At 29.4% G+C, this 49,010-nt stretch carries 47 protein-coding genes; 13 read left to right on the plus strand and 34 right to left on the minus strand.

What is annotated here, in order from left to right; genetic code table 11:
* Window positions 1-852 precede the first annotated feature (852 nt).
* The 15 genes from K8M07_RS10450 to K8M07_RS10520 form a co-directional block, all read right to left on the minus strand.
* A complete protein-coding gene (locus tag K8M07_RS10450) occupies window positions 853-1,353 on the minus strand; it encodes a GNAT family N-acetyltransferase (RefSeq protein ID WP_223378588.1) in 501 nt (166 codons plus the stop codon).
* 709 nt (window positions 1,354-2,062) lie between these two features.
* Complete coding sequence (locus tag K8M07_RS10455) at window positions 2,063-2,659, minus strand: GNAT family N-acetyltransferase (protein ID WP_223378590.1); 597 nt, start codon at window positions 2,657-2,659, stop codon at window positions 2,063-2,065.
* A gap of 57 nt (window positions 2,660-2,716) precedes the next feature.
* Window positions 2,717-2,908 (minus strand): EamA family transporter, encoded by a 192-nt coding sequence (locus K8M07_RS10460; protein WP_223378592.1) that lies wholly within the window; start codon window positions 2,906-2,908, stop codon window positions 2,717-2,719.
* 173 nt (window positions 2,909-3,081) lie between these two features.
* On the minus strand, window positions 3,082-3,849 hold the full coding sequence (locus K8M07_RS10465; RefSeq protein ID WP_223378594.1) for a class I SAM-dependent methyltransferase: 768 nt from the start codon (window positions 3,847-3,849) through the stop codon (window positions 3,082-3,084).
* A 208-nt stretch (window positions 3,850-4,057) separates the two neighbouring features.
* The gene (rlmH, locus tag K8M07_RS10470) at window positions 4,058-4,537 is read right to left on the minus strand and encodes a 23S rRNA (pseudouridine(1915)-N(3))-methyltransferase RlmH (RefSeq protein ID WP_223378602.1); all 480 of its coding nucleotides are present in this window, start codon (window positions 4,535-4,537) and stop codon (window positions 4,058-4,060) included.
* Between the two features lie 27 nt (window positions 4,538-4,564).
* Window positions 4,565-5,800 carry a mechanosensitive ion channel family protein gene (locus K8M07_RS10475; protein WP_223378604.1) on the minus strand — a complete coding sequence of 412 codons (1,236 nt, stop codon included), beginning with the start codon at window positions 5,798-5,800 and terminating at the stop codon, window positions 4,565-4,567.
* A gap of 113 nt (window positions 5,801-5,913) precedes the next feature.
* Window positions 5,914-6,666, minus strand: a complete 753-nt coding sequence (gene surE, locus K8M07_RS10480; protein WP_223378611.1) for a 5'/3'-nucleotidase SurE — start codon at window positions 6,664-6,666, stop codon at window positions 5,914-5,916.
* A 69-nt stretch (window positions 6,667-6,735) separates the two neighbouring features.
* Window positions 6,736-6,903 carry a CxxH/CxxC protein gene (locus tag K8M07_RS10485; RefSeq protein WP_223378613.1) on the minus strand — a complete coding sequence of 56 codons (168 nt, stop codon included), beginning with the start codon at window positions 6,901-6,903 and terminating at the stop codon, window positions 6,736-6,738.
* Between the two features lie 83 nt (window positions 6,904-6,986).
* Window positions 6,987-8,123 (minus strand): S1C family serine protease, encoded by a 1,137-nt coding sequence (locus K8M07_RS10490; RefSeq protein ID WP_223378615.1) that lies wholly within the window; start codon window positions 8,121-8,123, stop codon window positions 6,987-6,989.
* Between the two features lie 19 nt (window positions 8,124-8,142).
* Window positions 8,143-8,937 carry an MBL fold metallo-hydrolase gene (locus K8M07_RS10495; RefSeq protein ID WP_223378617.1) on the minus strand — a complete coding sequence of 265 codons (795 nt, stop codon included), beginning with the start codon at window positions 8,935-8,937 and terminating at the stop codon, window positions 8,143-8,145.
* A gap of 91 nt (window positions 8,938-9,028) precedes the next feature.
* Window positions 9,029-9,886: a hypothetical protein gene (locus tag K8M07_RS10500; RefSeq protein ID WP_223378619.1), complete on the minus strand. Its 858-nt coding sequence runs from the start codon at window positions 9,884-9,886 to the stop codon at window positions 9,029-9,031.
* A 23-nt stretch (window positions 9,887-9,909) separates the two neighbouring features.
* A complete protein-coding gene (locus K8M07_RS10505; RefSeq protein WP_223378621.1) occupies window positions 9,910-11,340 on the minus strand; it encodes a YycH family regulatory protein in 1,431 nt (476 codons plus the stop codon).
* Between the two features lie 27 nt (window positions 11,341-11,367).
* Window positions 11,368-11,829 carry a hypothetical protein gene (locus K8M07_RS10510; protein WP_223378624.1) on the minus strand — a complete coding sequence of 154 codons (462 nt, stop codon included), beginning with the start codon at window positions 11,827-11,829 and terminating at the stop codon, window positions 11,368-11,370.
* Between the two features lie 97 nt (window positions 11,830-11,926).
* The gene (locus tag K8M07_RS10515; RefSeq protein WP_223378626.1) at window positions 11,927-13,747 is read right to left on the minus strand and encodes an ATP-binding protein; all 1,821 of its coding nucleotides are present in this window, start codon (window positions 13,745-13,747) and stop codon (window positions 11,927-11,929) included.
* A gap of 3 nt (window positions 13,748-13,750) precedes the next feature.
* Entirely contained in the window at window positions 13,751-14,443 is a 693-nt protein-coding gene (locus tag K8M07_RS10520) for a response regulator (protein WP_223378629.1), read from the minus strand.
* A 523-nt stretch (window positions 14,444-14,966) separates the two neighbouring features.
* Here K8M07_RS10520 and K8M07_RS10525 point away from each other — a divergent pair.
* Complete coding sequence (locus K8M07_RS10525) at window positions 14,967-17,657, plus strand: calcium-transporting P-type ATPase, PMR1-type (protein WP_223378645.1); 2,691 nt, start codon at window positions 14,967-14,969, stop codon at window positions 17,655-17,657.
* Window positions 17,658-17,741: 84 nt separating this feature from the next.
* Window positions 17,742-19,034, plus strand: a complete 1,293-nt coding sequence (locus K8M07_RS10530; protein WP_223378647.1) for a S8 family peptidase — start codon at window positions 17,742-17,744, stop codon at window positions 19,032-19,034.
* Between the two features lie 24 nt (window positions 19,035-19,058).
* On the opposite strand, the gene K8M07_RS10535 is transcribed toward K8M07_RS10530, so the two are convergent.
* A complete protein-coding gene (locus tag K8M07_RS10535; protein WP_223378649.1) occupies window positions 19,059-20,504 on the minus strand; it encodes a M23 family metallopeptidase in 1,446 nt (481 codons plus the stop codon).
* Between the two features lie 423 nt (window positions 20,505-20,927).
* Here K8M07_RS10535 and yyaC point away from each other — a divergent pair, with 423 nt between their 5' ends.
* Window positions 20,928-21,515, plus strand: a complete 588-nt coding sequence (gene yyaC / locus K8M07_RS10540) for a spore protease YyaC (RefSeq protein WP_223378651.1) — start codon at window positions 20,928-20,930, stop codon at window positions 21,513-21,515.
* A gap of 114 nt (window positions 21,516-21,629) precedes the next feature.
* On the opposite strand, the gene K8M07_RS10545 is transcribed toward yyaC, so the two are convergent.
* The 18 genes from K8M07_RS10545 to rpmH form a co-directional block, all read right to left on the minus strand.
* Window positions 21,630-22,517 carry a diacylglycerol/lipid kinase family protein gene (locus K8M07_RS10545; RefSeq protein ID WP_223378653.1) on the minus strand — a complete coding sequence of 296 codons (888 nt, stop codon included), beginning with the start codon at window positions 22,515-22,517 and terminating at the stop codon, window positions 21,630-21,632.
* 11 nt (window positions 22,518-22,528) lie between these two features.
* Window positions 22,529-23,047 carry a DUF4446 family protein gene (locus K8M07_RS10550; protein ID WP_223378655.1) on the minus strand — a complete coding sequence of 173 codons (519 nt, stop codon included), beginning with the start codon at window positions 23,045-23,047 and terminating at the stop codon, window positions 22,529-22,531.
* Window positions 23,048-23,064: 17 nt separating this feature from the next.
* Window positions 23,065-24,207 carry an aminotransferase class V-fold PLP-dependent enzyme gene (locus K8M07_RS10555; RefSeq protein WP_223378657.1) on the minus strand — a complete coding sequence of 381 codons (1,143 nt, stop codon included), beginning with the start codon at window positions 24,205-24,207 and terminating at the stop codon, window positions 23,065-23,067.
* Between the two features lie 89 nt (window positions 24,208-24,296).
* Complete coding sequence (locus K8M07_RS10560) at window positions 24,297-24,935, minus strand: cyclodeaminase/cyclohydrolase family protein (protein WP_223378659.1); 639 nt, start codon at window positions 24,933-24,935, stop codon at window positions 24,297-24,299.
* A 71-nt stretch (window positions 24,936-25,006) separates the two neighbouring features.
* Complete coding sequence (locus K8M07_RS10565) at window positions 25,007-26,362, minus strand: alanine/glycine:cation symporter family protein (protein WP_223378667.1); 1,356 nt, start codon at window positions 26,360-26,362, stop codon at window positions 25,007-25,009.
* Between the two features lie 348 nt (window positions 26,363-26,710).
* A complete protein-coding gene (locus K8M07_RS10570; RefSeq protein WP_223378669.1) occupies window positions 26,711-27,664 on the minus strand; it encodes a calcium/sodium antiporter in 954 nt (317 codons plus the stop codon).
* Between the two features lie 118 nt (window positions 27,665-27,782).
* A complete protein-coding gene (locus tag K8M07_RS10575) occupies window positions 27,783-28,679 on the minus strand; it encodes a PhzF family phenazine biosynthesis protein (protein ID WP_223378671.1) in 897 nt (298 codons plus the stop codon).
* 48 nt (window positions 28,680-28,727) lie between these two features.
* The gene (locus K8M07_RS10580) at window positions 28,728-29,597 is read right to left on the minus strand and encodes a ParB/RepB/Spo0J family partition protein (RefSeq protein WP_223378673.1); all 870 of its coding nucleotides are present in this window, start codon (window positions 29,595-29,597) and stop codon (window positions 28,728-28,730) included.
* A gap of 1 nt (window position 29,598) precedes the next feature.
* Entirely contained in the window at window positions 29,599-30,372 is a 774-nt protein-coding gene (locus K8M07_RS10585; protein ID WP_223378675.1) for a ParA family protein, read from the minus strand.
* Window positions 30,373-30,626: 254 nt separating this feature from the next.
* On the minus strand, window positions 30,627-31,421 hold the full coding sequence (gene noc, locus K8M07_RS10590) for a nucleoid occlusion protein (protein WP_223378677.1): 795 nt from the start codon (window positions 31,419-31,421) through the stop codon (window positions 30,627-30,629).
* A gap of 111 nt (window positions 31,422-31,532) precedes the next feature.
* A complete protein-coding gene (gene rsmG / locus K8M07_RS10595) occupies window positions 31,533-32,249 on the minus strand; it encodes a 16S rRNA (guanine(527)-N(7))-methyltransferase RsmG (RefSeq protein WP_223378678.1) in 717 nt (238 codons plus the stop codon).
* Entirely contained in the window at window positions 32,242-34,155 is a 1,914-nt protein-coding gene (gene mnmG, locus K8M07_RS10600; protein ID WP_223378681.1) for a tRNA uridine-5-carboxymethylaminomethyl(34) synthesis enzyme MnmG, read from the minus strand. The genes rsmG and mnmG overlap by 8 nt, the downstream gene beginning before the upstream one ends.
* A gap of 23 nt (window positions 34,156-34,178) precedes the next feature.
* Window positions 34,179-35,558 (minus strand): tRNA uridine-5-carboxymethylaminomethyl(34) synthesis GTPase MnmE, encoded by a 1,380-nt coding sequence (gene mnmE / locus K8M07_RS10605; protein WP_223378683.1) that lies wholly within the window; start codon window positions 35,556-35,558, stop codon window positions 34,179-34,181.
* Window positions 35,559-35,621: 63 nt separating this feature from the next.
* Entirely contained in the window at window positions 35,622-36,248 is a 627-nt protein-coding gene (jag, locus tag K8M07_RS10610) for an RNA-binding cell elongation regulator Jag/EloR (RefSeq protein WP_223378685.1), read from the minus strand.
* Between the two features lies 1 nt (window position 36,249).
* The gene (locus K8M07_RS10615) at window positions 36,250-36,960 is read right to left on the minus strand and encodes a YidC/Oxa1 family membrane protein insertase (RefSeq protein ID WP_223378687.1); all 711 of its coding nucleotides are present in this window, start codon (window positions 36,958-36,960) and stop codon (window positions 36,250-36,252) included.
* Between the two features lie 14 nt (window positions 36,961-36,974).
* Complete coding sequence (gene yidD, locus K8M07_RS10620) at window positions 36,975-37,190, minus strand: membrane protein insertion efficiency factor YidD (RefSeq protein ID WP_223378689.1); 216 nt, start codon at window positions 37,188-37,190, stop codon at window positions 36,975-36,977.
* Window positions 37,183-37,539, minus strand: a complete 357-nt coding sequence (gene rnpA / locus K8M07_RS10625; protein ID WP_223378690.1) for a ribonuclease P protein component — start codon at window positions 37,537-37,539, stop codon at window positions 37,183-37,185. The genes yidD and rnpA overlap by 8 nt, the downstream gene beginning before the upstream one ends.
* A 42-nt stretch (window positions 37,540-37,581) precedes the next feature.
* Window positions 37,582-37,716, minus strand: a complete 135-nt coding sequence (rpmH, locus tag K8M07_RS10630; RefSeq protein ID WP_223378692.1) for a 50S ribosomal protein L34 — start codon at window positions 37,714-37,716, stop codon at window positions 37,582-37,584.
* A gap of 579 nt (window positions 37,717-38,295) precedes the next feature.
* On the opposite strand from rpmH, the gene dnaA reads away from it, so the two are divergent.
* The 10 genes from dnaA (at window position 38,296) to K8M07_RS10680 (ending at window position 48,777) form a co-directional block, all read left to right on the plus strand.
* Window positions 38,296-39,639 (plus strand): chromosomal replication initiator protein DnaA, encoded by a 1,344-nt coding sequence (dnaA, locus tag K8M07_RS10635; RefSeq protein ID WP_223378694.1) that lies wholly within the window; start codon window positions 38,296-38,298, stop codon window positions 39,637-39,639.
* Window positions 39,640-39,883: 244 nt separating this feature from the next.
* Window positions 39,884-40,990, plus strand: coding sequence for a DNA polymerase III subunit beta (gene dnaN / locus K8M07_RS10640; RefSeq protein WP_223378696.1), 1,107 nt, complete (start codon window positions 39,884-39,886; stop codon window positions 40,988-40,990).
* Between the two features lie 67 nt (window positions 40,991-41,057).
* Window positions 41,058-41,267: an RNA-binding S4 domain-containing protein gene (locus K8M07_RS10645; RefSeq protein ID WP_223378699.1), complete on the plus strand. Its 210-nt coding sequence runs from the start codon at window positions 41,058-41,060 to the stop codon at window positions 41,265-41,267.
* A gap of 85 nt (window positions 41,268-41,352) precedes the next feature.
* Window positions 41,353-42,468, plus strand: coding sequence for a DNA replication/repair protein RecF (gene recF / locus K8M07_RS10650; RefSeq protein WP_223378701.1), 1,116 nt, complete (start codon window positions 41,353-41,355; stop codon window positions 42,466-42,468).
* 13 nt (window positions 42,469-42,481) lie between these two features.
* Window positions 42,482-42,790 carry a DUF370 domain-containing protein gene (locus K8M07_RS10655; protein ID WP_223378703.1) on the plus strand — a complete coding sequence of 103 codons (309 nt, stop codon included), beginning with the start codon at window positions 42,482-42,484 and terminating at the stop codon, window positions 42,788-42,790.
* Between the two features lies 1 nt (window position 42,791).
* Window positions 42,792-44,702 (plus strand): DNA topoisomerase (ATP-hydrolyzing) subunit B, encoded by a 1,911-nt coding sequence (gyrB, locus tag K8M07_RS10660; RefSeq protein ID WP_223378705.1) that lies wholly within the window; start codon window positions 42,792-42,794, stop codon window positions 44,700-44,702.
* A gap of 38 nt (window positions 44,703-44,740) precedes the next feature.
* Window positions 44,741-47,176 carry a DNA gyrase subunit A gene (gene gyrA, locus K8M07_RS10665; protein ID WP_223378707.1) on the plus strand — a complete coding sequence of 812 codons (2,436 nt, stop codon included), beginning with the start codon at window positions 44,741-44,743 and terminating at the stop codon, window positions 47,174-47,176.
* A 117-nt stretch (window positions 47,177-47,293) separates the two neighbouring features.
* The gene (locus tag K8M07_RS10670) at window positions 47,294-47,611 is read left to right on the plus strand and encodes an STAS domain-containing protein (protein WP_223378709.1); all 318 of its coding nucleotides are present in this window, start codon (window positions 47,294-47,296) and stop codon (window positions 47,609-47,611) included.
* A 6-nt stretch (window positions 47,612-47,617) separates the two neighbouring features.
* Complete coding sequence (locus tag K8M07_RS10675) at window positions 47,618-47,989, plus strand: ATP-binding protein (protein ID WP_223378711.1); 372 nt, start codon at window positions 47,618-47,620, stop codon at window positions 47,987-47,989.
* Window positions 47,986-48,777: a SigB/SigF/SigG family RNA polymerase sigma factor gene (locus K8M07_RS10680; RefSeq protein ID WP_263282533.1), complete on the plus strand. Its 792-nt coding sequence runs from the start codon at window positions 47,986-47,988 to the stop codon at window positions 48,775-48,777. The genes K8M07_RS10675 and K8M07_RS10680 overlap by 4 nt, the downstream gene beginning before the upstream one ends.
* Window positions 48,778-49,010 lie beyond the last annotated feature (233 nt).

Genomic DNA, 49,010 nt, shown 5'->3' on the forward strand with positions numbered 1-49,010 from the left:
TTATGAAATATAGTTGACAACTAGAATATAGAAAAAGAGGCGTTTCATAACTTATAAATAAGTTATGAAACAGCCCCGTTTATTGTATTATAATCTGTTATATAATGTTTTTATTATTTAAATAACTTAATGTAAACCCTATTATTTCTTTAGAAAGGAGCTTATATATGAAATATACTGAAGAAGGAATAATTCCAAAGGACATGAATCCAAAGAATAGATCTTTGATGAGCATATAGTTAGATATGAATCTGTAAAGAAGTTTGTTAAAAGAAGAATCTTAGATATAGCTTATGGTTCAGGATATGGTAGCCAAATCATAAATAATAATCCAGTCCTACCCCTTTTATATCAATAGATTCTATATTATCTTCTGAAATAAAAAGCTGAAACTTTCCACCCATTAACGCACCTGTAAGTCTCTATTTCTATTTCAGTTTTGATGAGAACACCTTTTACCTTACTATAAATAATTAAATTATTATTAATCTCTTTTATTGTATAATCACTATAATATTTGCAAGATAATATACCCCCTATTAAAAAATCTCTTATAACATCTCCTTCTACTATTCATTCATACATCCCTATATCAGTAACATTGAATACAACTTCCGTCAAAATAATTCACCCACATATTATAAGATGTGGAAGGTATAAGATTCATCATCTGGATGTGAGAAAACACGCAACAGGACCATATCATCCCTTACCATGGCAAATCTCCTTTTCTAAATAAATTCTATTTTTTAGTAAGCATCCCTCTATCAAATAACTTAACTAATACACATTTTCCTACTGTTGCATAATATATAAATATTGCATCTTAACCCTATTCAGAAAGATAAAAAATTAATCTTCTAATTTTAACTCCATATACCTTGTTCCTTCAATTGGATTATATGTATATGGAGTAATATCATAAAATCCTAATGATGTATATAAAAATTGAGCGGTTTTCATTGTTGGAAGAGTATCAAGCCTAATATATTGATAATTCATTTTTGATGCGTATTCAATTATTATATTAATAAGCCTTGTGCCAATTCCCAATCCTCTATAATCATCACGAACATATAATCTTTTCATTTCGCATATACTTTCAGAAATTTTATGAAGAGCAACACACCCTGCTTTTTTGCCATCAACTAATGCTAATATTAAGGCTCCATTGGGTGGTCCATATTTACCTGGTAATGTCTTAAATTCTTCTTCAAAATTTTGAAAAGCAAGGTCTATTTTTAGTGATTGGGCATATTCTAAAAAAAGTTGTTTAACTTCTTCTATCATATCTTGTCCAGTTATACGCTTAAACTCAATATTTCGTTCCTTGTTAACAACGATAGATTTCATAAATTATATCCTCCTACTTCTGTTGCGTAATATATAAATTATGTGTCTTATTTATACTTTGATGATAGTCCCCGGTTTATTTAGGTACAAGCGTAATGAATATAGGGGTCGGATATGGAATATTAGGCTCTTCACTAATGCTCAGAATAACGACTTTTACATAGTTTATTGTTTTTTACAATTGATTTGCTAAGATGCAAAAGGAACCATCCCTTTTGCATCTATTATATTTAGAATATAAATCAATAGTTATTCTATTTAGGATTTGTAGAGACATATTTGGAAAGATAAGCCTCAACTTCAGAAAGATTCAATAGAAATATCCGACTAAGAGGAAAAAATCGTTTAGCCGTGTATTTTAGCGATAGCGATCTTCACGGCCATTTTCCCTCGTGTCGAGTTACTTCTTGAATCTTGGAGTGGAGGCGGCATTCTTTCCAAATATGTCACGACCAGCCACCAAAATATAAATAAATCGCAACTCACCACAAAGCACAAGCATAAATCTACTTGCATGACATACTTAATATAAATATTATACCATTAAATAACAATTTATTATAGTTATACACGGGAGATCAAAAGTCTCCCTTGTATAACTTATGATACAACTCATCGTAACTTGCTATCAGCGGTTTTTATTAATTATCAAACTCATCTCTAGCATATTCCTTATACTGAGACATAGGATTATCACATCTTTGGTACTTTACTGGAATATCTCTAAAGACTCGCTTTTGTCTATATACTTCTCTTTAAACTCTTCTTCCAATATGCTCATAACAATTATATCGTAGTATTTATTGTAGTAAAAAGCTCCATCTCTCTTAATTCCTTCTCTTTTAAAGCCTATCTTTTTATATACATGAATTGCTCTTTGATTAAACGGAAATACCTCTAATTCAATCCTATGCAAATTAAGCATCCCAAATCCATAATTCAATGCTAAAATCAGTGCTTCGCTACCATAACCTTTGCCAAAATCTTCTTTTCTATTTATTATGATTCGAATACCGGCACTTCTGTTATTTCTGTAGATGTCATTTATAACAACTTCTCCTACTATTTTATTAGATTCTTTTGCAAAGATTAAAAAATCAACTCTACTTCTATCCACAGATATGTTTTCTAGATGCCTTTCAATGTCTGATTTATTAAATACCTGTTGTGTACCTGTAAATATATTTGATTCTAAACTACAGTTATTAAAACTTTCCCAATACTCTCCAATATATTCCTTATCCAATTTTTTTAAATATATTAGATTACCTTTTAATTCTAAAAAATTTCTAGTATTAAATTTCATTTTTCATTCTCCTATAAAATTTTTTAGTCCTTGATCAAAAATACAAAAGCTATTAAATCATATTATTCTTCCCTTATAGATTCTTATTTTATCTATAACTAACAAAGAAATAGAAGCTATTGCAAACCTAAAAAAGATAAGTGAAAAATTCGGAATATGGTCTACCAAGAACTTCATACTAACAAAATTTATACCAAAAATAAATACCCCTATTCCAGTTGCTAAATTCTCTTTAGTTTTTTCATCCATTTTCTTCTTCCCCTTTGCCAATAGAATTGTACATATTGCAATTATTTATGGTACGGTTTAGAGTATCGCTATAAATACGATTCATGTATTCATGATTATAATATAATTATATTTATTGTTCATTTATTAAAATAATACCCTGATATTAAGAAATTAGGGTATTATAAAAATTATTATTCTTTATTGGCTATAACGAAAAATCTGTGACATGTAAAATCAATATATCCTTCTTTTTGAATTAGATTATCAATTCCTTTTAGCCTTTTAAAATATTTTTCTACTGTAAAATTCGGTACTTGCCACGGTATTGCTTTTAAATAAAATACGATGGCTCCAATATCATAAAATCTTGTTTTCACCATATCTTCCTTTTGTTCAGTTATCTTTAAGCCTACTTCATTTAATTTACTAATTGCAGTTTCTAAATTCCAGTTATAATACTGACTTTCAGGGACACCCAAAAGTTCATTGATTTCCTTATCATTTAAACCACCAACCTGCTGAGTTATAAAAGTTCCTTGCTTTTTAAGAATTCTTTTAACTTCTTGAGCAGAATAGGATTCATGTTTGTTTATTATTAAATCAAAAGTTTCAGCACTAAATGGCAAGGATTCATCATCAACTCTATATACTTTTACACCTAGAGGCTCTAATCTTTTCCTTGCAATGATTATATTAGGTTCATATCCCTCTGTAGCATAAGTATATTTAGGCAATGGATTTAATGAAGATAAAAATTCTCCACCACCCGTACCCATATCCAATAATGAAGACGTTCTAAACATTCTAATCTTTACTTTACTTCTATAACTCCAACTCAGTGGAAACTCTTGCATTCTTCCTGTTGATTCTAAATATGAAAAATCCCATCCTTCAAACTTTTCGTTTACTTCATTAATTAAGTAATCAAATAATTCTTTATTTGCTAAAATTTTCCCCACCTCTATATCCTCCTTTATATTTTAAGTTTTAAAAAAGTAACTTTAATAGGAGGACCTCTTGTAGGTTGTTACACGCCATATAATATAAAATAAATATACATATAATTACCGCCTTCTTCATAAATCCATATATGAATTGTATAATAATTCATATAATTTTTCCATTCAAATTTAATCTTTTTAAAATTCCTATTATTATAAATTTTAACTACTTGTGATACGGTTCACCTCTCATAATCCTGAAACCCCTATATATTTGCTCTAACAGCACTAGCCTCATCAATTGATGGGGAAAGGTCATGTTTGAAAAAGATAATTTGAAGTTGCTTTTATTTAATATTTCTTCAGATAACCCTAGTGAACCGCCTATAATAAAAGTTATATCATTTATGCCATCAATCATTAAGGATTCCATTCTCTTAGATAACTTTTCTGAAGATAGCCCCTTGCCTTCTATCGCTAAAGCTATTATAAAAGAATTTTTAGGAATCTTGGATAATATCCTTTCTCCTTCCTTTTGCTTTACCTTTTCCATATCCTTCTCCGATAAATCCTCTGGTGCCTTTTCATCTTTGACCTCAATGATGTTTATTAAACAATATTTTGATAATCTCTTTTTAAATTCCTCTATCCCCTGTTGTATATATTTCTCCTTTATTTTACCTACAGCGACTATTTTTATGTTCATGTCTTCTTCCTTTCAAATATTTTATAATTAATTCATCTTTATATTTCTTAAATCATTTCCTGTTGGCCTTTGATAGATTTTTAGATCGAATTCGTGAATAATGGTTAATAAATGATCAAAAATATCTGACTGTGTCTTTTCATAATCTGTCCACTCTGTCCCTTTTGTAAAGGCATATATCTCTATAGGGACACCATTCTCAGTTGACTGAAGTTGTCTTACCATTTGGGTCATATCTTTACTAATTTTAGAATGATTCTTTAGATAATTTTCTATATATGCTCTAAAAACACCTATATTAGTTAGATGTTCCCCATTAACAATGTTCGAAGAATCCATATCATAGCCTTGATTATAATCTTCTATTTCCTTTCTCTTTCCGTTAATGTATTCTTTGATATATTGAATTTTTTCAAATTTCTCTAGCATTTCTTCATCACAAAACTTGATACTATTTATATCTATATATATAGCCCTCTTTATTCTCCTACCTCCTGATTCCTGCATCCCTCTCCAATTCTTAAATGATTCTGATATTAATAGATGCGTAGGAATAGTGATTATAGTTTTATCAAAATTTTGTACTTTTACAGTGTGTAATGAAATATCTATGACATCTCCATTTGCTCCATGCGAAGGCATTTCAATCCAATCTCCAATTTGTACCATATCGTTGGTAGCAAGCTGAATACTAGCCACAAAACCTAGAATTGAATTCTGAAATATTAACACGATCACTGCAGTTGCGGCACCAAGCCCACTTAATAAAATCCAAGGTGAACGATCTATAAGAGCACTTATGATTACTATAGCCGCTGCCACACTTATAATTATTTTTACAACTTGAAGATATCCTTTAATAGGTCTTATCCTAGAAACTTCATAATCTCTATAAATATCATTTACTGAATCAAGAGTCTTACCAATTGCTAATACAACATTAATAACAATATAAGCAAAAGCAATACGTTGAATCCAGTCTTGATAAATAGGAAATACTGGAGCAAAAGCATGAACAACTAACGCAGGTGGTATACGAGCAATTATATCAAATACTTTATTGTTTAAAAGAACATTATTCCATTTTACTTTGCTTTTTGAAATATATGTTCTTAAAATCCTCAACAAAAATCTTTTTGTAATTATATCAACTATGAAGCAAATAATTATAATAATTCCAACTGCTATTATATTGGATAAGATTAGAGACAAATTTTCGTTTATATCATAATTTAATAATATATTCTTAATAAATTGGATCATATTAAACCTCCTAAAGCTAAACTTTTTAACTAAACAATTGACTATCAGAAAAATAAAAAAGGCTTTCATAAAAAACAAAATAATTAAAGAGCCTTTCCCCTAACTGATAACCTCTATATCCAGCTATTAACCTTTTCTAATAATTCGAAATTAGTCAAATCATACTGTAAAGGTGTCACAGTTATATATCCTTGAGAAACATAATGCCTGTCTGTATCTTCTTCTTGTCCATTATGTTTCCTACTGTCTGTGATCAATATAGTTTCGCCTTCTACATCACCATTTTCCATTAGAAAATAATCATATACTACTCCGCCAACCTTACAAACTTTAATACCTTTAACTTGATTTTCCTCTACAAAGGGGGTATTGATGCTTAAAATTATATTATTCCTTAATAATTCATCCTTAGATTTTTCTAATATATATTTACCATATTTAGCAGTTGAATCATAATTAATATTTCCATTTACCCATTCTGCTGACAATGCTATTGATGGTACATTGTATATATTTGCTTCTATAGCTGCAGATACTGTTCCTGAATAGAGCACATCCATGCCTACATTTAATCCTTTATTAATTCCTGATAATACCATATCAATTGGCTCTGTAATTAGCTTATCTATAGCTACTCTTACGCAATCGGCCGGAGTCCCTGAAACACTATAGGCTTTTGAATTAATTCCTTTTAACTTAACCTCCTTAACAATTAAAGGTTTCCGTATGGTAAGTGCATGACTCTGAGCACTTCTCTCATCGTCTGGTGCCACAATTGTCAATTCATAATCTGTTTCTAACTCTTGTGCCAATTTATATATTCCTTCCGCATATATTCCATCATCATTTACTAATAATAATCTCATTTTTACCTCCATATCATTCTAAATATTTATAATTATCATATTTATATCATATATTAACTTATATAGTTTTTAAACTACCAAATATTTGGGTATCTTTTCACAATAATTACAACTATGAGGACTAGCCCAATCTGTAAAAGAAACTTTTTCAAGTTCATATATATCTGGTGACTGTTCATATACGTCTACAAATTCTTCAATTGCATCTTCCAAATGCTCATTACAAACTACATACATATTATCAGCTCCGCTCATCTCAAATATATAATAACACAGAAAATCTTTAATAGTATATGCAATACTAACTATCTTTATAAAACCTACTGTACCTCGGTAAATACAATATCAATAGATAACTGTTCTCCATTTCTTACAATATTAATTGTAACCTCATCTCCCTGTTTATAATTATATAATATTCTTTTTAACTGATTCATACTATCAACATCTCTATTGTCTATCTCGGTAATTACATCTCCTGATCTAAGTCCAGCTTTATCCGCAGGAGAACCTGACGAGATTTCTAAAACTATAATTCCTGAATCAACGCTTTCTAAGTCAACTCCTAGCTGTCTTTCATATATCTCCACTTCAGTTCCAGCAATACCCATATACACAGTTTCAAAATTTCCAGTATCAATTACTTCCCGAATTATTGGTTTTACAGTGTTTATTGGAATAGCAAATCCTAATCCTTCTCCTGTTTGAACTTTAGCTGTATTTATCCCTATTACTTCTCCCTTACTATTTAACAAAGGTCCGCCACTGTTCCCAGGATTAATAGATGCATCTGTTTGAATCAAATTTTCCATTACATTATATTCGTCTAATCTTATAGATCGATTAAGTCCTGATATAACTCCTGCAGTAACAGTTCTCTGAAAATCTAAACCTAAAGGATTACCTATTGCTACAGCAACCTGCCCAACTTCTAAAGAGTCTGAATCTCCCAGATCGGCAACAGGTAATCCTTTTATTTGAACTTTGACTACAGCCAAATCTAAAGCTGCATCATTCCATAATACTTGACCTTCAACTGTATCTCCATTTTCAAATAATACATTAATCCTTCTAGCCTCTCCATCAGCTACTACATGAGAGTTAGTGAGTATATAGCCATTTGGATCTACAATTACTCCTGAGCCTATTCCTTCTACTTCCCTTTCCCAGATAAATTCTCTTTGTACTTGAACAGTAGTTATACCAACAACAGAACTCATTGCTTTTTTAGCTACTGCTTCTACTACTGATATATCTTCGTTTGGTGTAATATTTATGTTTTGCGCTATATTAGGTGATTTGTTCTGTTGATAAATATCTGGTAAAGGAATTACTTTTCCATAAAGATATGTAGGTGCAATATATGCAGTAACCAATCCTCCAACAATGGCAGCGATTAAAGCTACAATGAAGTAAGAAAATATCCCCTTTCTTTTTGGTGGTTTTTCATAATACATACAAAATTCCTCCAATCAATTATAATGCATATACCTTAGTAGCTTTGTCTCTATAAGTTAAATCCAAAGCTATGTCTTTATCTACATTTAGTCCATAACCTTCCATGCATTCTCTAACTGTACTATGTGCAAGAGATGGTTCATTATTTTCTTTGCTTAGATGAGCGAGCAGTACTATCTCTCCATTTCCCATCAATATTTCTGACAAAGTTTTACCTGCATCCAAATTTGATAGATGTCCTCTCGTCCCTAATATTCTATTTTTTAAATACCAGGGATAGCTGCCTTCTTTAAGCATCTTTAAATCATGATTTGATTCTATTAAGTAAAGCGAAGAGCCCTTAATTATGTTCTTCATATTATCATTTACCCATCCAGTATCTGTCATTATACTAATTTTAACATTTTTATAATAAAAACAATAGCCTACAGGCTCTGCTGCATCATGAAATACACTAAATGGATATACTCCTAAATCCTTCAATTCAAAATCCTTTTCTGTTTCTATTATCTTTATATTCTCAGTTTTTATTTTACCTATGCTAGATCCCATACTAATCCAAGTATCCCTATTTGCAAAAATAGGAATATCATACCTCCTAGAAATTATGCCAACTCCTTTTATATGGTCTATATGTTCATGAGTTACAAATATACAGTCTATATCTGTTGGTAAAACATCTATAGACGCTAATAATCCTTCAATCTTTTTACCACTAAAACCTCCATCTACTAACACTTTCATCCTATCAGTTTCAATATATTGACAGTTACCGCTGCTGCCACTAGATAGGGAACAAAACTTTATTCCCATTTTTATTCCTCCAATACTAATACCTATTTTATGTATAACATATATATTATAATATATAACTTATCAAAAAACTAATGTAAAAAAAGAAGAATCAATTGATTCTTCTTAAATACTCATCTATAAATATCTTATATCCATCATTAAACTGAATCCTCCACGCAGGTATAGCTTTCCCCTGCTTTGCTTTTCCAGGTTCCTGTAGATATTCATGTCTTTCAGGATCAAAATAATAACAAAGAGAAATATCAGTAATATTTTTATCATAACCCTCTTGCATATCTAATAAAGTTAACAAAGCTTTTGGTGCTGTACTAATATATATATCTACTTTTCCTAATTCCTTGGTGTTTAACCATTGTCTCTCAAATCTTTTAACACCCCTTTTATCAACTTGTAAATTAGTAAATGTCCTTTCCACAAGAATATCATCGTATATCTTAGAGTATTCTATGAAAAAAACACCATTTTCTTCTTTAATAAAAGTGAGTTTCATGTCTGATGTATCAAAGTTTCCATTATTGATAAATTGTTTAGATATCTCAATAGCCTTATCCTCATCAAGGTCTTTATATACTTCTTCTTCTCTTTTATTTTCATACATGATAAGTCTATCATTAATCACTAAAATGGATTCATTCTCCTTTTTTATCTCCTTAATATTTTGTTTATACTCAATAATACCTTTGTTATTAAAATAATCTTTATTTAATTGTTGAGCATCTGCAGTTTCAAATTCTACTATTACTGAATTTAGATGAGGTATATCTGTGGGGATATCAGTATCTATATTTATACCTTTATCCTTTAATAGTTGTTCTACATTTGCTATAAATTCTTTACTGACAGTTGGTTCATCTGCAGGTTTCTCATCCATTATAACATATAGAACAAATATATTTGTAATAATAAAAGCTACTATCAATATGGTCTTCGCCTTTGACCAATCCATTCATTTCACCATCCAAGCTTTCCTCATTGTTTCCTATCTAGCACTAAATTTCCTTCATATACATCAAAAGCATAAGTTCTACTCTCCATGTTCAACAACCATACTCCAATTAGTTCTTCCTTTTCCTCTTTTTGGCAAGGATCTAAATATGCAACAGAAATATCCGTAATAGAAGATAGAACCACTTCTGTTAATATTTCGATATCTATATCTTCTATCGGTATATTATTGTCCTCAATATAATTTTTTTCTAATAAATCATAATTCATATTTATGACATCGAACGCTGATAACATCTTGCTACTGTCCATCACATCATAGTCTTTTATATTCATATCTTCCCTAATAAATCTCTTATAATTTCTAATATGTTTATTAAATACTTCTATTTGAATAAAATCTTTAGCTACATTGCTTTTCAATACTACAGGAAAACCTCGTATTCTATATTTAAAAGTTAATCTATATCCTAAATCCTCTCCTGATTGAATTTCTTCAATCTCTGCTAAATACATATCCTTTGGCCCTCCTACATGAGTAGATAAGAACTCGGAAACCGTATTTAAACTAATATAGAGATTTCTTTCATGAACATCTTCTTCTAATGGAGCTAGGTATTCTAAAAGTCCATTTTCATTGATTTTCAAAACTTTTTGATCATACAAATATAGTATGGAACCATTATTCTCAATAATTTCTCTTACATAATCAATGTCTTTATCAAAAAATGTTTCTGCTATATTCCTAACTTCATGAATATTATTACTATCTAATTCATTTTTTACATAAACTAAAGGCATAGTTTTGGACATTTTATAAGGTATATATATATTATTGTCAACATCTAATGTATCCTTCATAGGATAATAGTAGGAATAATTTTTGCTCTCTTCTACTTCATCCAACTTAGCTTCAATATTATCAACATTTAAATCTGCACTATGCACTTTTAAATGTTGATCCCCTTGGCTAAATACAATATAAGGTTCTCCCCTACCTAAATAAACATATATACTATCCACTTCTGAAATCATTTCAGTAATATCATTTGGCTTAGTTACATTTAAAGAACGGGCTAATATATAGGTATAAAACTTTTCAGGAAAGTAAAAAACTATGGACTTACTATCGTTATAGGTTAAAAATTCTTCATTGGATATATCATAAGCTTCTATATCATCTGAAGACAAAATAGTCGCCAAAGAAGAATAAGTACCAGTCCATAGATTATTATCCTCATCATTATAGAATATTGTATGACTTTTTTCATTAAAATTGAGTAGATATTTATTTGGTTTTATCATATCAGCAAATAAATAATCCGTATATTTTTCTTCCTCATCTTCAAAAACAATTGCCTCGTAGGGTGATTGTATCCAGAATTGTCTAATTAAAAATAGACTGAGTACTACCAAGGATAGGAGTAGAAAAGTCTTCAATCTTTCTTTCAACACACTAATCATCTCCTCATCAATGGTATATTATTTAGTAGAAGGTATTGTAGATGGTTTTCTTAACGTTTCAATTAATTTATCTACTTCATAATAATAGATAATCCTCTCCTCTGGATCTATACCATTAACATTAAAATCAATAATGATTTTATTGATTCCATGAATTAACTCTACTTCCTCAGCAAAACCTAATGCTCCAGTCTCTACATCTAAACTAGAAGTTAATATATAATCCTCTTGTCTCGGCAATTTAGCCAATGAATATTCTTCACCAGTTAAATCAATTGCCCCATAAACTTTGATCATTATATTTGTCCCTTTAGGAGCCTTTCCTGATATTAACATCGCTTTATTATTAGAGGAAGAAGACTCATCTTTTGGAGTAACAACTTCATATTTTGATGGATCTACATTTGCTGTAAATCCTATTGTTGATATAGAGATAATTATCATAAAAACAAATAAACTTATTACTAATCTTTTCCACATATTTGAACCTCCTTCACCTTATATTAAGAGGATACTACTATTACATGATTATACATAAGATATATTACAATTTTATTACACCCCAATTAAAATTAAATTACAGTTGACGATTATCTATTGGAAGCACTATTATTACTTCAGTACCTACATTATATTTAGATCTTAATATTATATTTCCACCATGAGCTTCAACTATCTGTTTAGCAATAGATAATCCTAGTCCTGTTCCTCCTAATTCTCTACTTCTTCCCTTGTCAACTCTATAAAATCTTTCAAATATCCTCTTTTTATCCTCTTCAGGTATCCCTATACCATTATCGTTAACAGTAATAACTATATTATTGTTTTGCCTTTTCGCTGATATATTGATCTCTCCATTATTTGGAGTATATTTTATTGCATTAGATATTATATTTAGTATAACCTGTTCTATACCATCTCTATCTATTACAATATTTGGTAGATCGTCTTCAATGTTTAAATTCAGATTATGATTTTTTTCTCTAACTGAAAAATCAAGCTTGAAGCAAATATCTTCAATCAATCTTTTAATTGAACATTCAGCCATGTTCCATTTGGTCTTATTATAATCTAAATTGGATAGTTGAAGCAAATCTTTAACTATCCGATTCATTCTATCACATTCATCATCTATTACAGTTAAAAACTTATGTGAAAGCTCCCTATCTATGTCTCCATATCCCATTAAGGTCTCTGTATATGATTTAATAGTGGTTATAGGAGTCTTTAACTCATGAGATACATTAGCAACAAATTCCTTTCTCATATTATCTAGTTTATGCTGTTCAGTTATGTCTTGAAACACAATTATAACTCCTCCAACATCATCTTTCTCATTGCGGAAAGGAGCATACTTAACCTGATAGATTGAGTTATTTATCTTCGCTATTTGATCCCCCTCAAGAGTATCAGAATCCTCATAGTCTATCTTTTCTAAATTAATCTTCTTCATAGGAAGAAGATTTTGACTTAAAAATCCTTTTTCAGGTATATTCTCCAATTCTAATATATCAACTGCAACAGGATTAGCGTGAATAATGTAGCCATTAGTATCAACAGCTATAACTCCGTCTGCCATATAATTGAATATGGTATCTAATTTACTCTTCTCTAAGTCCATTTCATGTATTGTATCCTTTAGCTTCAACGTTAAATAGTTAAACATACTTGCTAATTGGCCCATCTCATCATTGGATTTCACCTCAACGAATTGGTCAAAATCACCTTTCGCCATTTTTTCAGCCTTTTTAGTTACATCTCTAATAGGTTCAGTTATGCTACTTGCTATTAAAAATCCTAATATTACAGTTATTGACAGCGCTAACAGAGTGGCATTAATTAAAATAGTTTTAGTATCATCTATTGTCTTATACACATCTTTAAGGTCATCTGTTATATATAGAATCCCTTTTACCTGACCTACTTTATTAAATACAGGATAAGCTAAATGCTTAAGTACAGTATTTTCATTTGCATCCTGCTTAACCCTATCACTTCTTTCTCCATCATATGCTGATAATATCAAAGTAGGATCTAAAGATTTATAGGAAAGAGCATTTTGACCTGTTATATTCTCATAATTTACATGAGAAGAGGCAACTATTCTAGGTATATCTGCATCATATATAACGTACAAGGTTTCAGTACCACTAAAACCACTAAATCTCCATTCATTTAAACTATTTTGAATTTCGTCGCTTAATTCTAACCAATCATCTTCAGATAAGTCACTAAAAGTATTGAGTAATGTTTCTACTTGTTTTACCATTGTATTTGTTCTATTTTCTAACTGTTGTGTTTCAAATCTTTGTACTATAAAAATCCCTACGATTACCATAGCCATAAGTACAAGTAAAAAATATATTATGATAAACTTCCACTTTATACTTGAAAACATAGGTTAGCTCCTCCTGAAATAGTATCCTACCCCTCTTTTAGTAATTATGTATTTATACTGTCCAGTTTTGTCTTCTATTTTTTCTCTAAGTCTTCTAATGGTTACATCTACAGTTCTTATATCCCCGTAATATTCATATCCCCAGACTTCTTCTAATAATTGTTCTCGTGTAAATACCTGTTCTAAACTTGAAGCCAAAAATTTCAATAATTCAAATTCTCTTAGGGTAAGTCCTATAACTTTTTCATTTTTTCTAACTTCATATTTATTGAAATCTATAGTTAAATCTCCAACCTCTAATACATCTCCATTTTTTAATTCTCCATTTGAATACTCTGTTCTTCTTAAATTTGCTTTTACCCTAGCTATTAACTCTCTCATGCTAAAAGGTTTAGTTATATAATCATCTGCTCCTAATTCCAATCCTAATACTTTATCCACTTCTTCTTCTTTTGCAGTAAGCATTAAAACTGGAACCGTATAATCCTTTCTAATCTCCTTTAAAACCTGAAAACCATCCTTCTTAGGAAGCATTATATCTAATAAAATTAAATCTGGTGATATTTTATAAACTTTATCTATTGCATCTTCTCCATCAAAAGCTAAATTAATTATATAACCTTCCTTTTCTAAGTTAAATTTTATAATATCAGCTATAGACTTCTCATCTTCTACTATCAAAATATTCTTGTCCATAAACATCACTCCATTTATCAAAAAAATATTTGTCTAACTTTCTTATATTTACCTTAAGACCTTCTATAATGAAGTGCTTATATTATTTCCTATGCATAAATTATCTAACAATATATTTAACTTGTCAAACCAATATTTTAAACTTAGATCTGCTTAAAATATAATTATTATAAAAAAGGACTACAGGAAAATTTCTATAGTCTTTAAAAAAATATGGAAACTTAAATTAAATTCTATTGATTTATATACATATATAGTATATAATTAATTCAACAAAGGGGAGTAGCTTTTGAATGGTTGATCGTCAATCCGGAATAATCCCGGTCAACTTACCTATTATTTTAGGTAGCAAGACCTTTGTTTGGATATTAATATCCAAACAAAGGTCTTTTTTGTTTATTAGATTATATTTTATAAGTATTACTCCCATTGTTTAATAGTTACCACAAAGTAACAACTTAAGCTTTATTTTTTTACTCATAGTGGTATACTAAATACCAAATATAGAAAGGAATGATTTTCTTTGGAATGGTATCAAAAAAGCGAAAAAGAATTGCTATCTGAGCTAAGTACCAATATAGATAAAGGTATTTCTCAAAATGAAGCTAAGAATAGGCTAGAAAAATATGGTTTAAACGAGTTAAAGGAAGAAGCAAAAAGAAGCTTATGGTCTAAAATAGTAGATCAATTTAATGATTTTCTTATAATTATACTTATTATAGCAAGTATTGTATCATATATGGTTGGAGAAAAAACTGATGCAATTGTAATAATCGCCATAGTAATTGTCAATGCAATATTGGGTTTATATCAAGAAGGTAAAGCTGAAAAATCATTAGAAGCACTGAAAAAAATGGCTGCTCCTAATGCAAAAGTATTAAGAGATGGTTCTACATCAGTAATTCCAGCAAATACTTTAGTTCCTGGAGATGTAGTCATTCTGGAGACTGGAGATATTATCCCAGCTGATTTAAGATTGATTGAAGGATCTAATTTAAAAGTTGATGAATCCTCTTTGACTGGGGAATCTGTCCCTGTTGAAAAAGATCCAAACATTACCTTTGATGATGAGGTGTCTTTAGGTGACAGAACAAATATGGCCTATATGAGTACTATAGTGTCATATGGTAGAGGTAAAGGAATTGTGGTCAATACATCTCATGATACTGAAATAGGTAAAATTGCAAGTATGATACAAACTTATGAAAATGAAACCACCCCTCTACAGAGAAAGTTAAATCAATTAGGTAAATATTTAGGCATTATTACCATAATAGTATGTATTGCAGTGTTTAGTATAGGTCTATTCCAAGGGAGAAACCTATTAGAAATGTTTATGACAGCTATCAGCTTAGCAGTGGCTGCTATACCAGAAGGACTGCCAGCCATAGTTACTATAGTATTGGCTTTAGGCATGAATAGAATGGTTGAACGCAATGCTATTGTAAAAAAATTATTAGCAGTAGAAACTTTAGGTACTACTACTTATATTTGCTCTGATAAAACTGGAACCTTAACACAAAATGAAATGACTGTTGTAAAATCCTATACGGATGAAAAAGTAATTGATGTAACTGGCATAGGTTATGAACCTAAAGGAGAATTTATAATTAATAGAGAATCCATCAATCCAACTGAATCCAGTAATATAAATACATTATTATCTATTGGAATACTTTGTAGTGATGCAACTATAGATGAAACTGAAGATGGGTATAGAGTATTAGGAGATCCAACTGAAGGTTCACTAGTAACCTTAGCAGGTAAGGCTGGTATAAATAAAGATGAGATAAATAATAAATATCCAAGAATAGAAGAATTACCCTTTGACTCCGACAGAAAGATGATGACTACATTTCATAAGAATTTTATTCCAAATAAAGTAGTTTCATTTACTAAGGGTGCTCCGGATATATTAATAAATAGAAGTAGTAGTATTTATATAGATGGTGAAATAGTACCTTTTACTGATGAATTGAAAAAAGAAGTACTGGACATGAACAGTAAGTTTTCAAGTGATGCATTAAGAGTTCTAGCCATGGCTTTTCAACAATATGATAATCTACCTGATGAAATCTCACCTGAGTCAATCGAAAATGATTTGATATTTGTTGGTTTAGTAGGAATGATAGATCCACCAAGAGAAGAAGCTAAATTGGCAATTCAAGAGTGTAAAGATGCAGGTATAAATACTGTAATGATCACAGGAGATTACAAAGAAACTGCTTATGCTATTGCTAAACAGTTAGGTATGGCTGACCATAAAGACGAAGCTATAATGGGTAAAGAGTTAGACAATGTATCTGATGAAGAATTAAATGAACTAGTTAAACATAAGAAAGTTTATGCTAGAGTTTCTCCTGAACATAAGGTAAGAATAGTAGATGCTTTAAAGGCTAACGGAGAAATTGCAGCAATGACTGGAGATGGAGTTAATGATGCTTTAGCTCTCAAAAAAGCGGACATAGGTGTATCAATGGGTATTACCGGTACTGACGTAGCAAAAAATACTGCAGAAGTTATTTTAACAGATGATAACTTTGCTAGTATAGTTTCCGCTGTAGAGGAAGGTAGAATAATTTACAGCAATATTAAAAAATTTGTATTCTTCCTATTGTCATGTAATATAGGTGAAATATTAATAGTAACCTTGAGTATATTATTTGGTTTAGCAGTTCCACTAATCCCAATACAACTATTATGGCTAAACCTTGTAACTGATAGTTTCCCAGCCTTAGCTCTTGGTATGGAAAAGGGTGATCCAGAGATAATGGATATACCACCTAGAAATCCTGATGAACCTATACTTGATAAGGATATGATTAAATCCTTAATTGTACAAAGCATTGCAATTTCTGCAGGTGCATTGCTTGCATATAGTTGGGGGCTATTCACATATGGTACAGAAGGTATAATAAAAGCAAGGAGTATAACCTTTGCTACTTTAATCACAGCTGAATTATTGAGAGCTTATTCGAGTAGATCTGAAAAACATACTATATTTGAAATAGGAGTATTTTCTAACAAGACTTTAACATATTCTACTCTACTAGCTTTCATCCTACTACTAATAGTAATATATGTTCCATTTTTACAGCCAATATTTGATACTTATTCATTGGGATTGAATGACTGGGGAATAATTTTAATATTTTCATTTATTCCACTGGTTATTGGCGAAATATATAAAATTATAGTAAGAAAAAATAGGTAATTTTAAAAGCCCTTAAGGGCTTTTTTTCTTTTAAGAACATTTTATACTTTATTGCATAGAATAGAACAAGGAAGGGGGTCTAATATGAGAAAAATAAATAATTCTAAAATTTGCCCTATACTAGGTGCAAAAATAATGTCACAATCCAATGAAAAACTGCCAGTAATTGTTCAATTAAAAAAGGATGACAATAGATTAGAGGATGGAATCATGAGTGTATCTACAAATGTTAAAAAACGCTTACCTTTAATTAACGGAATTGCTTGTGATTTAGATACGGAAACTATTTATAAATTGGCTAGTAACCCTAATATAGAATATATAAGTTTTGATTCAGAAGTTTATACTCTATTAGATATTTCAGTTCCAACTATGGAAGCACAATTTCCCTATGCACAAGGATATAAAGGAAAAGGGATAACTGTTGGAGTTATAGATACAGGTGTAGCTCCTCATCAAGATTTGACTAAACCTGTAAATAGAATTATAGATTTCAAAGACTTTGTAAATAATGAAACTTCAGCTTATGATGATAATGGACATGGAACACATGTGGCTGGAATAATAGCTGGAAATGGTTATTCTTCAAGAGGCTTATATTCTGGTATAGCTCCCGAATCGAATATTTTAGCAATTAAAGCTTTAAATGATAATGGCAGCGGAAACACATCTGATATAATTGATGCAATTGCTTATGCGATCGAAACTAAGGATGAATTCAATACAAAGATATTAAACCTTTCTTTTGGAAGTCCTGCAAATAGCAATTGTAATAAGGATCCATTGTGTAACGCTGTGAAAAAAGCTACAAAAGTTGGCTTGATAGTTGTAACTGCGGCTGGTAATAGCGGTCCTAATGAAAAAACTATAGTGTCACCAGGTATTAGTCCTGATGTAATCACTGTAGGAGCTGTTGATCATAGGAGAACCATTGATACATCAGATGACGTTGTTGCATCTTTTTCCAGTAGAGGTCCTACAAATGAAGGCCTATCCAAACCTGATATAGTTGCTCCAGGCGTAGGCATCAATTCATTATCAAATACTAAGCCTGATGGATATAAATCGTTAAGTGGTACATCTATGGCTACTCCATTAATTTCTGGATCTGTAGCCTTATTATTGAATAAATATAATTCCCTTTCACATAATGAAGTAAAGAAAAAATTAATGGATTCATGTATAGATTTAGATGATGAGATAGATAATCAAGGATCCGGTTTAATAAATCTACAAAAGCTATTTAACGGAGACTCAAAGAATGATGAAAATTTAAAAAGAAATAGTGGGTTAGAACCATTTAATTCCACAGATAATATAATTGAAAACTTCCTAGTTTTATTATTAGTTTTATACCTTCTTGACAAAAATATATAAAAAGAGGAAGATATACCTTCCTCTTTAATATACATAACTTGCTGGATTTCTATTTCGCCCATTTTTCAATACTTCAAAATGTAAATGTGGACCAGTAGATCTTCCTGTATTACCTACCCTTGCTATAACTTGCCCTTTATAAACTCTTTGCCCTACTTTAACATCCATACTACTACAGTGAGCATATCTTGTAGTATATCCATTTTCATGGTTTATTTCGACCATATAACCATAAGAACCTTTCCAGCCAGCATAAACCACTTTACCACCATCGGCAGCTTTAATAGGTGTACCTGTTCTTGTCGCTATATCTAATCCATAATGCATACGTCCATTTCTCATTCCATATCTTGATGATAGAGATCCTCTGGTTGGCATCAAGAATACTCCCGTAGCAGCTGTTTTGGGTAGCTCCTTAGTTCCTTTTACTACTAACTCATCAACAGGTTCCTTAATAACCTCTTCTTTTAGTATATCTTCTTCTACCTTTACTCCATTGTGCTTTGTTATTCTAGAAAAATATTTAGTCTCACCTTCTGAGCCCTTAACCTTTACATCGCTCTGAGTTTTATACATATCATCATCATATTCAATTTTAACTTCGTAATCAACTTCATCCGTGTATTCAACTTCTTCAATGGTTGCAACAGTTATCAAAGACTTTGGAACCATTAGCTTAACTTCATCACCTATCTGTAATTTTTCTGGATTTTTATCAGGATTAGCTTTTACCAATTCTTCTACAGACATATCATAAATCTCAGCTATAGTCCACAAACTTTCTCCTACTTCTACAACATGAATTTTTTCTTCCTCTGTTCCTGTTTGAATATATTGCAATAATTCTTCCTTATCATTTATTTTATTTAAAGGTATATCTTTCTGTTTAATTTTAACATCCTCAACAAAACTTACATCTATGATATCGCTATTTTCATTAGTTGTATTCAGATAAGGTTTTTTAATAGTTTGTAATATATCTTCTAGCTCTTCTTTAGATTTACAAAAACCTACTTCCTTATCATCTACTAACAACTCGTATCCACTTACTAAAAATGTCATATTAGATTGAATATTAGACTTTAACTCTTTAGCTGATACTAATGATTCATCTTTAGCATGAGTATTTTCAAACCTTATATCTTTTCCTAAAACTATTTCACTATCATATGTATTGGATAGTATTGTTTTTATATCTTCTATTACTTTTAAAGCTTCTTCTTTTTTTCTAACTGTTCCTACCTCTTCATCTCCATAATACACAGTATAGCTTCTAGTTTTTATCTCATTAATTTTATAGGTTCCTAATAAGAGAGTCGCAATTACGGCTATCATAAGTACCATAACTACTCTCTTGAAACTATACCTATTCTCTATTTTCCTTTTTAAATCTTTTAATTTCTTTTGTATCTTACCATTCTCCATGAGTAAATTAAAACTTTTGGATCCAGGATGATTCGAATCTCCCATGGTTTTAGTACCTCCCTATTATTGGATTAGCTTAAAACCATATGTAAGTTGTTGATTTCTGTAACCTTTTTGTAACTTTTAATAATTCATGAACCCATTATAACACAGAAAATATTTTTTTCAACTATAGTAGCCTGTCTACATATATTCTATTCATTATTCCGATAAATATACTATATCTCTAAATTTAGTAATTTCAACGAATTCATCTACTAACATGATTAACATTTTAATTCAAAAATAATTTATTAAGATTTCTTAACATCTCTTAATGAATTGTAAATATTTCCTTAATGTTATTTAATTTGTTTTCTAGTATTTATAATCTCGTTAATGGAAATACTTCTATTATATCCGTCTAAATCATATATTTGAAGAAAAGGTTTTACTAATATGACTATCTACTTTTCATAGGAGGGCAATATGCTAAATTTAACAAATAATAATTATATTGATACTCATTCGCCTTTTGCTAGCATTAAATTTTCTAATCTAATCTTAGAATATTTACGTACTAATATTAAAAGTACACAGGAATTAATCATCTTGTGTATTGGAACTGATAGATCTACTGGAGATTCACTTGGTCCTTTAGTTGGATATAAATTAACTCCTCATTTAAATTATTATGATAATGTTAAATTATTAGGTACTTTAGACAATCCTATCCATGCAAAAAATTTAAATGACACATTGAATGAAATTGGTCGTCTCCATAGAGAAGCTTTTATTATAGCTGTGGATGCTTCGTTAGGTACTCTTGATAAAATTGGATATATTAATATTAAAAAAGGACCATTAAAACCTGGTCTAGGGGTCAACAAAAACCTTCCTACAATTGGTGACATAAGTATTACAGCAGTTGTCAACGTATGTGGCATGATGGAATATATGGTATTACAAAATACAAGATTAAGCTTGGTAATGAATATGGCAGACATAATTTCAAAAGGTATAAGTAGAAGTCTCTATAAACTATATAATAAAAGTTTAAGAGAAGAAAATAAATAGCTTTAAGATAGCTTGGCTTTCTTATCATCTCTATTGTTATTCTTCCATAAAAAAACCCTCCTAGTCTTTTAATATTACAATTTCTAGGCAGGGATTTATTCAAATAATATACAATTATTCATTTATAAGAACTTGTAACTTCTCCTTTTGCATAGTAAAAAATGTTTCTTTTTGTACATCTTCAATTTCACCATCTATATTCAAATAAGTTTGATCCTTAGTCACTATTTTTATGCTCTTAGCTCTAAATGTTTCCAGATTCTTTTTAAAAACTGTTGGCATTCCCATTAAAAGAGTAATAAAAAATAATATTAATTTCAATTTAGGCATCTTTTTTACTACACACACATCAAAAAACCCATCTTCTATGTTAGCCATAGGCAATATCTTTCTTCCGCCTCCATAATATTTTCCATTTCCAACTACCGCCATGAAAATTTTTTTATTGAGAGAAACTTCATCAATCTTCAACTTTACATCTACATCTTTTAAATTAATATATGAAATAAAAAATCCGATTATATATGCAAAACTCGATTTTATCTTCTTTTTAACTTTCTCTGTATTTTTAGCAATTTCTGAATCAAAACCAATACTTGAAATATTCAAGAATATTTTATTGTTTATAGTTCCCACATCTATTTTCTTTACTTTACCTTTTATTATTATATCTATAGATTTCTTTGGATCATTGGGTATATCCAAGGTTCTAGCTAAATCATTACCTGTACCACTAGGGATTATTCCTAATGTAACTTTATCAGATCCTATTAAGCTTACAGCTACCTCATTTATGGTTCCGTCTCCACCTACTGCAACTATTTTAGTATAGCCTCTATTTAAATTTGATCGAGCTATTTCAGTTGCTTCTTTCGGTTTTGTAGTAAAAATAATATTGTATTCAATTTTTCTACTTTTCATAATTTTATTAATGATAGGAGCCAAGCTTTTTGTCTTTCCTCCACCAGCTACTGGGTTTATTATAAAAAGTATCTTATCCATATGCCCCCCTATTAGACTATATTTTGAAATAAATCTCCCTTAATTGCCCTATCTATAGATTGCATTTCTTCTACTGATAATGGATATATAGATTTGCCATTTTTTATTGGTTTTGCATAACAAGTAGATTGTTCTCGATTATAAATACTAGTTAATACAAAACCATTTGAAAACCCATCTAAAAATGCAATGGAAAAGCTAAGTTCAGAACCCATATCTGCAAATGCATTATATCTAACAAATCCTACTTTTTGAATTGTAAAAGTCAATTTTGTATTTAAGTTACTTAACTCTTTATTCCATTTTAATATTTCCTCTCTTAAATTATCTATGTCATGCCCATTCTGTATCAATAATTCCTCAATGTTAATATCTTTTGTACCATGTACTAATTCCTTATATCTGTACTCCATCCTCGATATTCTAACTTCAGCTATTATATATAAGATAAGTAATATAAAAAAGGCCAGAAGCGTACATAATATTATTTCTACGTTGAATGCTTCGATAAATTGTATAACTTGTTTCATTAGCATTTCTCCCTTCTCTATATTTCTCTGGAGATTTCTTTTATAGCTTTTACCGCAAATTCAATTTCTTTATGGGTATTGAATGGTCCAAAACTAAATCTAACTACTCCTTGTTCAAACGTTCCTATAGTTTTATGTGCCATAGGTGCACAATGAAGCCCTGGCCTTACTTCTATATCATATTTACTATCTAATATATAACTAATTTCCGATGAATCTTCATTCCCTATATTAATGGGTACAACGGCACCCCGCTCTTCTACATCCAAAGGGCCATATACCTTTACATTATCTATTTTTAAAACCTCTTCTACAAAATGCTTAGTTAACTCTTCCTCATATTTCCTTATATTACCAATCCCTTCTTTAAAAATATATCTTACTCCTTCTCCTAACCCAACAATTCCAGGACCATTATGGGTTCCACTTTCATATCTATCTGGAAACATTTCAGGTTGTTCTAATAGATGAGAAACACTACCTGTACCCCCTTGTTTCATTTCCCTTATATTTAATCCATCCCTAATATATAGACCACCTGTACCCTGAGGACCTAAAAGTCCTTTGTGGCCTGGAAAGGCTAAAATATCAATATTCATTTCATCTACATCTATATCGTATACTCCTGCTGATTGAGCTGCATCAACAAGATAATATATACCGTTATCTTTGGCAATTTTACCAATTAATTTAACAGGCATAATAGTTCCTGTTAGATTAGAAACATGAGTATTTATTATTAGTTTGGTATTTTCTTTGATATTCTTTTTAATTTTAGATGGATCTATTCTTCCCATAGAATCCCCTTCTATAATAGTTACTTCTACTCCTTGGCTTTTCAATACAGAAATAGGTCTTAATACAGAATTATGCTCCATAGAAGTAGTTATAACATGATCTCCTCTTTTTAATACACCTTTAATTCCTAAGTTTAAACTCTCAGTACAATTAGAAGTAAATATTATATTCATAGGATTTCCCACATTAAATAACTTAGCTAATAATTCTCTAGTCTCAAATATCTCACGACCAATTCTTAATGCTAATTTATGTCCAGACCTACCTGGATTAGCTCCATACTCCTTCATAGCTTTCATAATCGAATCATACACTACATCTGGCTTAGGAAAAGATGTAGCGGCATTATCAAAATAAATCATAACGTCACCTCCACTATATATAAAATTATACCATATAATCTTAACTGATGAATAATAAATAGATGAAAAAAGAAGCCTTTTGGCTTCTTTTATCCTAATCTCTTATATACAATTTTAAGTAATTCTTCTTTTAGTTTAGTTCCATCTGTCATAATACTATCAATTTTTTTCTCAATATTGTTTCTAAATTCTTCATCCTTTATACTAAGTAAATTAATCTTAACATTCAAAATTGCACCTTCAAGTCCAGTAGTTGCTAATAGAGTTCCTACTCCAACATCTGTAATCGCATTTATATTCCCATAGTTTGCAAATACTTTTTGATTCTTTAATACTTTGAAACATTCTTCGGCACATTTTAAAGGAACTTCTAATGCAACTTTATATCCATCTTGAATTGCAACAGATCTTTTTGTTCTTTGTTCTTTTGTCTCTTTCGGTAATTTTAATGCTTCCATTACTTTATCAAATGCTTTCGTGTCTTCTTCTACTATGTTGTTCAGATTTTTTATGCTCTTATTTAATTCTTTAAACTTAATATCCATTTCTTTTTTTATTTCGTCATCTAATTCATTATATACCTTCCTACCAATTGTCAAATTACCTACCATTGCTGTTAATGCAGAACCTAAACTACCTGCTAAAGCTGCAACGCTACCTCCACCTGGAGTAGGTTCTTTTGATGCAACCTGTGTAACAAAGTCCTTTACTGTTTTGTTCATTAACATCAAATCACCACCATCTTAATATTATATATAAGGTAATTATATTATACACGAATTATATAATCAAGATAGTATCAATTACCTCTATTTTTTAAGAAGTTATTCTCATAGTCCCTCAATATTTTAGATGCTTGAGGAGCCAATATAATTAGACCAATTACGTTTGGTAATACCATCAAACCATTAAATAAATCTGCAACTTTCCAAACAGCATCTACTGCAATAAAGGAACCAGCTACTATAAATATCAATACTATTATTTTATAAACTGGTATACCTCGCGTTCCAAATATATATTTAATGTTTGATTCTCCAAAATAGTACCATCCTATTATTGTTGAAAATGCAAAGAAGAATAAACTTACAGCAATAAATTTATCACCTAAACTTCCTAACCCTAAATTAAATGCCTTTTGAGTCATTTCTATTCCAGTTAATCCTAATGTATGAGCATTAGTTATTATATTCACTAACGCTGTTAAAGTACATATTACTAATGTATCCAATATAACAGCAAATATGGCTGCAAACCCTTGTTGAGCTGAGTGATCTACTTTAGCCACTGCATGGGCATGAGGTGTAGAACCCATTCCAGCTTCGTTAGAGAATAATCCTCTAGCAACACCAAATCTCACAGCCTGTTTTACAGTAACACCTATAGCTCCACCAGCTGCTGCTTGTACTGAAAACGCTGATGTAAATATCATTTTTAAAGCTGGTATAATTTGAGAATAATTTAAAGCTAAAATTAAAATGCTTCCTAAAATATATATAATAGCCATAATAGGTACTATTAATTCTGTAAAAGACGCTATCCTTTTCATCCCACCAGCAATTATTAGTCCCACTAATATTGCAGATACTATTCCACCTATCCAATTAGGTATTGTAAAAGCTGAGTTTAATGCGATCGCTATAGAATTTGATTGAACCATATTCCCAACAAATCCTAAAGCTATTATAATTGAAATTGCAAAAAAACCTGCTAAAAATTTACTATGAACTCCATCTCTCAGATAATATGCGGGCCCACCTGTAACTTCTCCATTAATCCTTGCTACATATTTTTTAGCCAAAACAGCTTCTCCGAATATTGTTCCCATTCCTAGAATCCCGCTAATCCACATCCAAAAAACTGCTCCTGGTCCACCAGAAGCTATAGCCGTAGCAACTCCTGCTAAATTTCCTGTACCTACTTGAGCTGCTATTGAAGTTGCCAATGCTTGAAACGAAGACATACCATCATTATCAGCTTTTTCTTTTTTATTAAATATCTTACCAAATACATTACTAAATACATCTTTTATTCTTCTAAGCTGCACAAATCTCAATCTAAAAGTATAATACACGCCAACACCTAATAGAAGAAATATAAGAATATTGTCCCACAAAATACCATTAAGAAGTTCTACAATCGCCATAAAATCCATATAATTACCTCCTTGAGTTTTTTAAATGTAGTGCTAACCTTATTGTAATTACTATTTGACAATTTTATAACAATAATTATATCATCTTATTGTTAAATATCAATACATATCATTTATTTTCCAATATTTCGAATTATTTTAATATTATAATTTTATTATTTCAACTTGTTATCTTACTATACCTTTTATTTCTTTCATTGCTATCCATGTCAATAACAAATATTGAACTTCTTATATATTAATTTTCAAAATACATATTTCACTAAAAAATAGCATATGAATATGCTATTTTGAATTTATTTCATAGTCTGAACTTTGAAACTCATAACTGAAATTATGATTAATTGACTAAGCATACATTAAATGAATAATTATATAGACTATATAAATTACCATAAGTATCAATCCAGTAGATCTACTAATTTTTTCTTTAAATATACCTGATAATATAAAAAGTAATGAAACTAGCATAGCTACAGGCAAATCTAATAATAAATTTTGTTTATTTATCATCAGCCCGTGTTCACTAACTAAAGCAACAGTTCCCATTATTATTGATAAATTTATTATATTGGCTCCTAATATGTTTCCTATCGATATACTCTGATAGTTTTTAAATACAGATGATAATGCTGTTACCAATTCAGGTAGTGAAGTTCCTATGGCTAATAATGTAAGACTAACAACTAATTTAGGTATTCTTAAAAAGTTTGCAATTTTTACTCCACTGTCTACCAATATATGTGCCCCATATAATATCATAATTGCACCTGAAAAAAATTTTATTAAATTAAAAATTAATTCTTTAATTTTAATCGATTTTCTTGTTATTCTATTATTAGTAGATATTTTTTTATTTTCTATTAAATTTATTATTATAAACAATACTATTAAAGAAATTAAAATATATCCATCTCCATATGTTACTACACCTTTTAATGATAATACAGAAAAAATGCTTAAAAAGCCTATCATCATTGTACCCTTAATGCCAAAAAAAATTGAATCAATTTTAATTGGCCTTATTAAGGCACATATACCTATTATAAGTGCAATATTGCATATATATGATCCAATAGAATTACCAATAGCAATATCTGAAAATCCTTCATCACTTGCTATTGTAGATACAAAAAATTCTGGTAATGTTGTTGCTATACTAACTATTGTAGCTCCTATTATACCAGATGAAATGCCAGTCTTTTTCACTATCCATATTGCACCTTCTATAAATATATCTCCTCCTTTTATAGTCATTAATAAACCTATAACAAAGATAACCAGAACTAATTCTATCTGCATAATATCACCCTAAGATATTTATTTTGTGACTATTATATTTATATAAGGGTAAATATATTTATATTCCATTTATGTTAAACTCCTCTTTTCCATAATAAAAAACCAACCTTATGGTTGGTTAAAAACAGATGATACCTTCTAAAACTATCTTAGCTTGTCCTCCTACTTTAACATTATATTCTTCATTCTTTTTACTTATGACACAGTAAATTTTACTGGGTCTATTCAGTGATTCACCTTGTATTGATACTATATCATTTCTCTTTATATATCCTTCATCCTTTAAATAATATATTAGTGCACCATTTGCTGTACCAGTAGCCGCTTCTTCATTTATACCTACTAAAGGTGCAAAGTTTCTAGTATACACCTGATCTGAATCAAACTCTGGTAAATAAAATGCATGAACTCCTGTTACATTTAATTTTCTCGATATGTCTGCTAACTTATTAAAATCAACTTTTAAATTATCTAACTTTTCCCTAGTATTTATAGGTAATAAAATATCAGGTAAACCTGTAGATATAATTTTAGGGTCAGCAAATTGCTCGCCTATTCCTATATCATTTTTATTTATATTAAAACAACTTAATAATGTATAAATATCTTTCACCTTTCCTAGATCTTTAGGTGTGGATTGCTGCATCATAACTTTTTCTATATTTCCATCTTTAAAAAATATCTCTACTTGTAATTTACCCGCGTTGGTCTCCTGATATATCTTCTTAACTCCTTTGTATGCTGATGATATATAACCTTTGTATGCCAAAGTGTAAAAGGCTCCAATTGTCGCATGACCACACAAATCCACTTCATTAATGGGGGTAAAAAATCTCACTTTATAGTTGTTCTTATCTATAGCAATTATAAAAGCAGTTTCTGAAAGGTTCATTTCCCTCGCTATATTTTGCATATCTTCTTCAGAAATTCCTCTCGCATCAGGAACAACTCCTGTAGGATTTCCTCCAAAATATGCAGATGAAAAAGCATCAACTTGGTAAATGTTTACTTGCATAAAATATACTCCTTTCTAGGATGTTTCACGTGGAACATTTTAACTTTGCTAATTAGTTAATAGTTCTATGATCCTATCTAAATCCTCATTACCATAGAATTCAACTTCAATCTTTCCTCCCTTTTTATTAGTAGTTAAAGTGACTTTAGTACCTAACATTCTCATCAAATTCTCCTCGATTTCTTCAATAAATGGATCTTTTTGTACTGGTTTTGCTTTTGTTCTAGCTTTCTTCTTCTTAGTATTGTTAACCAACTTTTCTGTTTCTCTTACATTTAAATTGTTTTCAACAACAATCTTAGCAATCTTTAATCTCCTATTATTATCCTTTACTCCTAATAGTGCTTTTCCATGTCCACTAGACATTTTACCTGCAAAAATGTAATCTATTATTTCTTTATTTAATTTTAACAACCTCATAGTGTTAGCTATATAAGATCTACTTTTACCAACTGATTGAGCTACTTCTTCTTGTGTCAAATCATAGTCTTCTATTAATCCTTTGAAAGCATAAGCTTCCTCTATAGGATTTAAATCTTCTCGCTGAAGATTTTCTATTAATGCTAATTTAATTACTTCTTTATCATCTATTTCCTTTATTATACAAGGAACCTTCTTAAGATTTGCAGCTTTAGATGCTCTCCATCTTCGTTCACCAGTGATTATCTGATACTTATTACCTTTTTTTCGTACAACTAATGGTTGAATTACACCATGTTGTATAATAGATTCTTTTAATTCTTCTAAAGATTTCTCCTCAAAATCTTTCCTAGGTTGTTCTTCATTTGCTTCAATCATAGATATATCTATATTAATTATTGATCCTTTATCTACATCATCATGAAATAAATCAACCTGCGATTCATCAGATATTAAAGCAGATAGGCCTCTACCAAGGCCTCTTTTTTTAGATGCCATATTATATCTCCTCCTCTAGTAAATATAAAAATTCTTCGGCTAATTCAGTATAAGCTTCAGCTCCTCTAGATTTAGAATCATAATCAATAACAGAAAGTCCATAGCTTGGAGCTTCAGCTAACCTTACATTTCTAGGTATAATAGAAGTATAAACTTTACCTTTAAAATATTTTTTTACTTCATCTACAACTTGAATAGATAAGTTTGTCCTACCATCGAACATGCTGAGAATAACTCCTTCGATTTCTAGTTCAGAATTTAAACTCTTTTTAACTAACATTATAGTGTCCATTAACTGGCTAACCCCTTCTAATGCATAATATTCACATTGAATAGGTATTATAACACTATGAGAAGCAGATAATCCATTAATACTCAACAACCCCAAAGAAGGTGGACAATCAATAAAGATAAAATCATATTCATCTTTGATAACTTCTAAAGACTTCTTTAGAGACAATTCTCTACCTCCTATTTCTATGAGTTCTATTTCTGCACCAGCCAAATCCACATTTGATGGTATAATATCTACATTTTTTGCTGTTGTTTCCTTTATTATATGTGTAACATCTATATCATTAATTAGTGTATCATATACAGAAGTGTCTAAAGTTTTTTTGTCTATACCTAACCCGCTAGTAGCATTTCCCTGAGGATCTATATCTATTACTAGTATTTTTTTATCTAACTTTCCTAAAGCTGCAGCTAAGTTAACAACTGATGTAGTTTTGCCAACCCCACCTTTTTGATTAAATATTGTAATAATTCGGGCCATTCAATCACCTCATATAATATAATTAAAGTTTTAATATTTTATTTTTTATCTCATCCTAAATTATACTTTATCATATAATATCAGATTATAGAATAAAAAAGAAAGTATTTAGAAAAATAAAAAATGTTCCACGTGGAACATTTTTTATGAACTACTCATCACTTATTCATTATCATTCGTTGAACAATATGCTTTTTCATTTCTAAAAATACTTTTGTATAACTATTAAAATAAAATGTTCCATATGGAACATTTTATTTTTTAGGTATATGTATAACTACCTCTAAATATTCTCCTTTATCCTTTTCTTTATATTTAGCATCTATGCCACTATCCTTGATAGCATTAAATGCTTTTTTAATGGTATTAACATAGATTTTAGTGCTGATTAATCCTCGAATATTAGGTTTCTCTTCTACCTTATCTTCTTTTGTCAATTCATCTAAAATGTCGTTAACTAACTTCTCAGTCTTCTTTACATTTAGATCCTCTTGAATAACCTTATCCAACAGGTTCCTTTTAAATTCATAATCCGGTAATTTTAATAAGGCTCGTCCATGTCTTTCTGTTAAATTATTTTCTAGCAGATCCTTTTTTATATCATCTGGAAGTTTTAAAATTCTTAGTTTGTTCGCAATGGTTGACTGACTTTTGCCGATTTTTTTTGCCAACTGTTGTTGTGTAAATCCATGATCTTTTATTAAATTATGGTATCCCTCTGCCTCTTCAATAAAATTTAAATCTTCTCTTTGCAAATTTTCAATTAAAGCAAGCATAGCGGATTCATTATCCCTATATTCCACAACAATAGCAGGTATTTCTTTAAGATCAGCTAATTCTGAAGCCCTGAGCCTTCTCTCCCCCGCTATAAGCTCATAGCTATCATTTTGCATTTTCCTTACACTAATAGGTTGTATTAATCCGAAAGCCTTAATTGATTGGCTTAACTCTTCTAAGGATTTTTTGTTAAAGTCTTTCCTCGGTTGATATGGATTTGGTCTAATGGATTCTATAGGAATATTTTTAACCTCTGATTGAATGTTTTTCATTAGATTACCCACTCCCAATATACTATTTTGAAATTCTTATATATTATATTCTACAAAAGAAATTTATTTCCTTTTAATTTCCCAAACTTTCCTTCGTCAAATTCATTGAAATCACAACGGCTTCTTCTTTGGTTTTCCACCACCTCTTGGATATTTTGTCGGAGTTTCTTTTATTTTTTCGATTATTATCAAACTATGGGTAATATCGCTTGAAGGCAAATCAATTATTTTCTTGTCTTTAACTCTTCCACCTAAAATTTTTATACTATTCTTTGCTTCATTCAATTCTTCATCCACATCAGAGCCCTTCATAGAAATAAAATGTCCACCTACCTTTACAAGAGGTAAACAGTATTCACAAAGAGTATTTAAAGATGCTACAGCTCTAGAAATGGCAATGTCAAATTTTTCTCGATATTTTTTATCTCTACCCATTTCCTCTGCTCTTCCATGAACAGGTGTAACATGTTCAAGGCTTAGTTCATCAACTACTTCGGATAAAAATTTTATCCTTTTCATTGTACTGTCAAGTAATAATACATTCATATCTTTTTTTATAATCTTTAAAGGTATCCCTGGGAAACCTCCCCCAGTACCTATATCAATAAGTTTAATATTTTCCTTAAATACGTTAGTAGTCAATGGAGTTATACTATCAATAAAGTGTTTTATATCAACTTCAATATCGTCGGTTATTGAGGTTATATTAATCTTTTGATTCCATTTTTTTAGAAGTTCCTTATATAGAACAAAATTATTGATTTCCTCTTCATTTAATTCTATACCTAAAGTTTTAGCTCCTTTAATTAAAGTATTTACATTAGTCATTGTTATTCCCTTTCTTTCCTCTTCGTTTCTGCTCTAAATAGATTAATAATACATTAATATCTGCTGGGGAAACACCAGAAATTCGAGAAGCTTGCCCTACGGAATCAGGTTTAATTTGATTTAGCTTTTGCACAGCTTCGTTTCTTAAACCTTTTATCTCAGAGTAGTCTTGATCTTCACGTAATCTACGACCCTCTAGTTTCTTAAACTGTTCTATCTGGGACATTTGTTTCTTTATGTATCCTTCATATTTTATTTGAACTTCTACTTGAAGTCTAATTTCCCTAGGTAAATGCTTTCTGTTTGGATCCAGTTCACCTATTGATTCATACTTAATCTCTGGTCTTTTAATTAAATCATATAGATTAAAACCATTTTTTATTGGCGAGCTCCCAAATTTTTTCAGTACTTTATTCACTTCATCTGTAGGTGAAATGGTTACCTCTTTTAATCTTTTTAGTTCCTCTTGTATAAGTTCCTCTTTTCTAACAGTTTTTCTATACCTTTCTTCAGTTACAAGACCAATCTCATAACCTTTTTTTGTCAATCTTAAATCTGCATTATCCTGTCTTAATGTTAATCTATATTCTGCTCTTGAAGTCATCATTCTATATGGTTCATTTGTACCCTTAGTAACTAAATCGTCAATCAAAACGCCTATATAAGCTTCAGATCTATCTAATATAAAAGAATCTTTTCCTTTAATATTCAAAGTAGCATTAATCCCTGCGATTAATCCTTGTGCTGCTGCTTCTTCATATCCTGATGATCCATTTATTTGCCCTGCAAAAAATAAGTTTTTGATTTTTTTATGTTCTAATGTCCTTTTCAAAATAGTAGGATCAATACAATCATATTCTATAGCATAAGCCGATCTCATAAACTGAACATTTTCTAGCCCAATTATGGTTTTATACATTTTTAACTGAACTTCTTCTGGTAATGAAGAGCTAACACCTTGAACATACATCTCTTTAGTATCTAACCCTTCTGGTTCAATAAACACTTGATGTTTATCCCTATCTGCAAACCTTACAACTTTATCCTCTATAGATGGACAATATCTTGGACCTACTCCTTCAATTTCACCTGCATATAATGGTGAACGCATTAAATTCTTTTTAATAACTTCATTTGTAGAAGGAGTTGTATAGGTCAAATAACAAGGAACCTGTTCCATATCAAATTTTTTATCTATATTTAAAAATGAAAATGGTATAATTTCTTGATCTCCTGGCTGTATCTCCATACTTGAATAATCTAGTGAATCCTTATGAACTCTTGCAGGAGTACCTGTTTTAAATCTTCTTAATTCTATTCCCAATTTAGTTAAAGATTCTGAGAGAATATTAGAAGGAGAAAAGCCACTCGGTCCACTGGAATAGTTTACCTCACCTACATATATCCTTCCTTTTAAATAAGTTCCAGTGGCTAATATTACAGCCTTTCCATTATATATAGCACCAGTTCTAGTAATTATACCTTTTATCTTATTTTCCTCTGTTATTATATCTATTGCTTCTCCTTCACGCAAATCAAGGTTAGGTTCATTTTCTAATACCTTTTTCATTTCAATATGATATTTTTTCTTATCAGCTTGGACTCTTAATGAATGTACAGCAGGACCTTTTGAAGTATTCAACATTCTACTTTGAATAAACGTTTTATCAATATTTAAAGCCATCTCTCCTCCTAAAGCATCTATCTCTCTAACCAAATGACCTTTCCCTGTTCCTCCAATATTAGGATTGCATGGCATATCTGCTATTGAGTTAAGATTCATAGCAAGCAATAAAGTTTTCATGTTCATTCTAGTAGAAGCCAAAGCAGCCTCACATCCGGCATGACCAGCGCCAACAACTATTACATCATAATCACCTGCATTATATTTTTTTACTTCTCCCATCGAAACCATTTCCTCCTTGTATACTATTTTCCTATGCAAAACTCGGAAAATATCTTATCTAATATATCTTCTCCTACAGTATCCCCTGAAATCTCACCTAAATTCTCCCAACAGCTCTTTACATCTACTTCTATACAATCCAACGGCATATTTAAGTCTATACCTTCAATTCCATCTTCCATATTCTTTTTAGCTTTGACAAGCTGATTTTTATGTCTTATATTGGTTACTATTACATCGCTTTCTACTTCCAATTCACCAGAATAAAACATATCCTTTATTGTATCTTCTAATTTATTTAAACCTAATCCTTTCACAATAGAAGTAATGATTATCTCCTTATTAGGTAATAATTTTTTTAAATATGTTTCATCATATTTATTAGGGAGGTCAGTTTTATTCAATAGAATAATAGAGTTTTTATTCTTAATTATATCTATTATCTCATAATCTTCATCAGTAAGTCTATCTGAAGCATCAAATACAGCTATTACTAAATCAGATTCATCTACCATTTCTTTAGCTTTATCTACCCCAATCTTTTCAACTAAATCTTCAGTACTCCTAATACCAGCAGTATCAACTATTCTTAAAGGAATACCATCTATATTTACATACTCTTCGATAACATCTCTCGTAGTACCTGGAATATTAGTAACTATAGCTCTATTCTCTCTCAATATTGCATTCAATAAGGATGATTTTCCTACATTAGGTTTTCCTAATATGACAGTATTTAATCCATCTCTAAGTATTTTACCTCTGTCAGATGTATTTAAAAGCATTTCTATTTCTTGTTTAACTATTATAGCTTTTTCCCTTAGTTCATCATAAGCCAAATCCTCTACATCGTCTTCAGGAAAATCAATAGAAGCTTCAATATGTGCAATCATTTCTAATAATATTGTCATTATTTCTTTTATTTTATTTGATAAACTGCCTTCTAGTTGATCTAATGATACATTAAAGGATTTTTCAGTCTTTGCTCTAATGACATCAATTACTGCCTCTGATTGTGCTAAATCCAATCTTCCATTCAAAAACGCACGTTTAGTAAATTCGCCTGGTTCAGCTAATCTAGCACCAGTTTCAAGTAAAAGTTCAAGAATCTTCTTTACTGAAATGATACCTCCATGACAATAAATTTCCACCATGTTTTCCCTAGTGTAAGTATATGGCTTTTTCATATATACAATTAATACTTCGTCTATTATCTCTTCAGTATTAAAATCTACTATATGACCATAAGTTAATCTTCTGTTCTTTGCTCTTTTTAAGCTATCTACTTTACTCCCTCTGAATATTTTATCTGCAATATCTAGCGAATTTTCTCCACTCATTCTGACTATTCCAATTCCAGCTTCCCCAATAGCAGTAGATATAGCTGCAATTGTATCACTCATAATCTTCACCGCACCTTTCCTAAGATAGCAGAAACCCAGCATAGCACTGGGTTTCCTAAAAGTTTATTTTGCTTGAATAACTACTCTTCTATAAGGGTCTTCCCCTTCGCTATAAGTAGTTACACCATTTACATTTTGTAATGCTGAATGTATAATTCTTCTTTCATATGGATTCATTGGCTCCAATTTTATTGGCTTATGTCCATACTTGGACTTTTCAGCCATTCTATTTGCCAATCTGATCAAAGTTTCCTTCCTCTTCTTTCGATATCCTTTGATATCAACTAATACTTTAATATAATCATCTCTATCTTTATTAACTGAAAGACTTAATAGATACTGAATTGCATCTAAAGTATTTCCTCTTTTTCCGATAATAATACCCATATCAGAAGAATCAACATTAACAATTTCTACATATAATTGAGAACCTTCTCTCCTAACAGAAGCATTCCCTTCCATATTCATCTGTAAAAGTATTTTATTTAAAAAAGTTTCCACAATTTCTACTGGGTCATTAACTACTGTTACTCTAACTGCTGCATCTTTCGTACCTATTAATCCAAACAATCCTTTGCTTGGTTCTTCTAAAACTTCAACCTGAACATCATTCTTACTTACTTCCAATTGTTCTAATGCTTCATTAATAGCTCCTTCAACAGTTTTTGAAACCTTAACAACAGACTTCATACTATTTTGTCTCCTCCTTAACTTCACCCAAAGACCTATTAATAATCAATTGCTGAACTATCTGAAATATATTACCTATAACCCAGTAAAGTGCCAATCCTGACGCAAAGGATCTTGAAGCCATAAATATCATAACTGGAAGAAATATATTCATTATTTTTTGAGTCGATTGTGCTTGAGAATTAGTCTGAACATTTCCAGTCATTAGTTTACTCTGTAAAAAAGTGGTCAAGCCAGCTAAAAGAGGTAGTCCCCAAAGGTAAGGATCCGGTTGTTCTAAATTAGGAATCCATAAAAATCCTTTACTAATTGTATCATAAATAGCTGGATCTTTAAAAACAAACTGTACTGGATCTCTTAACACCTTAAAAATAGCTATTATTATTGGAAATTGAATAAGTAAGGGTAAACACCCAGACATTGGATTATAATTATTTTCTTTATATAATTGCATCATTTTTGTTTGTTGGGTCTGTGGGTCATTTTTATATTTCTCTTGAATTTCTTTCATTTTTGGTTGCAACTCATTCATTTTCTTAGTAGACTTACTCTGGTGCAAACTAATAGGCAAAAGAATAAGTTTAAATATAATAGTAGTTATAATGATAGTAATACCATAATAAGAAACAAGTTTTGTCTCTGTACCTACTTGTGATACTACATCAAATACGAATTTCATCAAACTTCCTAATAAATTACCTAGAAATGTCATTCATTAACCTCCAATCATTTTAGTGGATCATATCCTCCTTCGTTAAACGGATGGCATTTTAGAATCCTTTGTATACTTAAATAAGTTCCTTTCAAAAATCCATATTTCTTATAAGCTTCAAGAGAATATTGCGAACAAGTTGGATAAAATCTACAATGACCTCCTGTTAATATATACTTTGAAATAAATTTTTGATAGAATTTTATAAATAAAACAGCTAATTTAGCCATTATTTTCACCTTTATCCTTTAAAATATTAGCTAATTTCAAAATATGAAGCATTGCACTTTCCAAATCACTATATTTTATATTTACAACATTTTTTTTAGGTATTAATATTATATCATATTTTCCTTTTATATTATCAAAATTCTTCCTAAATATTTCTTTCATTCTTCTCTTTACTCTATTTCTGACAACACTATTTCCTATTTTTTTCGTAACGGTAAAACCAATCCTTGAATAATCCAATCCATTCCTTCTTGCATACATGATTAAATTTCTATTCCAGTAATTTTTCCCATTCTGATACACTTTCTTAAATTCTTGATTACTTCTCAATCTAAACTTTTTATCCATAAAATGCTCCTTGTAGACAAAAAGGCCACTATTATTGCGGCCCTATGCTGATAATCTCTTTCTGCCTTTTCTTCTTCTATCCCTTATTATTCGTCTTCCTGATTTTGTTTTCATTCTTTTTCTAAAACCATGTTCTTTACTTCTCTGTCTTCTTTTTGGTTGATAAGTTCTTTTCAATTATCTACACCCCCTTAGATCTAACCATCTATAAAAATTTCATAGTTTTCAATAAAGAAAACACGAATACTACTATAGATTATATTTATAGGAAGGTTATATGTCAAGAAATTTAAAACAACCATATCCACAACAAAAACTATTAACAAGTTCTTAATACTGTGGATAATTTTATTGATATAATCTATTTTTTTTGATATTATAAAATAAATGTGGATAATTTATATTTTTTAAATAAATTTTAAACTTATTAACATTCTGTGGATAAAATTGTGCATAAGTTTATTTTTCTTAAAACTCATTCTTGCTTTAAATTTGTTAATTCAACTAAATTTTTATCCACATATTTTTTATCTACAACCTTGTTTATTATTTACATTATTCATAATAAAAAAATTGATACTAACATATTATTAATAGTTTATCCACAATTATTATACCTTTTCTCCTTATTATTATTTATATTTATTATTGATTATTTTGTGGATAACTATGTTAATATTCATCTATATTTTTTCTTTTAGTTATAAAAACCTATGAAATGGTTATAATTTACATCAAAATAGGAGGAATTATAAAATGGATTCAAATTTAAACACTATTTGGGATGAAGTGTTAAAATTAATAAAAGTAGAACTGACAGAAGTAAGTTTTAACACTTGGTTAAAAACCATTAAACCAATCACCTTGACACAAAATAAGGTTGTCCTTGCTGCCCCTAATGAGTTTACAAAAGGTATACTAGAGGGTAGATATTTAAATCTAATTAAAAATGCAATAAAACAGGTTACAGAAAAAGAATACAATATTCAATTTACGATCCCTGGTGAAGATATTGATATAAATGTTGCAAATGTTGGACAATCTATGCCAACAAATAATAAAAAAACAAACCAAAAATCAAAATTAAATCCAAAATATACGTTTGATACCTTTGTTATTGGGAATAGCAATAGATTTGCTCATGCAGCTTCATTAGCAGTAGCAGAAGCTCCGGCTCAAGCATATAATCCCTTATTCATCTATGGTGGTGTAGGGTTAGGTAAAACTCATTTAATGCATGCAATAGGTCATTATATATTAAGTCAATCACCTGATTCGAAAGTAGTTTATGTATCATCAGAAAAATTTACAAATGAATTGATTAATTCAATAAGAGATGACAGAAATAATCAATTTAGAAGCAAATATAGAAATGTAGATGTACTATTAATTGATGATATTCAATTTATTGCAGGTAAAGAAAGTACTCAAGAAGAATTTTTCCATACATTTAATGCTTTACATGATGCAAATAAACAAATAATAATATCCAGTGATAGACCTCCTAAGGAAATACCTACTCTAGAAGATAGGTTAAGATCAAGATTTGAATGGGGATTAATATCAGATATTCAACCACCTGATTTAGAGACAAGAATTGCAATACTTAAGAAAAAAGCTAAAGTAGAAAATATTGATGTATCAGATGATGTCATGTTATATATTGCTTCGAAAATCCACTCAAACATAAGAGAACTAGAAGGTGCATTAATTAGAATAGTAGCTTACTCATCCTTGACAAATAAAGATGTGACAGTTGAATTAGCTGAAGAAGCTCTAAAGGATATTATATCAACAAATAAATCTAGAAAAATAACTGTAGATTTAATTAAAAAAATTATATCTAAAGAATTCGATATAAAAATAGAGGACTTTAATTCTAAAAAGAGAACTAGAGCTATAGCATATCCAAGACAAATAGCTATGTATCTAACCAGAGAACTAACAGATCTTTCTTTACCTAAAATAGGAGATGAATTTGGAGGAAGAGATCACACAACTGTAATACATGCTTATGATAAGATATCTAAAGATATTGATGAAAATGAAGACTTTAATGGAAAAATTAAATCACTTATTAAAAACATTAAAGGAGAATAATCAACAAATTTTGTGAATATCACTGTTAACCAAATGTTAATAAGTTAAAGAACTTTTAACGTTTTGACTTATGGGGATAAATAGAATAGTTATTATTAACTTATCAACAGGTTTTTAAATGCTATACCTATTTTATTTATTGTTTTATACATAGTTATAAACATATTAACAGCCCCTACTACTATTACTACTATTATTATATTAATCTATTTCTATTAAAATGGATAAAAGGAGGAATTCTCAATTGAAAATAAGAATCAATCAAAGTTTATTATCACATCATATAAATATAGTGCAAAAAGGTATTTCTTCTAGAACTACATTACAAATATTAGACGGTATACTATTAGAAACGGTTAATGGAAAGTTAAAGTTAACTGCTACAGATTTAGAAATAGGAATAGAAACATATTTAGATTGTGATATAATTGAAGAAGGCTCAATAGTTATAAATTCAAATATCTTTGGAAATATAGTTAAGAAATTACCCAATTCTACAATAAATATTAAGGTTGAAGAAAATAATGTTAATATTACATGTGAAAGTTCAGAATTTAATATATTAGGCAATAATCCTTTCGAATTTCCAGAATTACCTACTATTTCTAATCATAATTCATTCAATATAGCTAAAGATTTATTTAAATCTGCTATTAGACAAACTGTATTTGCTACAACCCAAGATGAAACAAGACCTATTTTAACTGGTGTTTTACTAGAAATAACTAATAAAAAGGGTTCTTTTGTTGCATTAGATGGATACAGATTAGCTTTAAGAAATATACCTATAGATTCTAAAGAAGATATAAAGATAGTTATTCCAGGTAGGGCGTTATCAGAATTAAATAAAATATTAGATGATGAAAGTGAAGAATTTACTATAATTACAGCTCCAAGTAATGTAATATTTAATCTAGGAGATACCGTAGTATCATCAAGGCTTTTAGAAGGACAATTTTTAAATTATAAAGATATTATAAGAGAAGATCATAAGACAAAGGTGATAGTAAATAAAAAAGCGTTTCAAGATAGCTTAGAAAGAGCTTCTTTATTAGCTAAAGAAGAAAAGGCTAATTTAGTTAAAATAAACATTGACGATGGTCAAGTAATTATTAAGTCACATACTGAAATAGGTAATGTAAATGAGCAGATTCCATCAAAAAATGAAGGAGATAGTGTTAATATAGCGTTTAATTCTAAATATATACTTGATGGAATAAAAAATATTGATTCTGAAGAAATAGAACTTCTATTTATGGGAAGTTTAAATCCTTGCATAATAAGACCGATAGATGATGAAAACTATATTTATTTAGTATTACCAGTACGATTAGCTCAGGAGGATTTCTAATTAAAGCATAATTTTTTCGAATCATGCTTTTAGATCTTAGGATGATAAAAAATAAGAGGAGAATATTATGAAGGAAATAAAAATTAAAACAGAATTTATAAAACTAGATCAATTGCTTAAATTTGCTGGAATTGTACAAACTGGTGGGGAAAGCAAGATTATGATAAATGAAGGTATAGTTTCTGTAAATGGAAGTATTGCAAAAGAAAGAGGAAAGAAAATAAGAAGAGGTGATATTATAGAAGTAAAACACATAGATAAATTTATTGTGGTGTAATTGTATGATATAATAGATTAAGGAATGATATAAAGCCTCAACCTTCGTGGTTGGGGATTTGTAACTTATGAAATACTTTTGAGAGGTGCTTTGTTTGAATGTAGAAAGTATTAGAATTATCAATTTTAGAAATTATAGTGATCTTTTCTTAAAATTAAATAAAAGAATAAATATATTTGTTGGCAAAAATGCACAAGGAAAGACTAATTTATTAGAGGCAATTTATATATGTGCTACTGGTAAATCATTTAGAACTAATAGAGATAAACAATTAATAAATTTAACAAAGAATGAAGCTTATATTGGTTCTAAAATTAAAGTTGGTAAAAATGAAAAATTAATTGAAGTAAAATTAGATAACAATTCTTCCAAAAGAATAAAGATCAATAAAATTGAATTAAAGAATTTTAAGGAATTAGATAGCGGACTAAATGTAGTAGTCTTTTCTCCTGATGATTTAAATCTAGTAAAAGGTGGTCCAGCAGAGAGAAGAAGTTTTTTAGATATGAGTATCTCTCAAATTAGACCTGTTTATAGACATAATATAAATAGATATAATAAGATATTATTTCAAAGAAACAACTTGCTTAAATCAAACAAATCAAAATCTGATATAATAAATTTGCTGGGAATATTCGATTTACAACTTGTAAAAATAGGCACTGATATAATAACTTCAAGAATTGAATATGTTGACAAATTGTTTAAAATAGCATCGAAAGTTCATAATAATTTAACATTAAAAAAAGAATATTTGATTTTAAATTATGCTTCCAATGTTGAATTTAATAATAAGAATAAGAATGATATAGAAAAAAATTTTTTAGAACAACTTAATCTAAATAAAGACAAGGATATATATACTGGTATTACTTCAATAGGTCCTCATAGGGATGATATTCAAATTAAGATAAATAACATAGATGCAAGAACTTTTGGGTCTCAAGGACAGCAAAGAACAATAGTTTTGTCTTTGAAATTGTCTGAAGTAGAGATTATTAAGATAGAAAAAGGTGCTTATCCAGTTTTGTTACTTGATGATGTGTTTTCTGAATTAGATATAGATCGACGAAAATATTTAACTAAGTCCTTTAATAATATGCAAACAATTATCACTTCAACAGAAACCATTAAATCAAAGGAATTTGATAAAATAGATAAATCTGTATTTTATATAGATAATGGTAGGATAATAAAATGAAGGAGTAGGTCTAATGTTTTTACACGTAGGTGAAAATATTTATATATATAAAGACGATATAGTTGCTATATTAGATAAAAATGTATTGGATAATTCCAAACAAGATAATGTTTTTGTTCAGAATTTAATTGAAGAAGGATGTTTAGTAAATAATAATTTAAAGGATTTAGATGATACAAAAACATATATAATAGCTTGTAATAAGAGAAATCATAAAAAAAATAGAGGATTAAAAAAAGAATATAAACTATATGTTTCAAATATATCATCCACAACATTATTAAAAAGAAACAAGGATATAGCAATAAGAATGGAGGTATAAAATGACTAAAGAAAATAATGGAAGGACGTATACAGCTGAAGAGATCCAAGTATTAACAGGACTGGAACCAGTTAGAAAAAGACCAGGTATGTATATAGGAAGCACAGGATCTAAGGGACTACACCATTTGGTTTATGAAGTAGTAGATAATAGTATTGATGAAGCATTAGCGGGAGATTGTGATACCATTAAGGTTATTATAGAAGAGGACAATTCAATAACAGTAGAGGATAATGGTAGTGGTATACCCGTAGAAAAACATCCCCAAACAGGAAAATCAACAGTAGAAACAGTTCTAACTATTCTTCATGCTGGTGGAAAATTTAATAATTCTGCATACAAGGTATCTGGTGGGCTTCATGGTGTTGGTGTTTCAGTTGTAAATGCATTATCTACATGGTTAATTGCAAGAGTAAAAAGAGATGGAAAAGAATATATGCAAAAATTTGAAAAAGGCGTACCCACAACAGAACTTAAAATAGTTGGGGATGCTAAAAATACAGGTACAACTATTAGTTTTAAACCAGATAAAGATATATTTGATGAAACCCAATACAACTTTGAAACATTAGAATATAGACTTAGAGAAATGGCTTTCTTAAATAAAGGTATAAAAGTCATCTTAATAGATAAAAGAACTAATACCGATAGAAAGTTTCATTATGATGGTGGTATAAAATCATTTGTAGAATATATAAACAAGAATAAAAATCCTATTCAAAAAGATATTATGTATTTTGAAGATGAAAAAGATGGTACTATGGTAGAATTAGCAATACAATATACAGATGCATATTCACAAAATATATATACATTTGCCAACAATATTAACACTCAAGAAGGCGGAACTCATTTAAGTGGATTGAGAACAGCATTAACTAGAGCTATTAATGATTATGGTAGAAAATATAATTTTCTAAGAGAAAAAGATGATAATCTTCAAGGAGATGATGTAAGAGAGGGTTTAAGTGCAGTATTATCAGTGAAACTGGCAGAACCTCAATTTGAAGGACAAACTAAGACTAAATTAGGTAATAGTGAAATAAGGGGTATAGTTGAATCTTTAACTTATGACCACTTAAGTAATTTTCTTGAAGAAAATCCAGAGTATGGGAAAGTAATATTAGAGAAAGCCATTAGTTCATCTAGAGCAAGAGAAGCTGCAAGAAAGGCTAGAGAAATTTCTAGAAAAAGAAGCATATTAGATAATACAACTTTACCAGGAAAACTTGCAGATTGTCAGGAGAATGACTTAGAAGTTACTGAAATATTTATAGTCGAGGGTGATTCAGCCGGAGGAAGTGCAAAACAAGGTAGAAATAGAAAATATCAAGCAATCCTTCCTTTAAGAGGTAAGATAATGAATGTAGAAAAAGCAAGGTTGGATAGAATATTGGAATATAATGAAATAAGAGCTATGATTACAGCCTTTGGGACTGGGATTGGAAATGAATTTGATATAAGTAAATTAAGATATGGCAAGATAATAATCATGACAGATGCTGACGTAGATGGTGCGCATATAAGAACATTATTATTGACATTTTTCTATAGATATATGAGAGAGCTTTTAGAAAATGGAAATGTATATATTGCACAGCCACCTTTATATAAAGTTACAAAGGGTAAAGCAGAACATTATGCTTATAGTGATGAAGAATTAGAAAAATTGTTAAGAGAAATAGGTAAAAACAATTATTCTATTCAGAGATATAAAGGTCTAGGAGAGATGAATCCAGAACAACTTTGGGAAACCACAATGCAACCAGAAAATAGAATATTATTAAAAGTATCTATTGAAGATGGAATGGCTGCAGATGAGATATTTACAACATTGATGGGTGACAAAGTAAAACCAAGAAAAGAATTCATCCAGAAAAATGCAAGGAATGTTAGAAACCTAGATATTTAAATTATTATAATTAGTTTTGTAGATTAGGAGTGATATATTTGAGCAACGAAGAAAATAATACAAATATAATAGATATAGGTATTGAAGAAGAGATGAAAAAATCTTATTTAGATTATGCTATGTCTGTAATTGTAAGTAGGGCTCTTCCAGATGTTAGAGATGGATTAAAACCTGTGCATAGGCGAATACTCTATGCAATGAATGAGTTGGGATTATTTCCCAATAAACCACATAGAAAATCAGCAAGAGTTGTAGGGGATGTACTAGGTAAATATCATCCCCATGGTGATTCATCAGTCTATTTTGCTATGGTAAGACTTGCTCAGGATTTTAATACTAGGTATCCTTTGGTAAATGGACATGGTAACTTTGGTTCCGTAGACGGAGATAGTCCAGCAGCTATGCGTTATACAGAAGCAAAGATGACTAAACTCACTTTAGAAATGTTAAGGGATATAAATAAAGAAACTATAGATTATAGACCTAATTTTGATGAAACTTTAAACGAACCTGTGGTATTGCCTAGTAGATTTCCTAATCTATTGGTAAATGGTTCATCAGGTATAGCAGTTGGAATGGCAACTAATATTCCACCACATAATTTAAATGAAGTAATAGATGGAATAGTTATGCTAATAGATAATCCAGAAGTGGATATTGAGGATTTAATGACGGTAATTAAAGGACCAGATTTTCCAACAGGAGCTATGATAATGGGGCAAGAAGGTATTAAATCTGCCTTTAAGACAGGAAGAGGAAAAGTAAAACTTAGAGCAGTTGCAAAAATAGAAGAGAGTGTTAGAGGGAAAAGTAAAATAATAGTAACAGAAATACCATATCAAGTAAATAAAGCAAAATTGATTGAAAAAATTGCTCAATTGGTTAGAGATAAAAAAATTGAAGGAATATCAGATTTAAGAGATGAATCTGATAGAGAAGGTCTACGTATAGCTATAGAATTAAAAAGAGATGCAAATGCTAATATAGTGCTCAATAATCTATATAAACATACTCAATTACAGATAACTTTTGGGGTAATAATGTTGGCTTTAGTAGACGATGAACCAAATGTGTTAAATTTAAAACAAATATTAAGACACTATTTAGAACATCAAAAAGAGATAATTACTAGAAGAACTCAATTTGATTTAAATAAAGCTGAAGCAAGAGCTCATATAGTAGAAGGATTAAAAATAGCATTAGATAATATAGATGAAGTTATAAATATAATTAGAAATTCTAAGGAAGAATCTGTAGCAAAAGAAAAACTTATGAATAGTTTCAAATTATCTGATAAGCAAGCACAAGCTATATTGGATATGAGACTTAGAAGGCTAACAGGACTGGAAAGAGAAAAATTAGAAGAAGAGTACAAAGCATTAATAAAAGAGATAAATAGGCTTAAAGAGATTTTATCTAGTGAAAGATTAATCTATAACATAATAAAAAATGAATTACTAGAAATTAAAGAGAAATTTGGAGATAAAAGAAGAACAAGAATAATGCCTTCAACTGATGAAATTGATATAGAAGATATGATTGAAGAAGAGGATGTAATCATTACTTTAACGCATTATGGATATATTAAAAGGACACCTGAGACTACTTACAAAACTCAAAAAAGAGGTGGCAAAGGAATTACAGGAATTACTACAAGAGATAAAGATTTCGTACAGAATCTTTATATCACTTCAACTCATGATACAATGTTATTTTTCACAAATAAAGGTAAAGTGTATTCTCTAAAAACTTATGAAATACCTGAAGGAAAAAGACAAGCTAAGGGAACTGCTATAGTTAACTTATTAAATTTGACAGGAGATGAATTTGTATCAGCTATTATTCCAATAAGTAAGTACAATCCAGAAAGTAATCTTTTATTTGTAACTAAAAATGGAATTATTAAAAAGACTAAGATGGATTGTTTTAAAAATATAAGAAAAAATGGAATAATAGCTATCAATTTAAAAGAAGATGATGAATTGATATCAGTTAAAAAAACAAATGGCAATAGAGAAGTAATTTTAGCAACATCCATGGGAATGGCTATTAGATTTAGTGAAAAAAATGTTAGAGAAATGGGTAGAAGTGCTACCGGAGTTATTGCTATAAAATTAAAGGGCAATGACAAAGTAGTTGCAATGGATTTAATTGAAGAAGGAAATTATCTATTAGTTGTAAGTGAATATGGTTATGGAAAGAGAACTTCTTTAGATGAATATAAACTTCAAAATAGAAGTGGAGTAGGTTTAAAAACTTATAATGTGAAAGATAAAACAGGAAAATTAATATCAGCTAGAGTAATTGATGATAATGACGAAATAATTATGATTTCAAAATCAGGAATAATAATTAGATTGAAATCAAAAGATATTTCTACAATGGGAAGAAGTACTCAAGGCGTTAAATTGATGAAAATTAATAGTAAAAATGATAGAGTAATGGCAATAGCAAAATATGTAGAAGAGGAGTAGAAAAAAGCAGCAAAGCTGCTTTTTTTTTCTTATATTTAAATCCTACCATTTTACTTTACATTAGATTATTTTTATTATAAAATTAATTCAAATGAAAGATTTAAGGAGGTATCCATAATGACTTTAAATATAAATATTGATTTTTATGAAGAAGAAGAATTTTGGTTAGTACAACCAGAAGGGGAAGTTGACATATATACATCTCCTACATTAAAAGAAAAGTTAATAGATGCTCTAGATGAAAAAAAAGCAAATGTAGTAGTAGATGGTGAAAAATTAGTATATCTAGATAGTACTGGGTTAGGCACATTAATAAGTGTTCTTAAAAAAGCAAGAGAATATGATAAAAAAGTATATTTGAAAAATATCAAACCAAATATAAGAAAACTATTTGATATAACTGAATTGGACAAGGTATTTATAATCGAGGAGTGATAAAGGATGAAAAAAGATATTTTTGAATTATCTATTCCTAGTAAACCTGATTATATATCAGTTGTTAGATTAACTTCATCTTCCATAGCTAGTAAGATAGGGTTGAACATTGATGAAATCGAAGATATTAAAGTATCATTATCAGAAGCTTGCATAAATGCGCTAAGCAGTACTGATAAAATAAATATAAAATTTGAAATTAATGATAACAGATTTATAATTACAGTTAAAAATGTGTCTTTACCTAGTGATAATAAAAAGAATTTATATAATGAATCAGAGCTTGGTATTTTAATCATTCAATCTCTGATGGATGAAGTAAATTTTTCTAAAGAAGGAGTTGAGATGATAAAATATATAGAGGATGGTAAAAGATGAAAGCAAACAAACATTATAAAGAAAATTATTTAAAAGATAAGAATAATGTTGATGCCAAAACTCTGTTTATAATGTTTAAAGAAACAAAAGATATGAAGATAAGAGAAGTCCTTATTGAAAAACATCTGTATATAGCTGAAATACTTGCGAAAAAATATGCTAATAAGGGTATAGATTATGATGATATATATCAGGTTGCTTCTATTGGACTTATATATGCTATAGATAGATATGATGTTGAAAAAGGATATGAGTTTTCAAGTTTTGCAACTCCTACCATAATAGGTGAAATAAAAAAACATTTTAGAGATAAAGGTTGGACTATAAGAGTTCCTAGAAGGATACAAGAGTTATCGAAAAAGATAAATAATGCTAAAATCCATTTAAGTCAAGAACTTCAACGCTCTCCTACAGTAAAAGATATAGCAGAATACCTAAATTCAACAGAAGAAGAAATTTTGGAAGCTATGGAAGGTAGTAAAGTATATACTCCTCAATCTCTAGATATGACCTATGATTTAAATGGAGATGATAAAGATGTTAACCTTGCAGATCTTATAGGAGAAGAAGATAGTTATTTCAGCAAAGTGGAAAATAACGATTTTCTATTAAGGGCTATGGAAAAATTAAATAAAATGGAAAACAAAATTCTTATAGATAGATATTTTAAAGATAAAACTCAAATTGCCATTGCTAAGGAATTAAAAATATCTCAAATGACTGTATCAAGAATTGAGAAAAGAATTATAGAAAAGTTTAGAAAAGAGATAAAAAAAACTTTAGGTTAAAAACAAAAAAAGTGTTGACAAAAGAATAAAAATAATGTAATATGTAAAATTGTCAGCGAAAAAACTGATTTCATTTAATTAATAAAAGTTGATATAAAAAATCATAATTAAATGTTGACAAACCTAATAAAGTTTGTTATAGTTAATAAGTCGGCGAAAAAAGTAGCTGACGAAAAAGAACCTAGAAAACTAAACAGTGTGAAGTACTTTGAGTAAGAAAAAAGTCAGCGAGA

Source organism: Schnuerera sp. xch1, from assembly GCF_019931165.1.
Lineage (GTDB): Bacteria > Bacillota > Clostridia > Tissierellales > Tepidimicrobiaceae > JAIOUP01.

Coding starts and splice junctions, on each gene's coding strand:
- K8M07_RS10450 (WP_223378588.1), bottom strand. CDS start 1,353: ATGAAATCTATCGTTGTTAACAAGGAACGAAATATTGAGTTTAAGCGT.
- K8M07_RS10455 (WP_223378590.1), bottom strand. CDS start 2,659: ATGAAATTTAATACTAGAAATTTTTTAGAATTAAAAGGTAATCTAATA.
- K8M07_RS10460 (WP_223378592.1), bottom strand. CDS start 2,908: ATGGATGAAAAAACTAAAGAGAATTTAGCAACTGGAATAGGGGTATTT.
- rlmH (WP_223378602.1), bottom strand. CDS start 4,537: ATGAACATAAAAATAGTCGCTGTAGGTAAAATAAAGGAGAAATATATA.
- K8M07_RS10475 (WP_223378604.1), bottom strand. CDS start 5,800: ATGATCCAATTTATTAAGAATATATTATTAAATTATGATATAAACGAA.
- surE (WP_223378611.1), bottom strand. CDS start 6,666: ATGAGATTATTATTAGTAAATGATGATGGAATATATGCGGAAGGAATA.
- K8M07_RS10485 (WP_223378613.1), bottom strand. CDS start 6,903: ATGTATGTAGTTTGTAATGAGCATTTGGAAGATGCAATTGAAGAATTT.
- K8M07_RS10490 (WP_223378615.1), bottom strand. CDS start 8,123: ATGTATTATGAAAAACCACCAAAAAGAAAGGGGATATTTTCTTACTTC.
- K8M07_RS10495 (WP_223378617.1), bottom strand. CDS start 8,937: ATGGGAATAAAGTTTTGTTCCCTATCTAGTGGCAGCAGCGGTAACTGT.
- K8M07_RS10500 (WP_223378619.1), bottom strand. CDS start 9,886: ATGGATTGGTCAAAGGCGAAGACCATATTGATAGTAGCTTTTATTATT.
- K8M07_RS10510 (WP_223378624.1), bottom strand. CDS start 11,829: ATGTGGAAAAGATTAGTAATAAGTTTATTTGTTTTTATGATAATTATC.
- K8M07_RS10515 (WP_223378626.1), bottom strand. CDS start 13,747: ATGTTTTCAAGTATAAAGTGGAAGTTTATCATAATATATTTTTTACTT.
- K8M07_RS10520 (WP_223378629.1), bottom strand. CDS start 14,443: ATGGACAAGAATATTTTGATAGTAGAAGATGAGAAGTCTATAGCTGAT.
- K8M07_RS10530 (WP_223378647.1), top strand. CDS start 17,742: ATGAGAAAAATAAATAATTCTAAAATTTGCCCTATACTAGGTGCAAAA.
- K8M07_RS10535 (WP_223378649.1), bottom strand. CDS start 20,504: ATGGGAGATTCGAATCATCCTGGATCCAAAAGTTTTAATTTACTCATG.
- yyaC (WP_223378651.1), top strand. CDS start 20,928: ATGCTAAATTTAACAAATAATAATTATATTGATACTCATTCGCCTTTT.
- K8M07_RS10545 (WP_223378653.1), bottom strand. CDS start 22,517: ATGGATAAGATACTTTTTATAATAAACCCAGTAGCTGGTGGAGGAAAG.
- K8M07_RS10550 (WP_223378655.1), bottom strand. CDS start 23,047: ATGAAACAAGTTATACAATTTATCGAAGCATTCAACGTAGAAATAATA.
- K8M07_RS10555 (WP_223378657.1), bottom strand. CDS start 24,207: ATGATTTATTTTGATAATGCCGCTACATCTTTTCCTAAGCCAGATGTA.
- K8M07_RS10560 (WP_223378659.1), bottom strand. CDS start 24,935: ATGTTAATGAACAAAACAGTAAAGGACTTTGTTACACAGGTTGCATCA.
- K8M07_RS10565 (WP_223378667.1), bottom strand. CDS start 26,362: ATGGATTTTATGGCGATTGTAGAACTTCTTAATGGTATTTTGTGGGAC.
- K8M07_RS10570 (WP_223378669.1), bottom strand. CDS start 27,664: ATGCAGATAGAATTAGTTCTGGTTATCTTTGTTATAGGTTTATTAATG.
- K8M07_RS10575 (WP_223378671.1), bottom strand. CDS start 28,679: ATGCAAGTAAACATTTACCAAGTTGATGCTTTTTCATCTGCATATTTT.
- K8M07_RS10580 (WP_223378673.1), bottom strand. CDS start 29,597: ATGGCATCTAAAAAAAGAGGCCTTGGTAGAGGCCTATCTGCTTTAATA.
- K8M07_RS10585 (WP_223378675.1), bottom strand. CDS start 30,372: ATGGCCCGAATTATTACAATATTTAATCAAAAAGGTGGGGTTGGCAAA.
- noc (WP_223378677.1), bottom strand. CDS start 31,421: ATGAAAAACATTCAATCAGAGGTTAAAAATATTCCTATAGAATCCATT.
- rsmG (WP_223378678.1), bottom strand. CDS start 32,249: ATGACTAATGTAAATACTTTAATTAAAGGAGCTAAAACTTTAGGTATA.
- mnmG (WP_223378681.1), bottom strand. CDS start 34,155: ATGGGAGAAGTAAAAAAATATAATGCAGGTGATTATGATGTAATAGTT.
- mnmE (WP_223378683.1), bottom strand. CDS start 35,558: ATGAGTGATACAATTGCAGCTATATCTACTGCTATTGGGGAAGCTGGA.
- jag (WP_223378685.1), bottom strand. CDS start 36,248: ATGAAGTCTGTTGTTAAGGTTTCAAAAACTGTTGAAGGAGCTATTAAT.
- K8M07_RS10615 (WP_223378687.1), bottom strand. CDS start 36,960: ATGACATTTCTAGGTAATTTATTAGGAAGTTTGATGAAATTCGTATTT.
- yidD (WP_223378689.1), bottom strand. CDS start 37,190: ATGGCTAAATTAGCTGTTTTATTTATAAAATTCTATCAAAAATTTATT.
- rnpA (WP_223378690.1), bottom strand. CDS start 37,539: ATGGATAAAAAGTTTAGATTGAGAAGTAATCAAGAATTTAAGAAAGTG.
- dnaA (WP_223378694.1), top strand. CDS start 38,296: ATGGATTCAAATTTAAACACTATTTGGGATGAAGTGTTAAAATTAATA.
- K8M07_RS10645 (WP_223378699.1), top strand. CDS start 41,058: ATGAAGGAAATAAAAATTAAAACAGAATTTATAAAACTAGATCAATTG.
- K8M07_RS10655 (WP_223378703.1), top strand. CDS start 42,482: ATGTTTTTACACGTAGGTGAAAATATTTATATATATAAAGACGATATA.
- gyrB (WP_223378705.1), top strand. CDS start 42,792: ATGACTAAAGAAAATAATGGAAGGACGTATACAGCTGAAGAGATCCAA.
- K8M07_RS10670 (WP_223378709.1), top strand. CDS start 47,294: ATGACTTTAAATATAAATATTGATTTTTATGAAGAAGAAGAATTTTGG.
- K8M07_RS10675 (WP_223378711.1), top strand. CDS start 47,618: ATGAAAAAAGATATTTTTGAATTATCTATTCCTAGTAAACCTGATTAT.
- K8M07_RS10680 (WP_263282533.1), top strand. CDS start 47,986: ATGAAAGCAAACAAACATTATAAAGAAAATTATTTAAAAGATAAGAAT.